The following is a 54,146-nucleotide window of genomic DNA, read 5'->3' as shown; positions in this document are numbered from 1 at the left end:
GAGGAAGATGACGAGATCAAGGGCTATCCCCGTGGCGAGGATGAGTATGTGCTTTTTGAAGACGAGGAACTGGAAGCAGTCGCGCTGGACAGCGTCAGAACCATCGACATCGACCTGTTCACGCCTGCCGACAGCATCGGCTGGACCTGGTACGACACGCCCTATTACCTCATGCCGGACGGCAAGGTCGGCGAGGAAGCCTATTCGGTCATTCGCGAGGCAATGCGGTCAACCGGAATGGTCGCAATCTCCAGGCTTGTGATCTCTCGCCGCGAGCGCGCCGTCATGCTGGAACCGCGCGAAAACGGCATCGTGCTGTGGACCCTGCGCTACGGCGACGAGGTCCGGGATCCCACCGACTATTTCAAGCGCGAGGACGAGAAGCCCGATCCCGAGCTGTTGAAGCTGGTCACGCGCCTCATCAATGACCGCAAGGCCAAGTGGTCACCAAAGATGGTGCATGACCCTGTCCAGGATCGACTGCTCGACCTGATTGAGGCCCGCAAAAACACCCGGAAACCCAAGCGGAAGGCCCGCGCCGAGCCGGAGGCCGAGGACGTGCCGACGAACGTCGTGAGCATCTTCGATGCGTTGAAACGCAGCATCGCCGGCGAGAAGTCCGGCGGCAGCGGGCGCAAGAAGTGAGCCCTCGGACCGTTACTTGCGGTAAACCCCGCGCCCGCCACACCGCACGAGCGCCGCGGCCCTCCAGGCCGCTTTTTTGGAAAGGCCAAAAGCCAGGCCGATCCGCAAGGTATTTTTTGCTGCCATCCTCAAGCGGGCTTCAGATCGAGAAGCATGGTTGCCAGATTTGCTCATTGCCCAGTTCCGTAAGGCTTCCGGGTGAGGCGCTCCTCAGGGCGTCTCCCCAATGAGATCGAGGGCCTTCAGGAAGCGCTGGCGACGGCTTTCGGCACCGGCGTCTGCGGATTGACGCAAGTTGTCTCTCAGGTCGGCGACCTTGACCGGTCTCGCCAGTTCATTCGATGCCGCGCGCAGGGCAAAATCGAAATAGTCCTCGCCCTCCCGACGGGTCATCGCGTCCACCGCATCAACGATGCGTTGGCTCCAGCCCGCCTCCCTGAGGTCGGCAATGGTGATGTCGGTATCCTCGACGACATCGTGCAAGGCCGCCACCGTCATCGCCTCGACGTCCTTCTGGGCGAGCATGACGCGCAGGACATGCAGGATATAGGGCTCGCCGGCCTTGTCTGCCTGGTCGGCATGCGCGCTGACAGCAAGCGTGATCGCCTCATTTAAGCCAACCATCGGTCGATCCTCCTGCCCAGAAACGCAATCCCCCACACAGAGTTCCGTGTGAGGGATATGGCTACCGGGGCAGCGCTGGCGGTGGAGCCTTATCCCGCCAGTGTCGCGCCCAGCGCAGCAGCATCTCGGCGACGGTCATCCCGCAGAGCCCCAGGAAAAACCCCACGGCGCCGGTCACCTCTCCAGATGTCCCGCCCCATGCCGCATACCATTGGGCGGCGACACGGGCGGCCGGCGGCGTGAGGTAACCAGCCGTGATGGCCCCCACGACGGCTGACGTCAGCCGCATGGGCCAAGTGTAGGAGGGATTGACCAGCCCACGGACAAGTCCGCCGCCGAGGCCGGCCGCAACATCAATCGCACGCACCCCCAGCCAATAGGCCAGCAGATCGGGCGGCGGCGCATCAGCCATGACGTCTCCTTATGGGACTTTGTTGGCCCTGCTGCCCGCGTCGGCGGCAGCCGCAAGGTTGGGATCGTTGGTCACCACGCCGATGACGCCGGGGAGCGCCGCCACCTGGGCAACCTTTGCGGCCGGGCGGCTGACCCACCATTGCCAGATCACACCGCCGACCATCCAGGCGACCCCGAGGACGACGGCGAGGTGGTTGGACAATGCGAGCCAGCTCGCCTCATCAGTGACGCCCATGTAAGCCAGCAGCGGTCCCAGTCCGATCAGCGCCTGCCGGATTGGCAGTGTGAGATTGGTGTTCATGCGCCGCCTCCTTTCCGCGCCGCCTCAATGGCCGCATATGCAGCCGCCAGGCTGGTGATCGCCGTGGCGACAGACGTGGGCGGGCTCGCGCAAAACGTGCGGACCACAGCCCGGGCATCCTGGGCGGCCAGTTGGACCTTCGGCGGCGCAAACAGGTCAACGGCAAGCGCCGCCGTCTGCACCTCGACGCAGTAGCTGGCGAGCTTGCTGCTCACCTGCTCGATCTTGGGATCAATCTTGGTTTCGCCTACGACGGCGGCCACGCCAGCCGCGATCTGGCCCCAGGCGGTGGGGTTGTTGACGGACTGGCTGCTTGTGCAAGCGGCAAGCGCCAGCATGCCGATGGCGGCTGCCATCAGTTTGAGGATCTGCATGTTGTCTCCAGGAGGTTTGCGGCGGGACCGCGAGGATCAGGCGACGCCGAGGGCGGCCCAGGTGTTGCGGCCGACAATGCCGTCAGCCGTCAGATGCTCCCGCCGCTGGAACGCGAGCACGGCGTCGAGGGTCCGGCCGCCAAAGTCCTTGTCGACCTTGAGCGATGCGCCGGCTGAATTGAGGAGGGCTTGCAGCGAGGCGACGTCTGGCCCCTTTGCGCCGCGCCGCAGCACCGGCATGCTGCCTACGGGAGGCGTTGCCGGCAGGATCTTGTCAGTGCGGACCAACGCATCATGGAGGGATGCCCGCGTGGCAGGGCCGGCGATGCCATCGGCTGTCAGGCGATTGTCAGACTGCCACGCGCGCACCGCATCCGGGGCATAGCCCAGCACCACCAGAGCCAGCCGCGTGTAGCATGTCAGCCGATCGGCGTAGCCATTGAGCCCGCCGTTGATTCGGCGGGTGATCATCTCGTTGTCGCCCTTGTCTGCATAGGCGTTGAGGCCGCGCGTGTCCCAATACCAGATGGCGCTCAGGCCCTCCCACGGGTCCGTGTTGATGCGCTCGGGCTCCGCCTCAAAATCAGGGGCGGCCGGGTCGATCTTGCGCGCCCAGCCCGTGTAATCCCTGTGATTGTAGCGGCCCGTGCATTGGAGTGGGCCGTGCCCCCTGAACCTGTAGCCGTCGCCAGGTTGCGTGTTGCCGAGGTCTGTGCGGCTCTCATAGCGCTTTTGCGCGTCGGTCGGCCCCCATACCTCCCGGTCAAATTTAAACTCGCCGCTCTCGTGCATGATCTGGGCGAGATACGGGACCTCACGGTGCAGGAGGTCGAGGCCAACGCCCGGGCCATATCGCTCCAGCGCCACCATGACGGAGTTGAGGTTGTCCGCATCAGGCGTTCGTCGGCACGCCCTGCGGACCTGTGCTGCGGTCAGCATGGATCACCCATAAAAAAACCGCCCAGAGGGCGGTGAGGTTTAGAAGTCAGTCTGGACAGTTGAGATGCTGGACTGTCTTGATCTAAAAAGCTTTAGCCATGCACGTTTTTGGGGAGTGTTGATAATGCGCTGAGCAAGCCAGTGTCCAATCTCGGCGGAACCGCGTGCGTTCATGTGTATCTCATCGTACAGCAACTCGGAGCGGCCTTCGAATTCCTTTGCGACGTCGAACAATGGAACGCGCATCGCGCGCGCGACACTTCTCATTGCGTTCATAGATTCATCCCACAAAAGCATGCGCTCGGCGAACTGATGCTCCCTGAATGCTTTCTGAAGGACTATATCCGATCCCCATGATGTCCTTCGGTGAAATGTCGCGAACATGGGTTCAATGTGAAATGCCCTTAACGTTGTGACAGCTAGCCGTAAAAGTCTTTCTCTATTTTCAGTATTCGGCCGAATCGTCCCTCGCTGCCCCATGTCTGCGGGGCTGTAGGCATACGAAAAAGGATCGCGCCACTCGTGTTTGGTCCAATATGAATCCAAATCAACAATGCAGTCTGAATCGATAACGCCATTCATTATGACGACTTGTTTTGGTTTCAGATTTAGTATTTTTGAAGTTATGACGTGTAGAGTGTGAAGCGTTGTTGCCCCTGATACACCTCCGTTGAGTACGCGCATCGGGTTCCCAGCAGCAGTGAAGCTGCGTTCCATCACCCGGCATAACCGCAAATCAGCTTGAACAAATAGATTTTCTACAACTGAGTCCCCCAACACGATGATAGTCGGGGTTCGGCCGTCTTCCTCAAGTGCGGACTCAATAAATCCGTTGGAGTCGGTCGACACCTCGAAGGGGCCTTCCTCTAGTGTGGCATCGGAATAGGCTCGCTGATGCTCCGTTGAGAAGGCGTTCCATTTCTGGCCAGGATGGTGCTCTTTCAGGCGGATCTTTCTCTCTGGTAACGACAATTGTTGCCCCCCCCCACAGACGGTCAGTGACGTCTACCTTTGCTCTAATAAACTTCGGGGAGGATTTGCAAGTCACCGCTGCCACGGCCAGTCATCGACCTGCTGCGTCGTGGTGATCGTGTCATCTGCAATCGCAGCCGCCACATCCGCCTCAGATGCAAAGCATGCCTGCACATGGGCCGCCACCGCTGTCGCCAAGGCGGTAACCGTCGCCGCGTCCAGATCGACAAACTCGGCTCCTGACTTGTATTTGATCGTCACGCCGGGGTTTGTCTGCACATAGGCATGAGCGCCGGTGATGAGGCTCTGGCTCTCGCGATCCGTAGCGACGGGCACGCCGCTAACGGTGATCCCACCCGTCTCCACACGCCAGCGCTTGTCGGCTGCGTAAGCCAGCAGGTCAGCCTTGCTCGCAGCTGGAGCGGGTGGCGGCGGTGACCACTGGCCATCGCCGACTGACCAGCCTGCCACAACCTCCGCAGGGCACGGCAAGATGCTGGCCGCGATATCCACGTGATATGCCTCAGATGGGCCGATCCCTGCCGGCAGATTGATGATCTCGACGGCGACGCCGCCGTCAACACGTGCGTAGCTCTGCATGTCGCCCTCAAAACTCGATGATTACCAGTCCATTCGACCCCGGCTTGCCGCTGTATCCACCCGCTGCGCCGCCCCCCCCGCCGCCGGGGAAAGACGCCCCCGTGCCTTGTGTGACGGTGATGGCCGAGTTGGTGGTGCCATAAGAACCACCGCCGCCTGTGCCAGTCGATGTGGACCCGATCGCCGCTGCGTTGGCGGCCATCATACCGTCTACGCCCCAGCCGGCTCCGGAGCTCGTGCCTAGCGTCGCAGATGCGGTGCCATAGGAGGTCCCTGAACCGCCATTGCCCCCACCGCCGCCGGTTGCCGTGGCAAGCGCACCAACCGAACTTGAACCGCCAGCAGCACCATTAAGCGGCGAGCCCGTACCAGTGCCGCCAATTCCGCCAGCGCCTACGGTGATGGGGATCACTTGGCCGGGCGTGACACTGATAGTTGCCTCGCGATATCCACCGCCGTTGCCGCCAGCGGCGCCTGAAGTTGTGGTTGTCGCGCCGCCTCCGCCACCGCCACCGGCCCAAATTCGCACCTTGATCCGGGTGACACCGGTCGGGACCGTCCAGTTTACCGTCCCTGGCGCTGCAAAAACTTGGACGCCCGTTGCTGGGATAAAGACACTCATCAGACCAGATACCTGGAATGAGGTCCCGTCGTAGACAAAATCAAGGATGGCCCCGCTAACGAGGTCATTTGCTGCCAAGGCCGTGCCGTCAGCACGGGTGATGGCCTTTGCCCCCAAACCATTGACGTTGAGGGTTACTGCGCCGGTATTGTTAGCTGAAACCTTGATCCGGATTGGAGCCCCTGTGAGAGCCGCATAGCTGGGCGGAGCCGGATCAAGCGTCACCGTCAGGGCGTTGGCAGTGCCGGCAGCTACCCGATAGTTGAGGGACTGGGAGCGGATGGCCTGGGCGATCTGGGTGGAGACGGCGCCATCCAGAGTCATGCCGGATTTGCTGACCACCGCGCAAAGCTCATCAAGCATCTGCTGATAGCCGTCGCCGTCTGGCCATGATCCCCGCTGGGCAATGCTCATATTGGCGTTGACGTGCGTATCGTCCGGCCCCGGAAATGCAATGGGCGACCACCTTTTCATGCCATGATTCCTTCGATGCTGTAGTGCGCCCAGGTGTGGGAGTGCTTGATGTGCTGGATCAGGCAGACGAGACCGTCCGGCGGAAATGAGCCAAAGCCTTCATTTCCAAAGCCAATTTCGCCAAATGCGATCCACGTCAGGGGTAAATTCGGGGCGATGACCAAAAACTCAAACGCCAGATCCGGGCTGCCAAAACCGGCCTCGCCAAAGCCGGTCCAACCACACTCAAAGGCGTCCCACTCCTCGATCTGGATGTCATAGCCAATGGCGGCGGCGGCGCAGACGATCGCCTGGATGCTGGCGTCGTCGGCCGAGACCAATGCGCCACGCACCGCCTGTCGTCGCGCCTCGAGGCCCGGCGTCTGGCCAAGGCATGGGTCGGGGAGACCGTAGTCATACTCCCAGGATGCGATCCCGCCCTCGTCTGCGGCGGACGGAAACGCCGCGCCAACCGCTCTGGTCAGGCTGGCGTAGGCGACTGCAACGGCGTCAGTCACCACGGCCCAGAGCTTGTGCTGCACGGTCGCGCCAACCGGGGCGCTGGTCTCATCAGTCTGCCAGGCGCGACCGCGCGGCGCGACCGCTATGACTTGTGGCAACAGGGCGTCGCCGGTTGGCGACGACAGGCGATCAATGGGGATGGGAGGGACGCCGCCGAGGATCGCGGGGCAGGTGATGGGAGGCTGTAACGCCGGCCAACGATAGCCGGGCGATGCCGCCGGGACGACAAAGGTGCGGGACGGCATCAGGGCATCCACGTGACGTTGCCAAGCACCGGATACTGGCCGGTGGTCAGCATGATGTCTGCGGTTGGCGCAATCAGGTCATGGCTCTCCAGCCCAATGGCGGACTGGATGGCGGCGCTGATCCACTCCACGTCAAAGCGATCGCCGTCGCTTGGGAGGGCGACGACGGCGCGCTCATCAAACATGTCCTGCAACTCGGCGATGACCTCGGCGCGGATCGCCGTCGTGTCTGGCCGGATATGCACCGACACGTCGATGACACGGGCGGTCGCCTGCAACACGTAGACGGCCGCCGTCGCTGGCCGTTTGGTCGCGATGTGGGCGGCGACCGCCTCCAGGTCCGGTACAGTCGGGATGGCGGCCACGCCAGACCCGGAGAGGATGGGGTAGACAGACACGGCGCCAGCGCCCGGCATCCAGCCGCGGACAAACGCCCGGGCAATGCCAGGGACCTCTGTCGCCCACTCCTTGTAGTCGTTGTCGTTGCCGCCTCGCGTGCGGTTGCGCTTGCGATAGAGGATGCGCCCGCGCAGCAGGTCATCCAGCTCGCCGTCAGCGCCAGCGCCAAGGCCGTCCGGCCCGACCTCGCCAGAATCGGCCAGATCAGGCACGCTTGCCGCCACGCGTATGGCAGCGGCGGCCGGCGTGTTGCCAGCCGCGCCAGCGTCCTCTGCCCGCACTGCAAAGGTGACAGAGTTGCCGATCGCAGTGGACGGGGCCGTCGTCACAAAAAATGCGCCGTCGTTGCGCACCAGGCGGATGCCGGCGGCAAAGGTGACGCCTGGCGTTGCCGCCATGATGACGTTGCCGGTTGCTTGCGCGGCAGGCCGGCGCACGAGGCCGACCTCGTAGGCGTGCAGGTCGAGATAGGCGCGCTCGGCGGTCGAGGTAAAAATCTGCCGGAAAAGGTACTCCGCCCGCAGGTCCACATCGTGGACCGCCATGGAAATCACCTTGCCGATGATGCGCAGATTGTTGGGCCAGATCTCGCCATCGGCGCCGGGGAGGCGGGCGCGAATATAGCCCCAGATTGACCGGGATTTATCGAGGAGAGAGGGGATCGCGAACGGCAAGGATGGCCTCCCACAGCCCGGCGAAGGGGCCGTCGTAGATCACGCGACCCGAAGGGGCGGCGATGCGGACATTGATGGTGATCCGGTTGCGGGCCGGATCCGGGGTCGCGTCAAACCGGACCTCGCCAATCACGCCCTGACGGCGCAATGGCTCGAGCGCCGCAGCAAACCGGGCTGCGATCTGGCTGGCGTTTGCTGCGTCGGCCGGCCAGCGGAATCGTTCCCACACCGTATTGCCGAGCGCCGCTTCGCCGCGCGCGGCGTCAACGTCAAAGCCGTCGCCGGGCCAGCCGCGCAGGTCGATCTGGTCGCCGTCATCCTGATCAACCGCGCCTCGCGCATCGGTCATCAGGCAGAGCGCGATCGCCGTGGCCAAGGTCTGGCCGGCGCACAGACCGAGCGGGTTGTGTTGGTCGCTGGGGCCGGCAAGGGCAAAATCGGCGCGATCGGCGCCGAGCACCGGATCTGCGATCAACACAAGATCCGGCGATGACGGCGCGGCGTTGCCGGCCGGGTCAATGATGCGGGTCATAGGCGGGCAAACACCGTGCTTGAGGGGCCGCTCTCGGTCAGGACACGGACATAGGAGCCCGAGCCATCGCCGCCGACGCGGGTCTGCCCGGCCTTGGCGCCGACGACAGTGTTGCCGGCCTCGCTCACCAGGGCGGAGCCGCCATCGCCGGAGAGGCGCAGGGCATTGCCCTTGTGGTCATAGAGCGTCGCGCCGCCGGCCTGCTGGTTTTTGACGCGCAGGCTCGGATCCTCGATGCCGATGCAGGACGGCATGTCGCGCCGCCCGTACAAAAACACGACGATGCCGATAGCGCCCACGGGTGGGTGGGTAGTGAGGCCATGCCCCTGGATGCGGACGGCGTCCTCAATCTCCTCGCCCGCCTGCGTCCGGCCGCTGATGAGCTGCAGGTCGCCGTCGTCACGGACAGACGTGATCTCGATGCGGATCATGGGCCATCCATGTTGAGGTAAGGCTCGGGATCGACAAAATCCCAGGCGGATTCGGATCGCTGGGACGCGCCCTTTTTGGCTTGCTCGCCAAACGAGCCGGGGTCGCGCAGCTCGAGGATGGCGGTTTTGCCGACTTTGTCCTCTTTGTCCCAGCGCAGGACGACGCTGGATATCGCCATGTCGCCCTCGATGCGCAGCTCATCCCAGGCGTCGACGGCGATGATGTAGCCGGGCTGCCAGTGCTTGCCGTCGTCGGCGCGCCAGCCGGGCGCGATCATGGTGGCGGTCGCCGACGCCGCGCCAGCGCGTTGCTGGTCATAGCCAGCCCGCTTGCGCAAACGCTGCGCATCCGCTTCGCCCTCGTGGTTGATGACTTGCGGACGGTAGCGTTTGACGGCGGCGTTTTTGGTGATGCCTTCTGAGCGCAGATCAGCCTTGCCGTGCTTGCGTGCGGACTGGCCGCGCACACGGGTCTCGCTAAATTTGTTGCGCTCGCTCAGGGTGGCGTTGGGCGCTGCAATGACGTTGCCGGGCAGAGCCAACACGCCGGAGTGCCGGCCGCGAACCCCCTTGAACAGCACCTGATCGCCGTTGGCGTCGTCGGTGATGTACGCGCCCTGCGATCTGGCATAGCGCTCCATCAACTCAAACACCGTTTCGCCGGGGACGGTGGTCACCTTGTCGATCGGATCAAACGCGCCCTCGGCTTTGATTTTGGCGGCAAAGCCGTCGCCGTCGCCCTTGGCCAGCTCGTCGGCTGCCTCGTGCAGCTTTTTTTGTTTGACGCTGCCGGTTTTGTGGACGCATGAGCACTCGGCCAGATCGCAGGTGTTGCTCTCGATCGACAGGGTGATCTCGCGGCCATCCTTGATCGCCGCGCTGCTGTAGTCCCGCACAATGCCGGTGAGCACGGGGTCGCCGTCATCGGTGATTTTGATCTTTGCGCCGGGCGGGGCAACAAAGCGACGATCACGCTCCACCATGGTGATGGAGGCTTTGCGCACGCCCTCGGTCGCTCCATAGCTCAATGTGAGGCGCAGCACGCCATCGAGGGGCGCGCCGTCCGCCTCGATAACAACTGACTCGTCAGCCATTGCGGCTCCTATGGGGCGATTGCCTCAATGATCGTCGGCATGAATGCCGGGGTGGCGATGCGGTTGCGGGCGACAAGCTCGCCGGCGCGGGTGGTGTCGCCATAGATCTGCCAGGCCAGTAGCGTGGCGGGCAGGGAGCGTGTGGACTCGACGCGGATGATCCGCTTGAGCCCGGCGGCCTGATCCAGCAGATGGCCTGATGCGTCGCCCCATGCCTTGGCGACCAGCCCGTAACTGACCTGATCCAGCGCGCCGGTATCGAGCAGCGGCGCAAACAACGCGGTCAGTCCCGCCCGGGCGTGCAGGGCGTCATCGCGTGTGGCGTATGTCGTCGCCATCACCCGGCGGGCATAGGCGACGCAGGCCAGAGCGCGGAGCGCATCGCGCACCGCCGCCGCAGTTTTCCCCGCCAGCTGGCGCGATAGAGCGCGGGGGGCAGGCCCGGGCGGTGAGGGCGTCGGCAGCACAATGGCCTGATCGGCCACCGGCGGGCGTTGCGGAGCCGCGGCGATGTCGGTGGCTGAGATATCGGCGGCGCAGTCGACCAGCAACTGCGCTGCCTCAGGATCAGGGGAGACGCGCACCGCGTCGACCACCTTGGCCATGGCGTTGGACAGGATATGACCACGATCCGGGTCCGACAGGTCCACACCGACAAAACCCGGCATGGCGGCGGCGACAGCCTTGCGCACGTCGCCGTCGACAAAACGCGCCGCGCGGCTTTGCAGCGCTGCGCCGATCGCCGCCGCCGTCGCCAGCCAGGCAAGGCGGGCGCGGGCCGTATCCAGCTGCATCATGACAGGGCGCTCCCAAGCGCGGAGGTGAGGGCGGCAAAGCCGCTGGCAACGGCGGCCGGGGCCAGCAGCGGAGAGACGCCAAGCATGGCTGGCGGCTCATCGGCAAAGCTGATCTCAAAGGCAACAAATCCAATCTTGTCGCGCTCCTGCGCGCGCTCCCATTCAAGCGGCCAGGCCATGCGCGGGGGCGCATGGGGCAGTGAGAGCAGGCCAACGCCGGATTCGCACGCCCCCCAGAGCGCGTAGCTGTTGGGTTTGACGCCGGCCATCTCCGCCACATAGCAGAGCAGCCGGGCGCGCGATGCCTTCAGGCCGCGATCCTGCGTCACCCAATCGTTGGCGCCAGCCAGCTCATGGATGGCGACGGCGCGAGATCCGGATGTGACCTCGCGCTCGATGTGAAATGGCACGCCGGCAAACGACGCCGGTGACAGTTCGTCCAGCGCCGTCATGGGCGTGATCCCTATTTTTCATATTGCGGCATCGAGGTTGAGGAGGATTTTCCGGCCCGGACCTCGCCCCGCAGCTGCATCATTGCCTGATTTTGCTGCGCGAGCGCTCGGACAACCTGCCCGTCATCAATCGTAATGGTGAACTGGCCGGTGCCCGTGACCTCTGCCGACCCGGTCAGCTCTGCTTTGACCTGATCGGGCTTGACGGTCGCCTCGATTTTGCCGTTGCCGAGCACCGAGTTGATGTCCTGATGGGTCTTTCCCCCGGCATCTGGGATGTTGACAAACCTATGCCCTGTCGGCGTTTTTCCGCCATCCAGCCCACCGATACCCCAGCGAGAGAATGTCGGATTAAGCGGACCGCCCGGCGCTGAGGATATGCCGTTGGCTCCGGTGCCGATCGGCGTAAAGGCGCGGCGCTGGTTGCCCCATTTGTCCTGGGCAGCGAGGGCGCTGGCGACTGCAAGAGCTGCGTCCGGTAGGTCCATCTTGCGCTGCAACTCGGCGATCTGCTGATCGCGATTGCGGCGGCGGTGCTGATTGATCGCACCGCGCGTGCCCAAGGCTGCGTCCTCTGTCGCCGCGCGTTGTCGGAGGTCATCTATCTCCGCCTGCGCCGCTTGCCGTGCGGTTGCCGCCTGGACTCGCAGGGCTGCGTCCTGTCCGGCTGGGCCAAGCGGGCGGACCCCCGCTCTGGTCAGTTGGCCAGTGGGGTCAAGCTTTGACTCGCGCTCTTTGAGCTTGGCTTGCATGGCGTCGTACTGCGCCTGTGTCATGCGCGTGCCATCGGGGAGCCGGAAATCTCGGCGGGCATCAAGTGATTCTTGCGGCGTCCCGAGCTTGCCCTCCAGCACATCGCTGATGTGATCCATCGCTGGCACGACTACCTTGGACAAGCTCTGGCCGATGTTGCCCGCCATGCGATCAAATGATGCGCCCATGCGATCCATGGATTGCCGGGTCAGGTCAGCGATCCGCTTGTAGTCGTTTTCGATCGTTCCAGCGGAATCATTGAGGATGGTTTTCGTCAGACTTGCAAGTCGCGGCAGGTTCTTGACCATCGCCTGCATGCCTTCAAGCACCTGCATGTCACCAAACAATTGCGCCATTTTAAATGGGTCGCCTTTGGTCAATTTTTCAGTATTTACAAGCAGAACCTGCAATGCATCGATGCCGTTCTTCGCGCCTTTCTTAATTTCGTCCTCTAAATTGACGCCCATTTTCGCGAAGCGCTTTGATGTGTCTTCTGAGAATGCCTTTTGCGAAACATTTTCCCAGCGGTTTGCCGCTTCGTCGGCGCTGCCAACCGAGTCCCGAATGATCTCCAGCGCCGCGACTGTTTTGGCGAGGCCCACCTCTCCAGATAGGCCAAGTCTCTTGGCCCCGGCACCGACGCTCGGCAGATCCTTGGCCATGTTTCGCAGCTCGTAGCGGCCCTCTTTGCCGCCCTTGGCCATGATATCGTAGGCCCGGCCCAAGGTGTTGGCGGTGAACCCAAACTGCTGGATGGCCGCGATGCCGGCCGATGCAAGATCCTCGGTTGCGCCCCCCGAAGCCTTGGCCGCGCGAACTGTTGCCGGCACGGAACTGGTCGCGGTCTCAAAATCAAGCCCGGCCGCGACGAACTGATCAGCAGCGCCGGCCATATCCTTGGCGACCATCCCCATGGCTGGCCCCTGATCGCGGAAAAGCTTTAGCGCCGCCGCGACCTGCCCAGATGACGCCTCGGCCGTAATGCCCACACGGGTGACAGCCATTTCGAGGTCGGCCCAATTTTCGACGGCTTGCTTGCCAGCGTAGGCCGTAACCGCCGGGCCAATCACTCCCGCCGCCAAAGCCCCGCCGCGCGCAAGCCCCATCGCGCCGAGCCCGGCGCCAGCGCCGGAGCCGCCGCCAGTGGCCATACCCGCCGTACGGGCCAGCGCGTAGTCGCTGCGCCGGAACATCCTTGACGCTTGGGCAGCATGGTGAGCGCTGACGATATCGGCATAAGGCGTAAATTTTGCGCCGCGCATGCTTTTTGCGGCGAAGGACATCTCGCGCATGTCTCGCGCCGCCGCCCGCATACCGCGGGAGCCGCCGAGGGCATTGAGATCCTTGGTCGCGCGCCTGGCATCGGCGGCGGCCCGGGCAAAACCGTCGCCAGTATAGGTGGCCTTGATGCGGGCCTCGGCGGTCATCACCTTGTCGGCCATCCGCATATCCTCTCGTTACCGGCGACGTTTGCGCTTTTCGAAATGCTTGACCGCCTGGCTGTGCCACCAGACCAGATCAGACGGCGTCATCCGATCGACAGAGGCGGCGTCCCATCCGAGTTCAAAGACGAGTTCGGCAGCTCGTTGCTCGGCGCCGGCCCTGCCGCCGGCGCGGAGAAAAAACCGATGATGACATCACCGATGGCGACGCCGTCGCGGGCGCTGCACTGGTCGAGCAATAGCGGCTCAACGCCCTGCACAAGAGCCCGGGCATAGTCGTTGACCACGTCATAGCTGATGCGGCTGATCACAACGCCGTCTTTGCCAAAGGCGCGGGAGTACGGCTCGCCGAACTGGCGCAGCTCGGCAAATGTCGGCTCCCGAAAGCGCAGTTCAGTGACCGCGCCCTTGTGGGTGGTGATCGGTTTGGTGAGTTTGACGACGGCGTCAGCCACGGCGCGGACTCCTTAATATGTATGCGCGTCAGCTGCCGACGCGGCGATAGTTGGCGCGCTGACAGCCAAAGCTGATGTTGGTGATCGCGCCACTGTCGGGGGCATATTGCGGCTCACCGATCGCCTTGGCGGCGGTGTAGAGGTGCGTCACGCCGCGATGCTCCTCGACAAAGGTCACGTCCTGCGGCGTCACCATGTCTGCCGCAGTAAACGTGCCCTCGAGCGGATCCTCGAGATCCAGCTTGATGACCGACGGTTTGGTCTTGGCGGTCTGGTAGACAGTGCCGTCGATGTTGCCCTCGACGGCGGTCTCCAGGCCGACATTGGTCAACTCGGCGGAGGCGCGGGCGGTGTATGACCGCCCGCCGAGCTTGAAACTGCACTCGCCAAAGGTTTGCATCGGGTATCTCCGGGGCGATGTCTGGATAGGGGAGCGGCCGGCTCACGCCGGCGGAGCATCAGGACTGGAACTGGGCGGACGCCTGGACGTTGACCGCCAGCACGTGCAGCGGGTTGACCCGGTCAATGGACATCTCGGCATTGATGCGGGTCGGGTCGCTGGAGCGCTCGACCACCAGCCGCTTGAGCATGCCGTCGATGTCCTCGAGGATGTGCGCCTCGTTGCGCAGCTTGCTGAGCGCGTGGCCAAAGCTGGCGCGCACATCCTTGGGGCGCGACTGGGCCGGGTGATACGGCTCCGTATCGCCGGCCGCCGAGGTGTTGGCGTGGACACCCCAGACATAGTTGGCGGTGTAGCGGACGGTGTAGATGTCGATCAGCGGGTAGTTGATATCGAGATAGTTGATATCGTCCATGCCCTGATCGTCATGCTGATACGTCGTGATCACCCGCTCAAACGTCACCTTGCCGTCAGCCGTGCAGGTCAGCGGCGAGACGCCGTCATAATACAGGGCGTTGCGCTCCGACGTGTCAAAGGCATTGCCGCCGGATCTGGGCGGGTTGAGATCGCGCAAGATGCGGCCGTTGCACGGTCTCGCCAGCCGTTGCGCCTCGGTGAGGGTGGCGCCCAGATCATAATATTCGGCGAGTCCGGCCGTGCATTGAGCCAGGATGGCCCACTTGCTGTCCGGGCTGTCGTACTGGCCGATGAGGATGCGCGCCCGATCGTTCATGGCGCCGCCAGCGGCGGCGAGGGCGCCATACGCATCCTGCCGCGCAAACACGGCCAGGCCGTACTGCATCGACATCGGGTCCCAGCGGGCGGTGACAAAATCACTGAGCGCATCGATGCTGGCGGAATCGTCAAAGACGCAGCCGTACCAGTCGATCTCGGTATCGCCGAGCGCCGCGAGGGCCAAGGCAAGATCCGGCGCGCCTGTGCCGGCGGTGACCGCCCCGACCGTCACGGCGGCGGCGAGCGCCGACGTCTCGTCATAGAGCGCAAAGTCGACGCGGCTATCCGTGCCGGTGATCACGCCCTTGTGCCGGTCGGTGATGGTGACGACGTTGGTTGCTGCCGCCGCGGTGACCGGCGGGGTTATCGCCGTGGGCAGGCCTGACAGATAATAGGGCGACTGGATCGCGGCTGCGATCTTGCCGGCGAGAGTCGCCGTGGTGTCGGCGCCGGCAACCGTAATGCTGCGACGGCGACCATGCACCCACAACGGATACGCCCCAGCTGCTGGCACGCTGTTGACGGTGACCGTCTGCGCCCCTGCCGTACCGGACGGATCAGCTACCGGCAAAAACCACATCTCGTAGACTGCGGACTGACGGCGGGCCAGCAACGCGACCTCGGCAGCGATGGACCCCGTGCCGAACGCCTCGATGGGATTGGACGGCAGACGGATCGGCACGCCGGCTGGCGCTTTGCCGGCGGCGAGCTTGGGCGCGATAAAAAGGATGCGGGACTGGCCCTGATAGGGCCGCTCACCGCTGTTGACCTCCACCCGCATACCGGGGACCCGGAGCGAGGCGGGGATCTGATTAAAGGACACGGCCATGGGCAGCGGCTCCGGTTACTTTTTCGGGGCGGGCGCAGGCGTTGCCGCCGGCTCGCTGTTGGGGTTGGTCGCCTCGACAAGGTCGCCAGCGGCGAGGCGACGGATCAGCCAGGCGTCGCGCGGCAGGCTGTCGCCTCCCGGCGGCAGGACGGCGTAAGCGCGCGCAGGGACGCGCACCCGGCGCTCCGGCGCGGGCTTGACGTAGATCTCCATGGGGGTGCTCCAGCGACGGTCAGCCGATCGGCGTGACCTTGGTGATGTCGACGCCGGTCAGCGGCGTCTGGATGTCGAGGGCCATGGTCGCCTCAAGCGCGGCGGCTGCGGCCTCGATGATCTGGCGGCCGGCGTCGCCGTCCGGCAGCAGCGCTGCGACCTTGCGCGCCCAGGCGGGCGATCCGTAATCACGCGGCATCTGGCAACTGAGGATGATGGCCCGGGCGGCGAGGGGCGAGCCGCCCTCCGACTCGCGGTATGGCTCGCTGCTCTGGTCCGTCACTTTGCTGCGCGCCTGGAAAAAAGCCGCATGAGGTTTGACGATCAGGCGATGCAGGATCTGGCTGCACGTGGTGTCAATCGCGGCCTCGAGCAGCGGATCTGACCACGGCGTGTCCAGAGACACCTCATCGTCATGGCCGACAATCTGCCGGGCCGTAACCTGCAGGATGAGCTGGATGGTCGGCGTGTGTGGCTGGCCGTTGACGGTCGACCCCGGCTGCGACCTCATCTCCTCGGTGTAGATGACAATGGCGATGCGCGGCTCGTCGGCGACAAACTTGTCATATCCGTCGAGGCGACTGTCAAAAACCCTGTCCTGCGCCAGCGTCGGCCACACGCCGCCGATGGAGGCTGGGGGGCAAATGGCGGCGAGGGCGGCGCGGCGCAGGACAAGCTGGGCGAGCATATCTATCCAGACAGGGTAATGCGCAGCCAGGTCTCATCCTGGGCGGCGTCTGACGCCACCTTGAGCACCTGACCATTGCGGACGCGGGTGACCAGATCGCCGACCTTGGGGAGCCAGGGCAGCGAGCCGGACGGCAGCGACAAAATCCAACGATCGGACTGCGCGCCGGGGCGGCGGGCCGTCTCCTCCGCCTCCATCACCGGCGACCGGCCGGCGACGCGGGCCTCCAGCGTCAGGACGCCTGTCGTCTCGACGTCCGGGCCGCGCTCCGGATCTGTGCCGGCGACAACCCTTGCGCCCCGGGCGGGGACCATGGGGCGGATGATCACCGGCTCGCCGCCGTGCCGCAAAAATACGCTGTCGGTTTTGGAGGCGAGCCGGTCAAAGATGGTCACGTCAGAGCGCCGCCAGCTTGACGGGCACGCTGGCGGCGCCAGCGGCGGCGGCGGCCCAGGCGTGGCCGATGGCAGTGTTGCCGCTGGCTGTGGTGGTGACGTTCTTGGCCGCGGCGTCAAAGTAGACCTTGGCGCCGATCGTAATGGCGCCCGCCGCCTTTGGCAGGTCAAAGACGCCATCCGTCGCCGCCTCAAACTCCTCGCCGTTGGCTGCGTCCGTGTAGGCGATGCCTGGCACGAGACCGGACAGGACAAGGTCGCCTGATTTGACGGCAGCCGTCGCCGTCACGGTCATAGAATGACCGCGTTGCACCATGTTTTTCATGGGGTTGCTCCGATGTCGGGATATGTGGTGAGGCGGGCCTTCAGGCGGCCCGGGTCAGATCAGGCGCCGGGGTTTTTGTAAAAACCGCGCCAGTCGATTGCTTTCGCGGCAAAGTCGAGGCGGCCCTTGATCTGGAGGCCGTCGATCTCCCAGCCGGTGCGCTCCTCGGTGTGGACGCCTTCGGCGCCCTCGAGGTAGGCGTACTCGATCGTGTCAATCAGGTCCGGGCTGGCGGCGAGATACCAGGCGTTGCCCGTAAGACGCGCCTCGACCACCAGCTTGAGCGAGTTGGCAAAGACGTTCACGTCGCCAGCCTTGGTGGCGACGATGCTGGCGAGAAACTGCTGGGCCTCCGTCTCTTTGTCCGGGCCGACGATGAGGTATTCGGGGCTGATATTCAGCGGCTCCGCATCAGCCCCAAAGCCCTTTTGCTTGCGCATCGCGGCGCGGCCGGCGTTGAGAGATGTCACCGAGATTGCAGCGCCGGATCCAGCCAAGTTCCCATGATCGGCGTGGAACAGCGCTTTGCCGTCGCCCATCACGGCGTTGCCGGTGAGGATAGCCCAAACCGACTTTGCCTCAGCCTCGGCGGCAGCACGCCCAATCATGGTTGCGAGCCGATCGAAAGCTCCGAGATCGTCGTTGATGAGCGCCTGGCGGGTGATCGGCACGATGCGGCCGTAGGTTGCCAGCGCATACTTTTCCACGCCCTCGGAGAGCGCCGCATACTCGTACTCGCCGCCCTCGCGCACCAGCTTGAGTTCGGGGAGATTGGACAGCTGGACGATGGCGCGCTCACGAAAATCGCTTGCATTGGACTGCCGCGAGAACACGCGCCAATTCTGCGGGGCGGCCGCATAGGCCCCCCGCAACCGCCGGGAAACGACGTTGCCCAGCAGCTCCGGAAAATCAGAGGTCGACATGCCGCCAGCGGCGCGAGACTGCATGCCGAGGATGCGGGCGGCGAGGCTCAGGCGATCAAGGCCGCGCATCCTCGCGCCGGTGGTCTCCTCAAGGTATGTGCGCCCCATCTCCATCAGCGTCATGCCGCGCCACTGGCGGGCTGCATCATCAAGCTGGGTGCTGCCCGGAGCAACGCGGTGCATCAGCGCGTTTTCGACGGCCGCTCGGATCGTGTCGACCTCGTCGGTGAGCACTTGGACGCGGGTATTGATCTGCGTTGCGGTGGCTCGCTCGGCGACGGTGTTGAGCACGATCGTGCGCACGGCGTCGAGCGTGGCGCCAGCGCGGATCTGCTCAGCCGCCCACCCCTGAGGCATGGCGTGGCGCTCGGCGAGCGTGATGATCTCGACGGCGCGGGCGCTGGTATCGTCAGCGATCGGGGCCGGCGCGACGGGGGCCGGAGGCGTAGCGACCGGCGCGGCGCGGGTCTCCGGGGTCGTAGTTTCGGTGGTCTGGCCGTTTGCGGCCGCAGCAGCCTCTGGCATGCTGATCTCCTGAGTTGGGGCCGCAGCCCGCGTAACGGTGAGGGGATAGGTGACAGCGTCGCCGGCGCCGGAGCGCACTTGCGCGCCAGCGTCGGCGGGGACGGTGACAAAGCTGATCTCGTGCGGGGTCCAGCGCTCAACGATGCGCTTTTCAACCTCACCGCGCTTTTCGGCCTCTATGACCCGGGCCTGATCGATGGAGTAACCCACCGACACGTTGCGGATGATGCCCTCGGAGACGAGGCCAAACATCCGGTCGGCGCGCTCATCAATGCCCGCCGCCGGGAAGCGGATTTCGGCGAGCGCCTCGCCGCCGGCAATCCATGCCCGCTCAACCACGGCGACCTGCGACCCTGTCGACCAGGTGGAGTGGCTATCGAGCACCGGGCCACCGGCGTTCATCCGGGTCAGATCCACGGCCCGGGCGCTGACCTCCAGTACCTCGTCAAAGGGCACAGCTGTATCCCACCCGGTCCAGCGCATGCGCCGGACCGAAGCGCCTGTCGAAAACACCACCCGGACGGTGCGCGTCTCGGCATTGACCGCCGATCCGCCGATGGGCAATGCGCGCGTCTGCATCGGCAGCGCGCCTGGAGTTTCAGGCGGCATTGGCTAAGTCCTCATCATCTGTCTGGGGTTTGGCGTCGGACTTGGCCGCGCCCTTGACGCCGCCGGCGCCGCGCCGGGGATCGGCGTCGAGCACAACTTCACGGGCGTCTAGATCCTTGAGCCAGCGCTCGATCTCATCGAGCTGGTCATCGGGGTCGACGCCCCAACTGGCCACAAACTGCGACCAGGTCATGCGACCACTACGGACTGCGAGGATGTCAGCCTGCAAATCCTTGAGCGGGTCGATGGGCTCGACCGCCGGCATGATCCACTCGACTGGATATCCGCCCGCCCGGCGCGGCAACACGCCAGCGTCTTGGGCGGCGTCGACAAACCATTGCCAGATCTTGTCCAGTAGCATCGGCGTCAGCGTCAGCCACTGGAACTGCTCGATCAGCCGCCGGAACTCGATTTTTCCGGCGCGCAGGCTGGAGTAGTTGGCCTGCCTCAGATCGCCGGTGAGCTGGTCGTAGGTGATGCCAGCGCCCGCGGCGAGGGTCATCCAGTTGTTGACTTGCACCGAGTCGAAGGCCAGCGACGACGACGGGGTGACGGCGTTGATGTCCTCATCCTGGTCAAGGTAATTGATCATGCCGGGGGCGAGATTTTCTAACTTCCGACGCCCGGCAGCCGGCGCTGCTGCCCTTGGGTCTGTAACCGTTTGCGCCAGATGTGCGGTGCTGCCAGCAGCGCGCTTGACAAAGACCGTGAGGCAGGCCTCCACCTTGGCCTTTACGATCACCGCCTCCTCGAGGTCGGCGATATCGCGACCCTTGAGCAGCACGGGCGCGACCCAAGGCACGCCACGCGCCTGACCGATTCGATCCTTACGGTAGACGTGCAGCACGTCATTGGCCGGGACCCTGGCCGATGCACCTCGCGCCATGCCCATCATCATGCGCCCGGGATTGTACGGCAGTAGCCAATAACCCGACCGCCCGCCGTCAGCGGCAAAATCAATGCCCTGATCGGTAAGTGGCCCGGTGCGCGACGTGTCCAACTGATCGCCTTCGATCAACTGGAGACGCAAGGGGACCTTGCCGCGCGTATGTCCAGTAGGGCGGCGGCGGATCAGCACCTCGCCGGACTCGATGATCGTGCCCGCCGCAAGGGCGATCAGGCCGTTGATATCGAGCTGCCCCTCGGCGTCGCACTCCTTCGCCCAGTCATTCCAGACGCGGATGGCGCGGCGGGTTGCATCTTTGCTCGCGCTCTTGGCCCCGGTCTTGACCGTTGGCGTGATGCCAGAGCCAACCGCGTGGCTGACAAAGGTGGATTTGATCCGTGGCCCCCACCAGGTATTGCGCATGACATCGCGGCTGCGATTGACGAGACGGGGCAGGCTGCCCCGGATGGCGTCATTGGCGGTGCCGCCCGGCGCGTGCCAGCCCTGGGTGCGGCGCCCAAGCTTTGCCCCCTCGTAGGAGCGCAACTCGGCCAGCACCGATCGGGCATGAGCACGGCGCAGCCCTGCCGCAGGCGAGACCTGCGACACCAGCCAGTCGATAGGATGCATGGATCAATCCCGGTAGTGGACGGCAAATGTCGCCATCTGGCGGGGGGCAGCGGACGGGTTGACCTCGTCCTCCATCATGTCGAGCGTTTCGCGCATCTCCTTGAGCGAGCGGTAGCGGACCTGCCGGCCATCGGCAAAGCGCACCTCAAGCACGCCCTCGGCGATGGCCTTTTTGAGGTTGTCGATATCCGATTGCGACCAGGTGGCCATGGCGTCCTCAGCGGTCAAACCAGTTGCTGCGCGGCGCGATCCAGCCGCCGTCACCCGGATCATCCGGCGGCGGGGGCGGCGGCTCTGGCGATTGTGGTGGCGGCGCGGCTGCCCGCGCCTTGATGGGCTCCGGAGCAAACAAGTCCGGCGTGAGCATGTCGTCAGGCGCCTGACGGGCGCGGGCGAGGGTGCGCCAGTCATCCTCCGACATGGCGGTGAGGCCGAGATGTTCTGCCAGCGCCATGTTGCCGATGCGGCAGTCCAGGTAGTGGTTTTCGCCGCGCTTTGCCCATTTGCGCCCGGTGACCTTACCGCGAACGATAGTGTCCTGCAGGTATTCAGAGGTGATTTGCTTGAAATACACCTCATCGAGCCAGAGGCCGAAGTGACAAAAGCCGGGCGGGTAATCCACCACGCCGTTGTCGCCCATCATCCCCTTGCGCAAATTGTCGTAAAACTCGCGCTTGAGGGGCCAGGTGCCGGTGCGCCATAGCTGCGCGCCGTTTTTTTGTACGCGGCCGTCAAGATCGATATCGACAGGCTTGGCCTGCGAGGAGATGGCCGGGGTCGCCCAGCCATCCTGCCCCTTCATGGCGTAGGCGTTGATGCGGGCGGCGCACCAGGCATAGACCTGATTGGCCCGGCCGCCTGAGGCGTCACCGGCGTCGACGCCAAACGCGTCCGCCTGCATCCGCTGTCCCCAGCGCGTTTCGTAGGTCCGCTCGTACACCTCGGCCAGAGACGCCCATGCGCCGCGCCTATGGTCCGTCGTGTCGCCAGTCAAAAAGCCGACGTCGATGGTCCACGACGCGCGATCCGGCGCCCAGGCAACTACCTCGAAGAAGATGCCCGAGTGCTGTACGTCGCAAAACGCGGTGATCATCAGCGCGCCTGCCGGCACCTTGCCGCGCGGGTAGTCCTCGCGGCGCTCCATCAGCCGCATGTGGTCCGGGGCGTCGCCGCGATAGCGGTACGGCAGGCCGAGCACCAGATTGCTGTAGTCCTTCTCGGCCTTCTCGGTCCCGGCGCGCTGCATGTTGCGCCAGTCCTCGCCCATCGCCTCAAGGCTCATCATCAGCGAGATGTAGGCGTCGAGGTGATAGCCGTGGTGGCGGTCAGGCTCAGTCGCTGTCGGGATCCAGCGTCCGGCGCGCACCATGGCGACCCGCTCCGGCTCGCTGATCAGATGGCCGCAGCCCGCACACACCAGCACCGATTTGTGCGGGTGATCCAGATCGACCAAAAACACCCCGCCTTTGCCAACGGCGGCATCGCCGCTGGCGAGGTCGCGCGTCGAGATCGTCGGCTTGTGCGTCCATGTCTGCTCACATCCGCACTCCGGGCAGGCCAGATGCCAGTAACGCTGATCCGATCGGCGGAATGACCGGTCGATGCGGCAATGGTTGGGGCCTTCGCCCAGCTCGTCGCCGCTGTCCTCCTCGGGCGTCGAGATCTCGAGGATCTTGTAGTCGCGCGTCCGACGGAATGCTGTGAAACGCCCAAAGAACAGTGTCTCCGGGTCGCCAAATCCGGGGATGTCCTGCCATTTGGACATCTCATCCTTGACGCCCTTTTTGACCGTCTTGGACGACAGGTCCATGGCGGCGTTGGCGTTGGCCAGCGCCATGTATCCGCCGACGAATTTTTTCTCGAACGTGGTGCTGCCGACGCCAGAGCGTGACGTCTGCGGCTGGATCACCGGCCCGCGCCGTGGGCGCTGGCGGGCGAGATGGTTGTGCCAGGCGTCGATCAGCGGTCCAAGCTTTTGGCCGTTGAGGTCGCGCAAGGCGTCGAGGCCCGGCACGGCGTAGAGCATGTTGGCCGGCTCGCGGGCGGCGACGTACAGGCACCAGCCAAGAGCGAGGATTGACGCGCCTGTCTGCTGGCTCTTGCGGATAGTCACCAGATTGCACGGGTGATCGTCCGACAGCAGGTCGGCGATCTCCGCCAGATACGGGGCGCCGTCCGGGCTCCACAACTCTCCGGCATTGGGTCCGTCTACCAGGACAAGGTTGCTTGCCAGCCACTGGCTGACAGGCACTGGCGGCTGCGGACGGACGGCGCCGGCGATCGTCTCGGCGATCAGCGCCAGCGCATCCGCATATCCGCTCATTCTGGTTCGTCCGGCTCCGGCTCGTCTGGGTTCGCGCCGCCAGACAGCCCGGCAAGGGCGTCGGCAACGTCAGCGCGCATCTTGGCGGCGATGGTCTTGAGAAGCACCCGCACGCCGTGGGCGCCGTCACGGGCGACTGCGGCGGCGATATCGTCGGCGGCGTTGGGCAACCGGTCGATTGTGCGCGTGATCGTGGTTGCGCACGTCACCGCCGCATCGGCGACGCGGGCGACCTCGACCAGATTGCCTTTCTGGCGCTCCAGATCGATGCGCTTGCGCTCGCCCTCGTAGACCGTCTTTTTCCGCAGGGCCTCATCGTATGAGTCTTCCCCCGGCGGCAGCAGTGAGATGGGCGCTGCCCGCTGCGGCCCTTGCGCCTTTGATGGGTCGGAGGTCCGTTCAAGCAGGCTGTCGTAGTGCGCCACGTTGATGGCGCTCACCCGGCCCAGATGATCGCGCTCAACTTCAAGACCATGCTGCTGGCAGAGCCGCTTGACCTTGGCGGATACGGTGGGCTTGGACACCCCATCGCGGCGTGCGAGATCGGCCAGGGTCATCATCACCGTTCGTGGTGTGTTAGCCCCTGTTTGGTCGATCGTTAGCACCGTTAGCCCTGATTTTTGAGGTGGTTAACTGACGAAATCCCGGGCGCTTCCTGCCCGACCGGACCCCATGGGGGTCGGGAGGGACCCGCCACCCTCCCGTGAAACATCGGGCGCGATGAATGTTTCACAGGAGGGCAGGTCACCCGCCGAACAGGCGGGCAAGCTCGTGGGCGAGGCGGTCGGGGAGGCGGGCGCGGACGGTGTCGAAGAACGCATTGCGCGTCGCACCGGCGACCATCTCCTCGGGGATGAAAAGCCCCGACTTCTCCCGGGCGATCGGGAGCCGACCGCCAGCGGCGCGCTTGTAGGCGTGGCCGCCGAGCGACAGCGCTTTGCGCCCCGGAAAGCGTCCGCCCTTGAGAAACACGCTGGGAAAAACCCGGCGGCTGTTCCAGGGGGCGGCCGATACGCCGCGCCGCGTCTCACGGGCGAAAAAGAATTTGAGCGAGACGTTGCCGCCCTTGACGGCGATCACGTATGAGCCGCTACCGCCGCCCGTTGGGCCGCCGGAATAGGCCTTGTTGGCCTTGAGGGCGCGCACGATGACCTGCCGCTTGAGGCCCGTCTGGGCGGTCAAAGACCGCGTCATCTGGGTTTTGGCCCGCTCGCCCGTGTGGTTGACTGCCCGCCGCAGGGCATCTGGGGCCTTACTGCCCGCGGCGGCGATCATGTTGCCCAGCCGCAGGTAGTCGGCGGCGTCAACCTTGATCTCGATCACCGCAACACCATGGTTTGGTCATACCTGCTGGCGACGGTCAGGATGCCGGCAACGCTCATGACAACGCCAGCGAGCAGGATGGCTGCCAGCATCAAATTGGCTCCGGTCACATCGCTGCCTCCCGGCCAACAAAAAACCCCGCCCGGATCGCTCCGGCGGGGTGATTTGGACGTATTTGTCTGTGGAGGAATATGCGTCAATGGGGTGAGCGTGTCAAGCATGTTGTAAGTTATTGTTATGTATGTGAAATATCGCCGCTGACTTTTGTGCGGGAAGGGCTGTTTTGTCCCGGGCGGCGATCACGAATCCACGGCGACGCAGGTGCGGAGGGCGGTTGCGGCGAATAAAACGCGAGGCGATCAGCCAGCTTGGCGGCCAGTGCGGACAGGGCGCAGTGCCAGACATGGTATTCGGCGCGCGCTGCAATCACGCTCTCCCACGACGGGCCGGACCGCACCGCGCGCTTGCGACCATGGGCATCGACGCCGCCAGAGGAGGCGGGTCGCGAAGCCGGACGCCGCACATCCGCATAGCACTCCGGCCGCTCGGTGATGCGCGCATGCTGGATCACCAGCACCGACGTCACCGCCTTGCTGACCGGGCGCGCATCCGACCAATCCACGCGGCCGGAGAGGGCAGAGACGCACACAAGGGCCGGGCCGTGGGCGGTATTGCGCACGTCCATGCCGGCGGCGACGATCTCATCCCGCAGCCAGATCCGCACCGCGCCATCGCGCTGCGTCTCGCAAAACATGTCGTCCAGCGCCAGCACCGCGTCATGCACGGTCACCGCGTCGTCGGCGATCTTGGCCCCCATGCTGGTCAGCCAGCGCCCGCTGGACTGCACCCGCACGCCCAGCGCCGCGACGCCGGCCATGTCGCTGGATGACAGCGAGGGCCCGGCCAGATCGCGATCAGCCTGCGCCGCCCAGCGGTCAACCCGTTGCACGCCATAGGCCCAGTGGAGCAACGCCTCGATGTCGATTGTGGTCTTGGCCATGCCATTTGCCCCTGTGCGATGGTTGCGAGGGTTATGCGATAGACGTCAAGCAACCCTCGCGCTCAAATTTGTGTTTTATTTCAGTAGTTTGATTTGTGTTTGCGAGGGTTGCGAGGGTTAAGGTCTATAGTGCGTATAAAAACGACTGATAATTACACCCCGTAACCCCGGTTGCTTATGTATAGGCGCGCGCAACCCTCGCAACCCTCGCGCAACGCCCGCAACCATTTGAAAACACGCGCAAAAACCAGTGCGAGGGTGATGTTTTGTCTATCGCGCGCCCCTCGCGACCCTCGCGCGTTAAATCCGGGCGTGAGCGTCCGTCACCTGTCCAGCGATCCATAGGGGCTGCGGGGCTTGGGCACGTCCACAAGCTCGATCCCAAGCCATTTCCGGACGCGCTTATCCTCACGCCGGAACCCCTTTTTCTTCAGGGCGAGACTAAAAGTCTTTTCCGTCCAAGGTCTTATGGCGTTGGCCTCGCAGAACAGCTTGAAGCCGTCGTACATGTCGCGCGCCTGCACGCTCCTGTCCTCCCGGTCGCGGACGTGGGCGGTGACGAACGCGCCAACAGGGTCCAGGTCCTCCCGGTGCGCCTCTGTCAGCGAGGACACGGCAGGCGGCTCGTGCAGGCCCTCCCGCAGAAAGCGCAGCGCCCCCTCAATGGCCCAATTGAGGATGCCCGGGGCCTCCGCCATCATCTCTCCCACCACCTCTTTGAGCGGTCGCTGCTCATCCGCCGGCACCTTGACCGGCCAGAGCACAAATTTGAGCCGCCGCCAGATGCCGTGGTCGAGCCCGCCGACGTCCGGCAAGTCGTTGCCCGACATAAACGGGATAAACTCCGGCAAAAGGTCGAAAAAACCCTTGTTGAGGTGCCGCACCGGCATGGGCTCGCCGCCGGTCATGGCCTTCACCAACCCCTCGCGTAGCGGCGAATTGCGCGGCAGCTCGGCGATGGCGACAAAGCGCTTGCCGGCCAGTCGCGCGAAATCCGGCGTCGCCTGGTCGCCGCGCCCCTCCAGCGCCCCCGCGATGGATTCCGGCTTCAGCCGGCCCCCATATCCCCCCAAGATCTCCGAAATGATCTCCATGAACACGGATTTGCCGTTGGCGCCGTCCCCATACAGAAAGATCAGCACCTGTGTAGTTGCCCCGCCGAGCAGCGCCCGGCCCACCGCCGTCTGGATAAACCGCCGCACCTCCGCATCCGGCTGAAACCGCTCCAGCCACGCCAAAAACAGGTGCGCCACGGCCTTCGGGTCATAAGTGCAGGGCGATATCTTGGCGATGAGGTGCTCCGGGTTATGCGGCAGCATCTCGACGCTGGCATGGGCGATCATGCGCCGTGCATCCGGGTCCGGACACTCCAGATCCTCCTCGACCCACTTGCGAAATCGCAGCGTCCCGTTGCCCACGTTGAACAACATGTGGTCAGCATCGAGGTCAGCCGGCGCGCACGAACGGTGCGGCAGCGCCTGGGAGATCATGGACATGGTGCGGTTGCGGTTGCCGCTGGAGACGGCAAAGTTGTGCCGGTCGCCGCGGCGCTTGCCGTTGCGCTTTTCGGCGGCCTCGGCGCGGCCCAGCAGGGCCTTGGCCTCCGCCGTTGGCTCGGCGCTGTCATCGGCGCGGATCCGGGCGGCCTCAGCGACCATGCGGGCGTCTGCTGGCGACATGACGATATGGCCGCACTCCAGTTTGATCCGGCGCGCCGTCTCCTGCGCCATGCGCTGCAGCGTCTCGTCGCCCCCGTCCGGGTCCCAATGGGTGCCGCTCCAGATATGGGCGCCGATCTCGCGCACACTGAGCCACCTGTCGCCAAAATGGTTGAGCAGCCGCCGGCCATTGTCGGTGTCGTTTTGATCGAGCAAGGCGCACGCCTGCACCACGGCCGGGTCTGGCTTGCCAAATGGCGAGGGTCCGCCATCCCCGTCACCGCCGTCATCCGGTGGCTGCGGAGGGCCGCCGCCGTCCAAATCGTCAGTGGCGTATGGCTCGGCATTGTCGACCAGATCGACAATGCCTTTCATGGCGTCGTCGCTCATGCCGGGAATCCCTTATCAGCAAGGGTTCCGGTGGGGCTGATCGACTTCCGGTCGATATTGGTGAGGGCGGCGCGCCCAGCATCAGTGATGTGGTAGGCCGGAGCGGCGAGGCCCTTGGCGACCAGCGTTTCAAGGCACGCAGCAACCCACGCGCCCCAGTCCCGTTCAATCTCGCCAGCCAGCATGCGCAGGGCATCGATCTCGTATTCGTTCAGGTCACTGGCCATCGTCGCCTCCCTTACTCGCAAGGGCTTCGGTGGGGCGGCTGGCGATCTTCGCGGCGTCCCGATAGGCCACGCATTTTCCGCGAAAATACGATCGCGCCAGTTCGCCGTACCGTTGGTTTTCTTCGAGATTGGCGTATTTCTCGGCCTTAGCTTTCAGGGCGTCCGCCAGTTCCTCGCGCTCTGTGCTGTCATTCATGGTGCCACCCCATCAAACTTGCTCGCCTCATTGCCCCATCCGTCCCAGCCGGGCCGTCGCTGGCGCGCGAAAATGTCGGCGCGGCGCAACCCGGGCGCCACGGCCTCGATGAGCGCATAGGCCTCGTCGGGCTTGCGCGAGTGCTCCCGCGCCACGCCGTCGACCAGCGCCTCGTCTATCGTCCCGATGAGGTTGGAGACGCCGGGTCCGCGCGCGCCGGAATCCTTGAGCGCGCCGATCAAAAACGGCTCGCAGACGCTGCGCAGAACATAGCCCGTCCCCCAGCGTAGCTTGCCGCTGGCGGTGCGCTTGGCCCATGCGCCGCCGGTCACCGGCTTGACGCCCCAGGCGCGCATCACGGCGGCCTGCCGGTCAAACAGCGGCCACGTGCACCACATCATCATCACGCCGCCCGTCGCCAGCAGATCGCCAGCGCGCAGCGCCTCGATGTCGTCAAACGACATGGTGTCGTATTGGGCTTCGGGAGATTTGGCCTGCCCGGCGGCGGAGTACGTCTCCCACGGCCACGGCGGGTCAATCATCACCACGTCATAGGCAAATGGCTGCAGGTCAATCACGCCGCCGCCTCCATCAGTAAATTGTTGAAATCCTTGCCATCCGGCGCAAAAGCGCGGCGGATATCGCGGCCCAGGCGCGCATAACGGCGCGCGGCGCGTTGCAGCGTCGTCTCCGTCAAAAAGCGGTCACTGTCGCCGTCGCCCAGCAGCAGCACGCGCGCGACGCTGTCCGGCACGGGTATGGCGCGGGCGTCCATGTCCGGTACGGGACCAGGGATGCGCAGGGGGCTGCCGTCCGGCCGTCTGGCGGTCGGGTGCGGCGCGAGGCCGGCCGCATGCCCGCCCAGATTGCCGAGGTCGACGGATGACCAAAACGCAATGCCATCCAGATCGCGCCCAACGGCGGCCATCGCGGTCCACACGGAGAGCACCGTCTCGATGCCCTCGCCAATCACCAGGGCGATCGGGGAGGCGCAGCGGATCAGCTCGATGCGCCCGCCAACCTTGACACCGCGCACCTTTTTGGCGGGCAGCGCCTCGCCGGTGTCCGGGTCGAGGATCATCGCCTTGCCCTTGGGCTGCGCCAGATCAATCCAGGTGATGTGCAGGCCAGAAAACGCCCCATCCGGCCCGACGATCGGCGCCAGCATGGCCGGGCCCCGATGCACCACGCGCGCGCGGTCTTTGTCAGGCCGCCCGGGCCGGGCCTCGCGCCCGTGGTAATAGGGCATGTCCTCGACCGCGCGCAGGCGGTTGCTCATCAACTGCCAGATGCCGCGTCGCGCCAGATAGCCCGCGATCGATGGCGACGATGGCGGCGCGGCCCGCTGCCAGATGTCATACAGGCGGCGGCGCTCGGTCTCGGCGCGCCGCGCCGCCGTCCGGGCGCGTTCCGCCTCCCGCGCCCGGCGCTCGGCCGCCCGCTGGCGCTCCAGCTCGGGGTCAACAGCCTCGGCCCCGCCGCCCAGCCGCTCGACAGCGCCGCGAAAATCGCAGCCGTCGCGCAGCTCGACAAAGCGGATGACGTCGCCGCCAGCCTGGCAGACGGCGCAAACAAAGGTGTTGGTGTCCAGCCGGATCTCAAAGCGTTGGCCACGGTCGCTGCCGCCGCAAAACGGGCAAGGGCCAGTCAGCCCGCGCCCCATGCGGCTGGCGCGCAGCGGTACGCCGGCAATGTCGGCAATGCGCTTTTCGGACCGGATGCGATCGATTTCGGATTGGGCGATGCGGGCCATCATGCAGGCTCCGCTGCTGATGGTGGCGCATAGTTGGCCCGCAAATGGTCCAGGCGCTTGTCTGATGGGTCGATCAGCGCTTGGCAGAAAGCCTTGAGCAACAGGCTAACTTCTGCGCCGCCACGGGCGATTGGCGGCGCGTCGTCAAAAGCCTGGGCGCCGAAACTGGCCGCCAGCAGCAGGTGCTCAAAACTGGCTCGGTCTGCGGGGCTCTGGAGGGCGCCATCCATAAAGGCGTCGTATGTGGCCAACATCGACATTGCGGCCGCCGCCCAAAGAGACATGGGCGCGTTGACGACAGGATCGCCCGCCGGATTATCAGCAACGGGGGCTGGTGATGACGGGGCGGAGATCAGCCAGATAGCCATGTCAGCAGCGTCTGAAAGCAGTGCCTTCATCGGCTCGGTGCCGGCTTGCTTGGCCGCTTGGTGCAGTTCTTCGATCACCTCGTAAACGGCTTCCATGTGCCAATCGCCGGTAGCCGCTTGCCCATCCACCGCACTGGCGGCAACGGGGTTTGGCGGGGCGGTGTAGAAGGGCGTGACGACGTACCCTTGCTTCAGCCATTGGCCGGCTAAATCCGCCTTGTCGGTCACGGACGGGCAACCGGCAGGAGACCGAATTTCCCAGCGAGCGGCCGCCGGCTCCGGCGCCCGCGCGGGAAGGGCGGCGTCAAGTTTGGCCAGCAAAGCCGCGTAGACCTGGTGCGCATCCTGATAATCCCAGTAGCGCGCACCGCGAGAAGCGGCCTGCGCCAGAAGCAGCGGAATGATCCGGTCATCGTCCAAGCTGCCGTCAGTCGGCTCAACGATGCTGGTTTCCGGGGTGGTGGTCATGCTCAGGCCTCCCGCATCGCACTACGGATCAAATCCGAAAAATCCCCGCCCCAGATGTCGTTGCCGCGCAGGGCGCGGGAGACAGTGGCGCGGCTCAGGTGTAGCGCGCGGGCAATCGCGTGCTGTGGCCAGCCAACCTCCTGGAGGCGGCGCGCGGCCCGGTGCAGGCGCGCCATGTTGCGGCGCGGCACGACCACCAGCCTGCGGCGGCGGGTCCGGGACATCACCCCGTCACCGCCGGAAGTGCGCGACATTGGCCGCGGCGACGCCGTGCAGGCGCCCGCGCCAGTTGTAGGGCAGTAGGTCGCGCGGATCCTCGGCGACATCGGGATACTCCCGGTCGCAATGGGCGCGCAGATCGGCGAGGTGCGCCTCGCTGGAGTCGATCATCCGCTGCACGGCGGCGCTGACATACAGGCGCTCCTGTTCGGGCAGCTCATCAATGGCAAAGTCAGGCGTGCGCATGGGGCGTTCCCTACTTATTGGCGACGACGGAAAGCTTGCGGGTCAGGCCGGTCAGCACGTCCTGGTGCTCGGCGGCTTTGGCGAGCACGCGCTTGGCCTCGGCGGGCGTCACGACGCCATCAGCGAGAGACGTGGACAGCTCGCCGGCGGTTTGCGCGGCGGTGCCCGTGATCTTGACCAGATCGGCGACAAAGCATTCGCCGGCCGCCTCATCGTCGGCGATGGGCGTGAGCCGGTGACTGCTGAGCTGCGCCAGCGCCCGCGAAACAATGGGTTTTTGGGAGAGGTATTCGAGCTGAAAAATCACCTCGAGGGGCGGCAGCTCGCCATAGGCGTCGCCCTGCCAGCGGCTGATCGTGCCGGCCGATGCGCCGGTGATTTGCGCCACCCGCTGCGCCGGCGTTGAGCCCGGCGCGGCCATGGCGAGGATCTGGGCCCGCACAGCGGCTTTGATCAAAGAAAAGAGGCCATCAGGCAAAGCATCAGCGATCACGAAAAATCCCCCTTTGGATTTTCGTTCCGAAAACTGGTTTTGGCGGGCAGGGTCAGCGCATCAGATCAGCGCGAGGCGATCACGGGGGAGCACGGGAATGTCGGACAAGCCACACGCCAACGGACACCATCCAGATGGACGGGCGCCCAAGCCACAGCGCCGCCAGGGCGACGCCGTCGCCCCAAACGATGCCAGCGCGCACAAGGGCGTGGCCGATGCGGGTCCCCATCCGGCGATGTTGGCCCTGCGCGATGCGGTGCAAAGGCTGGAGACGATCAGACGACGTCATGCGGTGACCTCCGGCGCAGATGCGCCAACCGGTGGGCGGAACAGGTCGGGACGCAACTCGTAGTCCGGAATCCCGGTCACCCGCTCGATATCGCGCACGCGATTGGCGGGGATCTGTTTCCAGGAATGCAGGGACGGGTGTTTGACCCCAATCTCGCTTGCGAGCTTGGTGATCCCTCCTGCTTTCTCAGCGGCGCGTTTGACGATATCCAACATGGTGGAAGGAAAGTAGGCAATGCCTACCTACAATGTCAATAGCAATGTAGGTGACACGCTAGGTAGGATGAACCTACATTCCGGCATGTCATTGGGAAATCGCATAAAACAGGCGCGCCTCAGGGCGAAATTGACCCAGCAGCAGGTCGCCGATCACTTTGGCATTGCCCGGGTGTCAGTGACCCAGTGGGAGAGTGAGCGCGCGCGCCCAGACCCTCGCAAACTGATAGGCCTTACCGAACTATTCGGGGTGACGATCGGGTACTTGTTGCAAGGGGATCCACTGCCGGATGACCCCGAACCCGTTGCAAAGCCTGTCGAACAGCCGCCAATCATTATCAGACCCGCAGAGATGTCGCCGCTCGTGCCAGCGCCAGACATGAGCGATCAGCGCCTGCCAGTGCTCGGCGTCGGTCGGGGCGGTGATGACGGCCGATTTGCGTTTAACGGCGAGACGGTTGAGTACGTGGCCCGCCCTCCAAATCTGGTGGGGGTCAAACACGCCTATGCAATCTATGTTGTGGGTGAAAGCATGGTGCCGCGTTACCGGCCGGGCGAACTCGTCTGGGTCAACCCGAACAAGCCTGCGGACCGCTACGATGATGTGGTTGTCCAGCTACATACAAACGACCCAGATGCTCCGCCCGAAGGCCTTATAAAAGAATTTCGGGCGTGGACACCAGAAAAACTGCATCTGTGGCAATACAACCCTCAAGGTGAAGTTGTATTTGAACGAAAGCTTGTAAAGCGGGTGCATGTTATCGTCGGGTCATTGAGGTACTGAACTGTAGCGTGTATGGGGGCGGGGGTAAAATGTTGCGCGCGGCTGGATGTATTGTTATTGCAATCGCGATGTCTGCGGCCAGCGCTGCGGCGCAAGAGTTGTCGCAGCAGCAGAAAAATGCTGTCAATCACATAGCCCAAGTTGTCGCTACCGAATCCTATTGCAATGAATATCGGGCCAATGCACGTGCAATCAACGCTCTTGCTAAAGTCTATAGTATTGATTTGGATGCCCAGTATATCCGCAATGTAACCGCGCTATTGGCGGCAAACCACCTCAACGGGCTCAAGGCCGCAGGTAAGCAGGTGGGGTGCCTCACGGCTTGGGGGCTGTACGGGCCGGGCGGCGAAAACGTCCCAAACTTACTTGTAAAGCGATAAATCAAGCCACGCGCTCCAACGCGAGCACTGCGGCATCCGGCACGCTCCCAGCGATGCGGATAATCTCGGCATCGCCCCACTCGCCCAGCGCCCAGCTGCCCGTGCGCGAAAAGGCGATGGCTCCGCACCATCCATCCCTCAGGAACGATGCCCGCCGGTCAGCATCCTGCAGATCCCTTGCCTCAATGGCATCAAGCGGGATCACAGTCCTGCCATTGGAAGCAAGGGCGTACGGCTGCACCACGTAGTACGTTATCAACTCCATTTTACGCCCCCCTTGCGTGGAACAAAATGTGAACACACGCGACGGAAGGAGTCAAATTGAGCCAAGGTAGGCAACAGCTACTTTCGTGTTGACAACGAAGGTAGGCAATGCCTACTAATAATCAATGCTACCTACATCAGGAGGCGTTGATGCTCTCGACCACCCGCAAACAGACCCGATTCGCCACCCACGACGGCCACATCTGGCCGCAGCCGCGCCAGCGCATGACGGACGCCAGGGCAATCCGCAAGCGCATGGCCGAGGAGGTGAAGGCGGAGATCAACCGCGCCGGCGCCGACGCCACGATCAGCGCTGACGATTTCCGGCGGCTTGGCTGGACTGACGGGCAGATCAACCTGCACGCCGCCGCCGCCATCGACGCCGCCACCGCTGGCAAGCGGAGGGACGCGGCATGAGCGAGCAGCTCACCGAATTCGAGCAGGCAATTAGCAAGATGGCTTCCCGCGAACTTGCGGCGGTGGCCGGCGATTTCAAGCGACAGGCCGGTGTCGTCTTGGCTCTCGCGAGGACGCTTGGTGACGTTGTCGGGGCGTGTTCGGCCGGAAACGTGACAGGTGTCGAGGTCCTGCTTAGCGACAGCTACTGTCATGCGCACGCCGCGGCAGTCGGCATGGCGGGCAACGTCAAGCGCCTCCTGGATAGGGGGGTCCATTGATGCACGCCCTTTCCCGCGCCGCCGCCGAGCTGGCCGCTCTCACCCTGTTTGTCGCCAACATCGCCCTGTGGGGCGGCATCGCAGCGGGGGCGCTATGAGCACCCTCGCGCGCCTCGCCATCATTGGCCTCGCCACGCTTGCCTGTCTCGCCGTCCTCGTGATCGGCGGCGCCGGCGGCGCGGCCAGCCCGCATCAGATCATCGCCGGCTTTGCCGCCGGCCTCGCGGTGCCCGCCGTCCTCATCATCGCCAACCTTGTCCAGCGCGCCGGCCGCCGCCGGCACGCGCCGGAATTTCGCGGCGACCAGATCTCCGGAGACTATCCATGACGTGGATCCAGACCAGCAAGGGCAGGGCGTTTGACCTGCTCAACCCCACGCCGGAGATGGTCGACCTCAAGGTCGACGTGGCCGAGGCGCTGGCGCGCATTCCGCGCTTTGGCGGCCATGTCATGAGCGGCCCCTATTCGGTGGCGCAGCACTGTGTGGTGGGCGCCGACTATCTGATGCAGCAGACCCGCGACAAGACTCTCGCCGCCGCGTTTTTGTTGCACGACGCCCATGAGGCCTACATCGGCGATATGACCTCGCCAGTGGTGCAGGCCATCAGCGCCCGCATGGCGACGCCCCGCCTGTTTGGCGTGGTGCTGGGCCTGCTTAAGGATCACCTCGATGCGGCGATCTATGCCGCCGCTGGCATGCGCTGGCCCCTGACGGCGGAGGTCCGTCAGATCATCAAGCAAACCGATCTTGCCCTGCTGCGCACCGAGCGCGACCGGCTGCTCACAAGGCCGCCCCAGCCCTGGCAGGATGAGATCGAGCGCGCCCATCCCCTGCGCCTCGCCAACAAGCTCAAGCCCCAGCCCTGGCCTGACGCCGCCGCCGACTATGTCGACCGACTGAACCGCTACTGCCCGCTGCCCCGCGCTCGCGCGGCCTGACCGCAACCATTTTCCCGGCGTCGGGCAGATGGCCCCGCCGGCAGGAGAAACCCATGAAACGCATCCGCGATGCCCAGACCATCATTGGCATGCTCGAGGGCGGCGAGACCGCCGCCGCGCTTGGCGAGGAGCTGATCGCCACCTTGGCGGCCCTCAAAGAGCACGCGGGCGACCGACCGAAGGCCAAAGCCAAGGGCAAGGTCACTCTCACGCTCAACATCGAGGTCGAGGGCGTGTCTGCAACCATCGGCGCCGAAATCGCCTCCAAGCGGCCCAAGCCGGTGCGCGGCAACTCATTCTTTTTTGTCCTCCAGGACGGATCGCTCAGTGATGAGCACCCGACCCAGGGCGACATGTTTAGCGGCCCGCGCGAAGTCTCGCGCGACCGCGAGATGGCTTGATCAAAACCTTTATGAAGCAAGGGAAAACCATGTCGAACACCAGCCTTTCCGGCGACGCCGTCAAAGAGGTCGCCGCCCTCGTGAAGACGGGCGCTCTAACCGTCACCAACATCACGCCGCCGCTCGGCAGCCATGGCCTCCCGCCGTCAATCCCGGTCGGCATCACCAATGGCGACAAGCCGGAGGCGGTGAGCCTCAAGCCGTTGATCGACCAGTGGCGCCAGCGGCCGGAGCGCAAGACCGGGCAGGCCAAAGTGCTGACGCTGGCCTCCTTTGTCGACCTCACCAACCGGCACAAGACGCGCAACACGGCCATCTTTGCCGATAGCAACTGGCGGGCGCCAAGCCTGACGGCAATCGTGGACTATCACGAGGCCAACGTTAGTGGCGTCGAGGACACTGGGGCAGCAGCGCCAATCGCTGATAATGGCAAACACCGCATCCACTATGCTTTCCCGCTCTCCGAGGAGTGGCAGGTCTGGGTTGACCAGGATGGGGTCAAGATGGGCCAGGCTGATTTCGCGGCGTTTATTGAGGATCATATCGCCGAGCTTGCGTCGCCCACTCCAGAAGAAACGTCCCGGATGCAGGAGATGTTCGCCACAACAGTGGCGTCGCCAGCCAAGCTGGTAGAACTGTCGCGCGGCTTGCAGATCAACGTGGACTCCAAAATCAAAAACCACAGCACGCTGCAATCCGGCGAGATCCAGATGCAGTTCGAGGAGACGCATACCGGCGGTGACGGCCAGCCCATCAAGGTGCCGGGGATGTTCATTCTCTCGATCTCGCCGTTCTTCCGGGGCGAGGTCCTACGGATACCCGTACGGCTGCGGTATCGAGCGGCTTCCGGGTCGATCGTCTGGTTTTTCCAGATGTTCCGGCCGGATCAATACGTGACTGAGCGCGTGGTCAAGGATCTGGCTCGGGCTGCCGAGCAGACAGGCCTGCCCGCCTACGAGGGTGCGCCGGAAATGTCGGCCTGACGCCTGTCGCTTCGCAGGCCGGGCGACGCGCCCGGCCACCCCCACGCCAGCGGGTTACGTCATGCACATCACCATAGAGCGCGCCAATCTCGTCAAGCCGCTGGACATGCTCGGGCGGGTTGTCGAGCGACGCAACACCATCCCGATCCTGTCGAACCTGCTGTTGCGGGCCGCCGGCGGCAAGCTGTCCATCAGCGCCACCGATCTCGACATGTCGGCCACGGCAACCGTGGCTGCGGAGATCCACAAGCCCGGCGCCATCACGGTGCCCGCGCTGACCCTCAAAGACATCGTCCGCAAGCTGCCGGATGGCTGCCAGGCGGATCTGCGCCTGTCCGACGACGGCAACCAGATGACCATCCGCGCCGGCCGCTCGCGCTTTGTCCTGCACGCGCTGCCCGAAGCGGACTGGCCGGATATGGGACGGCCGGACGACGGCGCGGAATTTGAGGTGATGGGCGTCGAGATCGAAAACATGCTGCAGGGCGTCGACTTCGCCATATCGACCGAGGAGACGCGCTATTACCTCAACGGCGTCTATCTGCATGCGGCGCCCGAGGCTGATGGCTCGACCTTGCGCGGCGTCGCGACGGACGGGCACCGCCTGGCCATGCGCGACGTAACGGCAAACGCCGCCGTCGCCGCCATACCCAGCGTGATCGTGCCCCGCAAGGCCGTGGCCGAGCTGCACAAGCTGGCGGCGGATCGCCCGGCGTCAGTCATGCAGGTGGTGGTGTCCGCCAACAAGATGACCGTCACCTGCGGCGACATCAGCCTGACAACCAAGCTGATCGACGGGAGCTATCCGGACTATCGCCGCGTCGTCCCGCAACACAATCCGCACAAAGGCACGCTGTTTCGCGCTGCGCTGCAACAGGCCGTCGATCGCGTCGCCACGGTCGCCGAGGGCAAATCCCGCGCCATCAAGTTTGCCTTTTCCGACGCCGGCCTGACGCTCTCGGTCACCAGCCCGGACACAGGCCAGGCCGAGGAGGCGATCGATTGCGACTACAGCGGCGACCCCGTCGATATCGGCTTTAACGCCGCCTACGTCCGCGATCTCCTCGCAGTGGTCGATGCTGACCGCGTCGAGATCGCCCTCGCTGACGGCGGCTCGCCGGCGCTCTGGCGTGGCCTCAGCAACGAGGCCGAGGGCCATACCCTTGTGCTGATGCCGATGAGGGTCTGAGCATGATGTGCGGGACCTGCGGCGGCTTGATGCGCGTTATCGATTCTCGCCCGCGCGTATGGCGCGGACGGGAAATCACCTATCGCCGCCGCGCCTGCGACGACTGCGGCCAGCGCGAAACCACTTACGAGATCCCGGAGCAGTCCCTCGCCGACGCCATCACCGAGGCCGGCGGCACATGGCGGCGCCCGACTTTGACGGAGGCAGGGGGATGACAGCCACCCATGGGCCACAGCCACCGCGGCAAGCATCAATCCGATTTGCTGTCGACCCCGGCGATGTCCCGCCAGAAAAAGCGGCCCGCCGCCTCCATCTGACAGCGGCCGAATTTGATGCGGCTTTGCCAAGGCTGCTTGCCCGCGGCTTTCCAGCGCCGGACCCGACTACCGGGATGTTCGACCTGGAAGCAATTGACCGATGGCGCAAGGCGCGGAATCGCAAGCTTTTCCCGGAGCTTGGCGAGACACCGCCGGAGCCAACTACGCCGAAACCATCGATCGGAGAAAAATTCCGTGAAGCGCAACGGGCGACCGAAGGCCGGCGTCGGCAAGGTTGATCTGCCGCTCTATGTAAGCGGATATCGCAACCGGGCCGGGCGCGCCTATTACTATTACCAGCGCTACCGCGGGACAGACCGGGTGTGGCCGCGCCTGCCAATGCCGTTTACGCCTCATGACCCAGAGTTTTGGTTAAGGGCGGCGCAATATGAGCGCCTGGATGCAATCTGCGAAGCCGGCGAATTATCGTTTGGCCACACCGGTCACGCCGGGCAGCGCAGGCCGCTGCCGCATCCAGCCAAAGATCCGGCGGGATTTCTGACGGCGTTGGCAGAGGCGCACGCGCTATACGAGCGCGAAAAAGCCGGAGACCACAAGACTTTCGGCGCGCTTATTGACCTGTTTACGCAGCATGCGGCGTATCAGTCTCTCAAGCCAAAGACCCGCCAGGAGTATGACCGCTATCTGGATATGATTCGGGGCGTGTGTGGCGACGACGCCGTGCGGGATCTGACGACTGTCGATGCGCAACAAGCCATCGACACGTTTCAGGATCGGCCGGCGACAGCGCGTTTTTTTCGGGCGGTGCTCATGCGCCTTGTCGATTTTGGCATTCCGCGCGGATACGCCGATGCCAATGTGGTGGACAAAACCGAAAAGGTCGGCGCCGACAGCACGCCTTACAAGCCTTGGCCAGAGTGGGCTTTCGAGCTGTTTTTTGAGCACGCCAGAATCGGCCTGCATCTGCCAGTCTACTCAGCGCTCTATACCGGGCAGAGGTCTATCGACGTAATCGGCATGTTGCGACCGGCGCCCGAGGCCGAGGCCATCGAGCTTGTCACCCATAAGACCGGCGGCAACGTCTGGGCGCCCATACACTCCGAGTATCGGGATATCCTCGTGGCAACCCATACCGATACAGCCCTGTTGCACCTGCGCGAGGACGGCGAGGCGTGGACGCTCGCTGGATTTCGGACGGCCTGGCAACGCGAACTGTCATATGGCCAATGCGATCCGCAAAAATCCCCTGCAACGCGACAGGCAGAAGCGAAACGCGAGGCAGCGGATAATCCTGCAAGGGCGGCCGCGATGACGCGCATCCGCGAGGCCGGCCTGGTATTTCACGGGCTCCGGAAAAACTCGGTCTGCATGCTGTTGGAGGCCGGCTGCACCGAGACGGAGGTCTCGCGGCTCGTGGAGATGAGCGAGCAGATGGTGCGGCACTATTCGCGGGATATTGATGCCCGCAGGGTCGCCAAAAGCGCGATGCGCAAGCTTGAGGACGGATGGTCTGACATCCGCTCAACTGTGCTTGGCAAGGCTCGCAACCGGTTGACCGAGGGCTGAGACGAGGGGGTTTGCAAACACGCATGCTTATTTGCAAACCAGACGCCATTTTCGCGATACGCAGTAGCCGGATTAAACCTGCGATATCAAGGCAATGGTGGTGAGCGCGCAGGGATTCGAACCCTGGACCTACTGATTAAAAGTCAGTTGCTCTACCGGCTGAGCTACGCGCTCTCACGTTCGCGGTGATATGCGCAGATAGCGTTGTGGTCAACCGCCCTGCAGCACAGTCCCCAACCAATACGGGTGAATCCCTGCCGTCGATGGCGGGAAAACCGGTTGACGGCAAACCGGCGGGCGGCCGGCCCCGGTTACCGCGGCGGGATTTCGGCTCCCTGGCGCTTCCGGTTGAGGTCTGCCCGGGGCATCCCAATGGGGCGACGCGGCGACACTTGCTGGCGCATGTCGCCGAACAGCGCGTCGTCAAACGACTTCGACGGCGCGAAATGTGGGTCGAACGCCGGAACGGCCGGACGCCGGTCGGGGCGTGGGAAGGCGCGAAGATCATTGCTCATGACATCTGGTTATCGCTGCGTCAGCAAACGAAGCGTAAATCAGCCTGTCACGGAGGCGTGAGGCGCAAGCCGCGCGGCGATCTTCCAGCCGCCATGGTTAGCAGAGACTTTCAGTCGCCTGAGGCGCGCGCAAACAGAAGCCCCGCCCTGGGGGCGGGGCTGGGCGGGTTACCAATGCCGGTGATGGCGGTGGCCATAGGCATGCCCACGCGCGTGCGGCGGGGGGCCATAGTGGCGGTGATGATAGCGTGGCGGCGGCCGGTGATAGTGACGATAGTAGGGCGGCGGCCGGTGATAATGCGGGCGGTGATGGTGATGGTAGTACTGCGCCTGAGCGACCGGGAGGCCAACGCCTGACGCCGCGACAGAACCAACCGGCGTTGGCGCAGCCTGGGCGGCGCCGACGCCCATGGCGAGCGCCGCTCCAAAGATTGCTCCGAATATCGCTTTCATATCTTGCTCCAGCTGCAGCCAGACGCGAGCGGGCGCGCCGCGCCCAGGCCCCGTCCGGCCTATGGATCTGGTTGCATTCGACTCAAATGCAATCGCCAGGGTGGCGAAGCGCGGCGCCCATTCCAGGGCGCCGTCGGAATTGTGAAGACCGATTTGTGAGGACGACCCGCCCCCGCGCGTCATGCAGCGGGCTGCAACCGGTCCAGTTTCGCCAGCAACAGGGGATCATTGAGCACGGCGATGCGCTCGCGCTGCGACAGCCAGCTGCGGGCGTCAGCCACCGTTTCAGCATCCGCCAGCTTGGCTTCCGCCAGCACGTGCTCGGGATCGACCTGGCCGCGCTTGCGGACCGGGCGGGGCGGCAGCATGGCGATATGGGCCTGACGGAACTCTGGCGCGCGGCGCATGACGTCGAAGGCGTCGTCTTCATCGAAGCCCCGCGCTGCGAAGGTTTCCTGCAGCCTGTTGGCGCGGGTGACGACCGGCGGCGGCGCGACCTCTTCCGGCGTCAGCAGCAGGCCGATGCGCTTCAGGAACAGGCCGATGGATTTCTTGCCGCTCATCCACGAAATGGGAATCGCCAGCAACAGGCCAACAATGGTCGGCGACATCCACAGGGCCAGCGACGTGGCGATCAGGAAGGCGGTAAGGCCCGCGATCACGCCGAGCGCCATGTGCTGCCAGTGCCGCCTGACGATGTCGCCAAACGCGATGGAGCCGTCATCGCGCCGTTGCGGGTTCCAGCCGGTGTCGCGGCCAAGCAGGATCTGCATCACCGCGCCGGACTGGATCACCATCATGATCGGGGCGAGCAGGGCGGACATGATGGTCTCAAACAGGGTCGAGATGATGACGCGGAAGGCGCCGCCGCCGTCGCGGCGATCCTGGCCATTGATCAGGGTCAGGATCAGGCCGAACAGCTTGGGCGCCAGCAGGATCGCCATGGTGAGCACAAACAGCGCCAGGGCGCGCTCGGGGTCAAAGCGCGGCCATGCGGGAAACAGCGAGAATTCCTGACTGAAATATTCGGGCCGCACATAACGACTCTGCAGCACCAGGATGATGCCGATCACCAGCTGCATCAGCCACAGCGGCGACGCCAGATACGAGAAGATGCCGGTGGCGAAATGCTGCCGCGTCGCCCATTTCAGGCCCGCCGAACCGATGACGCGGGCGTGCTGCAGATTGCCCTGGCACCAGCGACGGTCGCGCGTCGCCAGATCGATCAGCGACGGCGGGCTTTCCTCGTAGCTGCCGCCAAGGTGCGGCAACATGTAAACCGTCCAGCCTGCGCGGCGGATCAGCGCCGCCTCGACAAAATCGTGGCTCAGGATATGGCCGCCGAAAGGCGGTTTGCCGGAGAGGTCGGGCATGCCGCAATGCGCGGCGAAAGCCCGGGTGCGGATGATGGCGTTATGGCCCCAGTAGTTGCCGTCCTTGCCCATCCACACGGACAGGCCGGTGGCGATGACCGGGCCGTAGACGCGCGCCGCAAACTGCTGCAACCGCGCGAACAGGGTGTTGCGGTTGATGATCAACGGCAACGTCTGGATGATGCCCGCGTCCGGATCAGCCTCCATCGCCGCGGCGAGGCGGACAATGCAGTCGCCAGTCATCAGGCTGTCGGCGTCCAGCACCAGCATGTGGTCGTAGCCGCCGCCCCAACGGGTGACGAAGTCGGCGATGTTGCCGGCCTTGCGGTGGGTGTTCTTTTGCCGGCGGCGATAATAGAGCCGCGCGCCGGGGCCCATCTGCTCGCGCAGGGCGAGAAAGGCCCGTTCCTCGGCGACCCAGACATCCGGATTGGTGGTGTCTGACAGGATAAAATAGTCGAAAGCGTCGCCACGGCCGGTCGCCTCGATGCTCTCGCGCATCGAGAACAGGGCGGCGAAGGTGCGGGAGGTTTCTTCGTTGTAGACCGGCATCACCACTGCGGTGCGGGTGGTCAGGCCGTCAACCGGCGCCGGCGTCTTGCGCGAGCGGAACAGCAGGGCCACGAAGCCGACGATGGCGCTGGTGAAAGCGATGGCGATCCAGGAGAAATTGATGGTGAACAGCGCCAGCAGCGCCCACTGCAGCCAGGTCGTGCGGCTGACCGACACCACCTCATACATTTCGCGCGCGCCATACAGCGTCAGGGCGAGCGCGCCGACGAACACCACGAAGCGGGCGACCCACCCCGCAGCGCCGGGTCCCACCCCGCGCACGGGGCGCCGGCCGTCGCGACGCCGCCAGCGACGCAGGGATTGCGTCGGCATCTCCAGCCTGTTTTCCGGCGGCAACGCCCCGGGCGCGCCCTGTTCCGGAAAATGGCCTGCCGGAGCCTGCGAGGCCGCGTTTTCTTCAAAAGTTTCTACGCGGTCCATCTGTACAGCCATGTCTCACTCAGGGGCTTGCCGGCCGCCTCAAGCACGAGGCGCAGTTCGGTGAGCGGCTCGTCGCCCGGATCAAGCTCGAAAGCCACCCGCATCACCTTGCGCTCGGGGTAGGGCCACAACTTCAGATTCGTAATCGTCGCGCCCTTGCCGGCTCCAAGCGCCGGTTTCAGCTCCGCCAGCCGGCCTGGATCGGCCAGGGCGTCGCCGACAAACTCAACCAGGAACCTGCGCCGACGGCCGCCGCGCCCCTTGCCGGTGCGGGTCAGGTTGACGCGCGCCAGCGGCGGCGGTTCGGGAATGCTCCAGCACCAGTATTGCCGGTAGGCGTAGGTCGTTTCGGCTCCAGCCGCCAGCGGCGCCTTCGGCCGCCAGTAGGCGATGATGTTGTCGTTGACATCCGACTCGGTCGGAATTTCGATCAACTGCACCGAGCCTTCGCCCCAGTCAGACAGGGGCTCCACCCAGACGCTGGGACGCCGGTCGAAGCGCTGGCTGTCGTCCTGAAAGGCGGCGAAGCTGCGCTCGCGCTGCAGCAAGCCAAATCCCTTCGGATTGGAATCCACAAATGCCGACACCTGCAACTGCTGCGGATTGACCACCGGGCGCCACAGCCATTCGCCGCGCCCGTTGCTGACCTGCAGGCCATTCAGCTCAAACACGGCGGCGCGCACGTCGTCGACGTTGCGCTGGCTGGCCGGGCCAAACAGAAATGTCCCGGCGTGACCGCCCCAGCCGACGTGATCGATGGCGACGCGGGTAAACATGGTGACCTCGACGTCGACAATGGTCATGTCGCCGGGGCGAACCGTATATCTGACGGCGGCTGTGACGCTTTCGGATTCAAGCAGGGCGTGAATCACCAGGGTTTCGGCGGCCAGCGCCGGCTGCTCGAGCCAGAAGGCGCGGAAAACCGGGATCTCCTCACCCTTGATCTCGCCCGGTCGCAGGGTCAGCGTCCGCGCCACTGTCCCGAGGTTTTGCCCACGCGCCATGGCGCGATAGAAGGTCGCCCCCTGAAAAATCGCCATCTGGACCGGGCGCTCACCGTTTCCGGCGAAAATCCGGAAGCCCGAGAACCCGATGTCCTTGCCGTCGGGAGGGGCTGGCAACGCCCCAAAATCGTAATTCGCCGATTTGTAGGGAGCCCGCTGCACCTGGCCGTCCGCGACCACATAGAGCACCACGTGGTCCTTGAAGAGGGCGCCGCGCGGCAACGGTTCGACGATAAAACCGCGCTGCTGACCCGACCAGAGCAGGCCTTCTTGCCGGGCGCGGATGCCGACATACTGGTCATAGGTCAGGTTTGCGAGCTGGTCAGGCAGATCGGCCGGCGGCGGAGTGAACGGGCGCATGGCGAGTTGTCGGGCCAGATCAACCACATGGCCGGGTTCGAAGCTCCCCTCGCCATTGGCGGCCCCAGCGCGCGGGCGACTGGGGTCCGCCGTCTGGGCGGCGGTGCCTCCGGACGACGCCGCGAGCGCTGCGATTGCGCCAGACCACATCAGTTGCCTGCGGTTGATCATGCTCATCTGAACCAGCGTTAAAGCGCCGCGCCGCCCCGTTGAGGCGCGGACAATGAAAATTATGACTTATCGCCAGCTTCTTGCAATGGACATCGGCCATGAGCGGCGAAGCGGGCGGGCCGCAGCGGACCATGCGGCGAAAAGCGGCGGTTTCAAGACGGGAAACCAAACAGAATCCCATGTTTTTCCGTGAGGCAGCTCTCTCACAGGCATATGTTCGATAAAAGGCCCCCTTGGGAAATACCCTGGCGGCGAGCCGGATTGTCCCCATTCCGCGTCATATGTGACAGTCGGCGCAGCGTCTCTCCTTGTGATCCAACAGCGTAAATCTGACATTGCCGGGAGATCTCCGGCAGGGCGCGACGGATGACTGGTGATTTTCGCATCGGGAATCATGATTTATTAGGCGGATGGCGTCAGGAGCCTTAAAGGGCGTGGCCACCATCTGGAAGGAGGGGTCGATCCCCTCCGCATATCGCCGGGCGCCCGCCGCAGGAGTTCCTGGGCTGGCGGTCGATCTGTTGTGTTTTTTCTGGCGAATGGGTTTCCCTCGCCACAGCCTGCTACCCTGGAGCATCGCCTGTCCATGACCGCGTCCCACGCCGTCGCCCCGTTCCGCGCCATTGTTCTCGCCGCCGGCGAGGGCACCCGAATGCAATCGTCGCTTCCCAAGGTGCTGCATCGCATCGCCGGCCGCTCCATGGTCTCCCATGTGCTGCACGCGCTGGAGGCCGCCGGAGCCCGCGACGTCGTCGTCGTGGTCGGGCCGGATCGGACCGATGTGGCTGATGAGGCCCGCAAGGTTGCGCCGGGCGCCGTGCTGCGCGAACAGCGCGAGCGGCTCGGCACGGCGCATGCAGTGCTGGCGGCGCGCGAGGATATTGCAACGGACAACGCCGACATTGTCGTGGCGTTTGGCGATACGCCGCTGATCCAGCCGGAAACCCTGGCGCGCCTGCATGGTCTGCTCGGCGGCAATGTCGCCGTGGCGGTGCTGGGGTTCGAGGCCGCCAATCCCTTCGGCTACGGCCGTCTCGTCCGCCATGGTGAAGATCTGGCGGCGATCCGCGAGGAGAAAGACGCGGATGAGACCGAGCGCGCCATCACCCTGTGCAACGCCGGGCTCATGGCCCTGTCCGGCGCCCATGCCCTCAGCATTCTCGAGCGCATCGAGCCCAACAACGCCAAGGGGGAGTTCTATCTCACCGACGCCGTCGACATCGCCCGTGGGCTCGGCCTGCGGGCGGCGGTGACCGTCGCCCCCGAAGCCGAGGTGATGGGCGTCAACGACCGCGCCCAGCTCGCCGTGGCGGAAGCGGAAATCCAGCGACGGCTGCGGCGCGCCGCCATGCTCGGCGGCGCCACGTTGCAGGACCCGGACAGCGTCTATTTCAGCGCCGACACGCGGCTTGGCCGCGACGTCACCGTGGAGCCGCATGTGGTGTTCGGCCCCGGCGTCACGGTGGAGACGGGCGCGACCATCCACGCCTTCTCGCATCTGGAGGGCGCCGTCGTCCGCGAGGGCGCCGACATCGGTCCTTACGCGCGCCTGCGCCCTGGCGCCGATGTGGGCGCAAAGGCCCGCGTTGGCAACTTTGTCGAACTCAAGAACACGGTGATGGGCGCTGGCGCCAAGGCCAACCATCTGGCCTATCTGGGAGACGGTGTGGTCGGCGAGGGCGCCAACATCGGCGCCGGCACGATCTTCTGCAATTATGACGGCTTCGGGAAAGCAAAAACCGTGATCGGAAAGGGCGCGTTCATCGGCTCAAACTCATCTCTGGTGGCCCCGGTGACCCTGGGCGACGGCGCCTATATCGGCACGGGCTCCGTCATCACCGCCGACGTGGCGCCGGACGCCCTGGCCCTCGCGCGGGGGCGTCAGGTGGAGAAACCCGGCTGGGCGGCGGAATTCCGCGCCAGAAACGCCGGCCGCAAGAAATAAGTGACGAACTGTCCCCCGGGTCGTCAGGCCCGGCGTCATAATCCGTCACCTTTTTTGATTTGTCTCACGCCACCATTTCCGTCAGGCATCGCAACTTCGGGCGCGCATGGCGTCAGTCTGGCGTTTGCATCCCGGTTAACGCCGGGTGTCCGCAAACCCAAGATTCGAACGCCTCCAGAGGCAAACGCCGGATACCGACCATCCGGCGCATCGCCCCTTTCCAGTTCAGGTGAACCAGAAACATGTGTGGAATCATCGGCATTCTCGGCAAGTATGACGTCGCCGCCGACCTGGTCGACTCGCTGAAGCGGCTCGAATACCGCGGCTACGATTCCGCCGGCGTCGCCACCTTGCATAACGGTGTACTGGAGCGGCGCCGCGCCGCCGGCAAGCTGCGCAATCTGGAAAACGTCCTGCGCGAGCAGCCGCTGCCGGGCGCCAGCGGCATCGGCCACACCCGCTGGGCGACGCACGGCAAGCCGACCGAAGACAATGCTCATCCCCACGCCACGGAGCGCGTGGCGCTGGTTCACAACGGCATTATCGAGAACTTCCGCGAACTTCGCGCCGAACTGGCAAACGAAGGCGTGCGCTTCGAATCAGAGACCGACACCGAGGTCGTGGTTCGCCTGGTCAGCCGCGAGCTTGAGCGCGGCCATGATCCGGTGCGCGCCGTGGCCAACGTGCTGCCGCGCCTGCGCGGCGCCTTCGCGCTGGGTTTTCTGTTCGCCGGCCAAGACGATCTGATGATCGGCGCGCGTCACGGCGCGCCGCTGGCGCTGGGTTTCGGCGACGGCGAGATGTTCCTCGGCTCCGACGCTTTGGCGTTGGCGCCATTTACCGATGACCTGCTCTACCTGGACGAGGGCGACTACGCCGTCATCACCCGCGCTGGCGCTGAAGTCCGCGACGCCGCCGGGTTCCATGTCGAGCGTCAGCGACAGCGTCTCGTCCCCGGCGCCTTCGTGGCTGACAAGGGCAATTACCGCCACTTCATGGTGAAGGAAATCTGGGAGCAGCCCGAAGTGGTGGGCCGCACCGTCGCCCATTATCTCGACGCCTCCGCCAACCGGTTCCGCTTCCCGGAGTTGGGCGTCATCGACTTCGCAAACCTGCAGCGCCTGACCATCTGCGCATGTGGCACGGCCTATCTTGCCGGCTACGTGGCCCGTTACTGGTTCGAGCGGCTGGCGCGATTGCCGGTTGATATCGACGTCGCCTCCGAGTTCCGTTACCGCGAGGCGCCGATGACCCCGGGCGGTCTGGCGCTGTTCATCTCCCAATCGGGCGAGACGGCCGACACCCTGGCCTCGCTGCGCTACGCCAAATCCCAGGGGCAAAGCATCCTGTCGGTGGTCAACGTCACCACCTCGACGATCGCCCGCGAGAGCGACGCCGTGGCGCCGACCTTCGCCGGACCTGAAATCGGCGTCGCCTCAACCAAGGCGTTCACCTGTCAGCTCAGCGTGCTGTTGTCGCTGGCCGTTTATGCCGGCCGCCAGCGCGGCGTGCTGTCGGAGGCGGACGAGGCGCGCATCGCCGATCTGATGATGGGGCTGCCCGGCCAGTTCTCCGAGGCGCTCAAGCTCGAACATGACATCGAGCAGATGTCGCGCGATCTCTCCCGCGCCCGCGACGTGCTCTATCTGGGCCGTGGACCGGCATTTCCGCTGGCGCTGGAAGGCGCGCTCAAGCTCAAGGAAATTTCCTACATCCACGCAGAGGGCTATGCTGCGGGCGAACTCAAGCACGGCCCCATCGCCCTGGTGGACGAGGACATGCCGGTCATCGTCATCGCGCCGCGCGACGAACTGATGGACAAGACCGTCTCCAATATCCAGGAGGTCGCCGCCCGCGGCGGACGCATCATCCTGATCGGCGATGGCGACGCCGTGCGCCAGACCGGCCTCGACAATGTGGCGGCGCTGACCATGCCGGACGTCGATCCGGTGGTGGCGCCGATTGTTTACGCGGCGCCGATCCAGTTGCTGGCCTATCATGTGGCGGTTTTCATGGGCAAGGACGTGGACCAGCCGCGCAACCTGGCCAAATCGGTCACCGTGGAGTGACGGCCTGCGACGATGATCCACGGCGTGAATAAATCGCCATAAATAGATCATATATTGGCATAAACGTCGCATCCACGGCATGGATACCCTGAATGACCGACGGTCAGCGCAGACCAGAACCGGCTGATGCCAGCGCGGAGCCCCTGCAAGCTCCGCCAATGCCCCCGGCGGCCATGGTCGCCGCCGCTGCCTCCAGCGGGCGGCTGTTTTCGGCCCGGGCCCGGCTGCGAAACTACTTCCTTACCGGGCTGATCGTCGCCGGCCCGCTGGCGCTGACGATTTACATCACCTGGTGGATCGTCGGGGCCATTGACGGCTGGGTGAAGCCACTCGTGCCGGACCGGTACTGGCCAGACGCCTATCTCAGCGTCTCGGTGCCGGGTTTCGGCCTGGTGGTGGCGCTGTTCGCGCTGACGCTGCTCGGCTTTCTCACCGCCAACCTTGTCGGGCGCACGCTGGTCAGTTCCAGCGAGACGCTGCTGGAGCGCATGCCCGTGGTCAGCGGGCTCTATCGCGGCATCAAGCAGATTTTCGAGACGGCGTTTTCGCCAGGCGGCACGTCGTTTCGCAAGGTGGCGCTGGTGCAGTTTCCGACGCCGGGAACCTGGTCGATCGTCTTCGTCTCGGCTCCGCCGCCCGCCGATATGGCGCGTCCGCTGCCCGGCGGCGCCGGCGCGGATTACGTGGGCGTGTTTCTGCCCTGCTCGCCAAACCCGACCACCGGTTTCTTTTTCTATTTGCCGCGCAAGGATATCGTCGAGGTTTCTATCCCGGTGGATGAGGCGGCCAAGCTGGTCATGTCCGCCGGATTGATCCAGCCGGAGGAACACCAGCGACGCATGCAGGCGATGGTGGACGATCCCGATACGCCAGCCGACGCGCCACTGCCGGAGAACCCGGCTTGAGAGACAGCTGAAAGCGCTCTATCCGGCGCGCAGCAGCCGGATCGCCTCGTCGCGACCGAACAGATACAGCAGCAGGCGCAACGCCTGGCCGCGCGGACTGGTCAGGCCTGGATCACGGGTGAGGATCAGCTTCGCCTCATCCCGCGCCGAGGCAATCAGGTCCACGTCGTGCTCGGGGCGCAGGAAGCGGAAGTCTGGCGCACCTGACTGGCGGGTGCCAAGGATTTCGCCCTGGCCACGTAACTTCAGGTCTTCTTCGGCAATGCGGAAACCGTCCTCGGTTTCGCGCATGATGCGCAGGCGCGCTTCCGCGGCCTGTCCAAGCGGGCCGCGATACAGCAGGACGCAGCTTGAGGCTCCAGAACCACGACCGACGCGGCCGCGCAGCTGGTGCAACTGGGCAAGGCCGAAGCGCTCGGCGTGCTCGATCACCATGATCGTCGCTTCGGGCACATCCACGCCCACTTCGACGACGGTGGTCGCCACCAGCACATTGTCGATCCCGCTGGCGAAGCGCTGCATCGCCGCGTCCTTGTCGCGGGCATTCATCTTGCCGTGCAGCAGCCCGACCGTTGGCCCCAGCCGCTCGCGCAGGAAGGCGTGACGCTCCTCGGCGGCGGCGACGTCCAACGCCTCTGATTCCTCCACCAGCGGGCAGATCCAGTAGACGCGGGCGCCGTTCTGGATGGCGCGGCCGACGGCGGCGGTGATCTCGTCCAGCCGCTCCAGCGGCGCGGCGCGGGTGGTCACCGGGGTGCGGCCCGGCGGCTTTTCGTTCAGCAGCGACACCTCCATGTCGCCGTAGAAGGTCAGCACCAGGGTGCGCGGGATCGGCGTCGCCGTCATCAACAGCATGTCGGCGTCGGGGCTTTTCTCTCCCAGCGCCAGCCGCTGCTGGACGCCGAAGCGGTGCTGCTCGTCCACCACCGCCAGCCCCAGGTCGCGAAAGGCGATCGCCTCCTGAAACAGCGCATGGGTGCCGACGACAATGTCGACGTCGCCAGCGGCCATCTGTTCCAGGATCTTGCGGCGCGCCGCCGCCTTGTCGCGTCCGGTGAACACGCCGATGCGGAGGCCAACGGCCTCGCCCAGCGGGGCAATGCGCTCGTAATGTTGCCGGGCGAGAATTTCCGTCGGGGCCATCAGCGCCGCCTGGCGGCCGCTTTCCACCACCCGCGCCATGGCCAGCAAGGCGACAATGGTCTTGCCGGAGCCGACATCGCCCTGCAACAGGCGCAGCATCCGCTCCGGCGAAGCCAGGTCACGCCAAATCTCGTCCAGCGCGGTTTTCTGCGCGCCAGTAAGTTCGAAGGGGATTTGCGCCAGCAGCGCCCGCGCCAGGCGGCCATCGCCCGCATGGGCGCGACCGCGCGTCTTGCGCCGGTTCTGACGCATCAGGCCGAGCGCCAGCTGGGTGGCGAGCACCTCGTCGAGACCGAGACGGCGACGGGCAGGGTCGGGCTCCCCGGCGACGCCAGCGTCGGCGTGTTCGGCGAAAACCTCCTGGGGCTGGTGCACCAGCCGCAGCGCGGCCGCGAATGGCGGCAGCGCGCCGCGCAAATCCGGGTCGTGCCACTCCGGCATCCCGGGAAGGCGCTCGAGGGCCGCCGCGGCGGCCTTCTGCACCAGACGCGACCCGAGACCTTCGGTCAGCGGATACACCGGCTGGATCAGGCTGGCGCCTTCCAGCTCCTCCGGCCGCAGGATCAGGTCCGGATGCGCCATCTGGCGGCGGCCTTCCCACAGTTCAATGCGGCCGGAGATGATGCGCCGTTCGCCCACCGGCAATTGCGCCTCCAGCCGCTGCCGCGAGCCGCCGAAGAACACCAGGGTCACGTCGCCGGTGTCGTCCTCCACCACCACGCGGGCTGGCGCCCGCGAGCCGCTGCGCGCCGGCGGCGCCGCATGGGAGGCGATGCGCACGTCCAGCGTCACCACCGTTCCCACCGGCGCATCGACAATGCGTGGACGATGCCGCCGGTCGATCACGCCGCCGGGCGTATGAAACAGCAGGTCAATGACGCGCGCTGGCCGGCCCGGCGCCCCAAGCAACCGGTCGAACAGCGCGCCGACGCGCGGCCCAACGCCAGGCAAGGCGGTGATGGGAGCGAACAGGGGGTCGAGCACGGAGGGACGCATGAAATCCTTGTGCGGCCTGAGATGGGACGGGCAGGCGGAACCGCCTGCGGAACAGGCCTGGCGGGTTATGGCTGACAGGCCGCGCTGCCGGGACTATATAGCCCAGGCGTTGGCCCGGCGAGATGCGCCGCGTTCGCCCCGAATGATCGGGCGGCAACATTGGGAGACGGTCATGAGCGGAACCATGCGCAGCAGCGCCGGCCTGGACGAGCGCCGTCGCCGTATCCTTTACCGGTCATGGCATCGCGGCACCCGGGAGATGGACCTGCTGCTCGGCCAGTTCGCCGACGCCCGTGTCGAAGCGCTCGACGCCCGGGATCTCGACGATATCGAGGCGCTATTGGAGGCGCAGGACCGCGACGTGTTCAGCTGGCTGACCGGGGAACTGGCGTTGCCGGCGGAATTTGACACGCCGGTGTTCAGCCAGATCCGCGAATTCCATCGCCATACCGGCGCGGTGTTCATCTGAGCGCACTGTCAGGAATGGCGGAGCCATCGTCCGTCTTGCGCCTGTCCATCCGGCGTCGCGGACCGACGCGCGGGCCGCTTTACGACCAACGCCCGATCTGTACGATCTCACATCTTCTTCGTGGCAAGGCCGGACCTGTGGTGGCCCGCCGCGAAAGCGGCGTTCGCCGCAGGGTTCTTCCATCGTTATCCGGACGCCAGCGCGGCGTCCGCCTGCGCGCTGCCGGTGAAATCCGCCTCGCCGGAAGCGCCCGATCTTTTTGACAGGACGCATTTTCCCGAAAATGCTCCAGCCCCGAAAATGCGCCAGCCAGAAATGTTCCGCTCATGAGCCTTGTTCCGCTGAAGAACGCCGTCGCCCAGTTGCTGGAAGGGCGCAAGCCTGTCCTCGTCAACGCGCCGGACAGCTTCATCCCTGTGGTTCTGGCGGATCTGGCGCGGGCAGCCGCGCAAAAAACCGACGCCCCCGCCGCGCTGGTGTTCATTGCCCGCGACGGCCAGCGGCTGGGACTGATTGAAAACGGCCTGAACTTCATCGCGCCGGACATCGAGGTTCTGAGCTTCCCGTCCTGGGATTGCCAGCCCTACGACCGTGTTTCGCCGACCAGCGCCATCACCGCCAGGCGCATGACCGTGCTGGCGCGCCTTGCCCGCACCCGCTCATCGCAGGAGCGGCCGCGCATCGTGCTGACGACGGTGAATGCGGCGGTGCAGCGGGTGCCGCCGCTGGCCCGCATCGCCGAGGAAACCTTCTCGGCCGCGCCTGGCAACGCCATTGACCTGAACCTGCTGGTGAAATGGCTGGAGATCAACGGCTTCACCCGAACCGGCACGGTGCGCGACACCGGCGAATACGCCCAGCGCGGCGGCATTCTCGATCTCTACGCGCCCGGCATGGCCGCGCCGATCCGCCTCGACTTCTTCGGCGACACCCTGGAATCGATCCGGCCGTTCGATCCGGAAACCCAGCGCTCCACCGGACAGTTGCGGGCGCTCGATCTGGTGCCGATGAGCGAGGTGCAGGTCACCACCGAGACCATGGCCCGCTTCCGCCAGGCCTATGTGGCCGCCTTTGGCGCCGCCACCCGCGACGACGTGTTGTATGAGGCGGTGAGCGAGGGGCGGCGGCATCCCGGCATGGAGCACTGGCTTCCGCTGTTCCACAAAAAGATGGACACGCTGTTTGATTATCTGGCCGGGTCGCCGTTTGTCCTCGACGCCCAGCTCGAGGATGCGGCCGGCGAGCGCATCAGCCAGATCACCGACTATTTCGACGCCCGCGTCGCGGCGCTGAAGGCCGGCGGCGGCGCGCCCTACAAGCCTGTCCGTCCCGAAACCCTGTATCTCACCACGGACGAGTGGAAGCAGCGGCTGGCCAATCTGGACACCGCCGTCGTTTCTGCTTTCGCCCGCCCGGAAACCGCGGCCGGCAATATCATCGATCTTGGCGTGCGTCAGGCGCGCAGCTTCGCGCCCGAGCGGGCCGACGACAGCGCCAATGTGTTCGAGGCCGCAGCGACCCATATCCGCGATCTGGCCGCCGGCGGCCGCAAGGTGGTGCTGGCCGCCTGGTCGGAGGGCTCGCGCGAGCGTCTCGCCCATGTGCTGGCCGATCACGAGGTGCGCGGCCTGACGCCGGTTCCGGATCTCGCCCGCGCCCTGGCCGCGCCCGCCGGCCAGATCCCCATGGCCATCTGGGGGCTGGAGGCGGGGTTTGATGCGCCGCAACTCAGCGTGCTCGGCGAGCAGGACATTCTCGGCGACCGGCTGGTGCGCCAGGCGCGCAAGTCGAAGCGCGCCCAGGATTTCATCGCCGAGGTCGGCAGTCTGACGGCGGGCGACATCGTCGTCCACGTCGATCACGGCATCGGCCGTTTCGTCGGCCTGAAGACCATCGCCGTCGGCGGCGCCCCGCACGATTGCCTGGAGCTGCACTACGCCGGCGGCGACAAGCTGTTCCTGCCGGTGGAGAACATCGAGCTGCTGTCGCGCTATGGCTCGGAAGACACCAGCGTCGCCCTCGACAAGCTGGGCGGCGGCGCCTGGCAGGCCCGCAAGGCCAAGCTGAAGCAGCGCATCCGCATGATGGCGGGCGAGCTGATCAAGGTCGCCGCCGCCCGCGCCCTCAAATCCGCCCCGGCCGTCACGCCGCCCCAGGGGCTGTATGACGAATTCGTCGCGCGCTTCCCCTATGAGGAGACCGAGGACCAGCTCAACGCCATCG

The 54,146-nt window shown here is 65.1% G+C and carries 63 protein-coding genes and 1 tRNA gene (2 of these 64 running past the window's edge); 17 read left to right on the top strand and 47 right to left on the bottom strand.

The genetic code is table 11. The features are described from left to right. A protein-coding gene (gene ku, locus IE243_RS03995) for a non-homologous end joining protein Ku (RefSeq protein WP_191318060.1) crosses the window boundary here: on the top strand, positions 1-645 show its 3' portion. The gene continues 174 nt to the left of window position 1, outside the view; 645 of the gene's 819 nt are visible here — the last part of the coding sequence; its start codon lies beyond the left edge, outside the window; it ends in the stop codon at positions 643-645. Positions 646-855: 210 nt separating this feature from the next. Here ku and IE243_RS03990 read toward each other — a convergent pair whose 3' ends face one another. The 41 genes from IE243_RS03990 to IE243_RS03790 form a co-directional block, all read right to left on the bottom strand. After that, the gene (locus IE243_RS03990) at positions 856-1,269 is read right to left on the bottom strand and encodes a GTP pyrophosphokinase (RefSeq protein ID WP_191318059.1); all 414 of its coding nucleotides are present in this window, start codon (positions 1,267-1,269) and stop codon (positions 856-858) included. Between the two features lie 61 nt (positions 1,270-1,330). Continuing rightward, a complete protein-coding gene (locus IE243_RS03985; protein WP_191318058.1) occupies positions 1,331-1,681 on the bottom strand; it encodes a hypothetical protein in 351 nt (116 codons plus the stop codon). 9 nt (positions 1,682-1,690) lie between these two features. Continuing rightward, entirely contained in the window at positions 1,691-1,984 is a 294-nt protein-coding gene (locus IE243_RS03980) for a hypothetical protein (protein ID WP_191318057.1), read from the bottom strand. After that, a complete protein-coding gene (locus IE243_RS03975; RefSeq protein ID WP_191318056.1) occupies positions 1,981-2,358 on the bottom strand; it encodes a hypothetical protein in 378 nt (125 codons plus the stop codon). The genes IE243_RS03980 and IE243_RS03975 overlap by 4 nt, the downstream gene beginning before the upstream one ends. Positions 2,359-2,394: 36 nt before the next feature. Further along, the gene (locus IE243_RS03970; RefSeq protein WP_191318055.1) at positions 2,395-3,297 is read right to left on the bottom strand and encodes a peptidoglycan-binding protein; all 903 of its coding nucleotides are present in this window, start codon (positions 3,295-3,297) and stop codon (positions 2,395-2,397) included. Positions 3,298-3,336: 39 nt separating this feature from the next. Beyond that, positions 3,337-4,269 (bottom strand): SGNH/GDSL hydrolase family protein, encoded by a 933-nt coding sequence (locus IE243_RS03965; protein ID WP_191318054.1) that lies wholly within the window; start codon positions 4,267-4,269, stop codon positions 3,337-3,339. A gap of 72 nt (positions 4,270-4,341) precedes the next feature. Beyond that, a complete protein-coding gene (locus IE243_RS03960; protein ID WP_191318053.1) occupies positions 4,342-4,869 on the bottom strand; it encodes a DUF4376 domain-containing protein in 528 nt (175 codons plus the stop codon). A 7-nt stretch (positions 4,870-4,876) separates the two neighbouring features. Continuing rightward, complete coding sequence (locus IE243_RS03955) at positions 4,877-5,965, bottom strand: glycine-rich domain-containing protein (RefSeq protein WP_191318052.1); 1,089 nt, start codon at positions 5,963-5,965, stop codon at positions 4,877-4,879. Further along, the gene (locus tag IE243_RS03950; protein ID WP_191318051.1) at positions 5,962-6,711 is read right to left on the bottom strand and encodes a putative phage tail protein; all 750 of its coding nucleotides are present in this window, start codon (positions 6,709-6,711) and stop codon (positions 5,962-5,964) included. Before IE243_RS03950 ends, IE243_RS03955 begins: the two co-directional genes overlap by 4 nt. Beyond that, complete coding sequence (locus IE243_RS03945) at positions 6,711-7,784, bottom strand: baseplate J/gp47 family protein (RefSeq protein ID WP_191318050.1); 1,074 nt, start codon at positions 7,782-7,784, stop codon at positions 6,711-6,713. Before IE243_RS03945 ends, IE243_RS03950 begins: the two co-directional genes overlap by 1 nt. Beyond that, positions 7,753-8,316 carry a phage GP46 family protein gene (locus tag IE243_RS03940; RefSeq protein WP_191318049.1) on the bottom strand — a complete coding sequence of 188 codons (564 nt, stop codon included), beginning with the start codon at positions 8,314-8,316 and terminating at the stop codon, positions 7,753-7,755. The genes IE243_RS03945 and IE243_RS03940 overlap by 32 nt, the downstream gene beginning before the upstream one ends. Beyond that, positions 8,313-8,747, bottom strand: coding sequence for a phage baseplate assembly protein domain-containing protein (locus tag IE243_RS03935; protein WP_191318048.1), 435 nt, complete (start codon positions 8,745-8,747; stop codon positions 8,313-8,315). The genes IE243_RS03940 and IE243_RS03935 overlap by 4 nt, the downstream gene beginning before the upstream one ends. Further along, positions 8,744-9,841 carry a hypothetical protein gene (locus tag IE243_RS03930; protein WP_191318047.1) on the bottom strand — a complete coding sequence of 366 codons (1,098 nt, stop codon included), beginning with the start codon at positions 9,839-9,841 and terminating at the stop codon, positions 8,744-8,746. Before IE243_RS03930 ends, IE243_RS03935 begins: the two co-directional genes overlap by 4 nt. Before the next feature lie 8 nt (positions 9,842-9,849). After that, the gene (locus tag IE243_RS03925; RefSeq protein WP_191318046.1) at positions 9,850-10,638 is read right to left on the bottom strand and encodes a hypothetical protein; all 789 of its coding nucleotides are present in this window, start codon (positions 10,636-10,638) and stop codon (positions 9,850-9,852) included. Next, positions 10,635-11,090 carry a DNA circularization N-terminal domain-containing protein gene (locus IE243_RS03920; protein ID WP_191318045.1) on the bottom strand — a complete coding sequence of 152 codons (456 nt, stop codon included), beginning with the start codon at positions 11,088-11,090 and terminating at the stop codon, positions 10,635-10,637. The genes IE243_RS03925 and IE243_RS03920 overlap by 4 nt, the downstream gene beginning before the upstream one ends. Before the next feature lie 11 nt (positions 11,091-11,101). Then, the gene (locus IE243_RS03915; protein WP_191318044.1) at positions 11,102-13,285 is read right to left on the bottom strand and encodes a phage tail tape measure protein; all 2,184 of its coding nucleotides are present in this window, start codon (positions 13,283-13,285) and stop codon (positions 11,102-11,104) included. A gap of 86 nt (positions 13,286-13,371) precedes the next feature. Next, positions 13,372-13,740: a phage tail assembly protein gene (locus IE243_RS03910; RefSeq protein WP_191318043.1), complete on the bottom strand. Its 369-nt coding sequence runs from the start codon at positions 13,738-13,740 to the stop codon at positions 13,372-13,374. 28 nt (positions 13,741-13,768) lie between these two features. Next, positions 13,769-14,140, bottom strand: coding sequence for a hypothetical protein (locus IE243_RS03905; protein WP_191318042.1), 372 nt, complete (start codon positions 14,138-14,140; stop codon positions 13,769-13,771). Positions 14,141-14,198: 58 nt separating this feature from the next. Then, positions 14,199-15,704 (bottom strand): hypothetical protein, encoded by a 1,506-nt coding sequence (locus tag IE243_RS03900; RefSeq protein WP_191318041.1) that lies wholly within the window; start codon positions 15,702-15,704, stop codon positions 14,199-14,201. A 15-nt stretch (positions 15,705-15,719) separates the two neighbouring features. Further along, on the bottom strand, positions 15,720-15,917 hold the full coding sequence (locus tag IE243_RS03895) for a DUF2635 domain-containing protein (RefSeq protein ID WP_191318040.1): 198 nt from the start codon (positions 15,915-15,917) through the stop codon (positions 15,720-15,722). 19 nt (positions 15,918-15,936) lie between these two features. Continuing rightward, a complete protein-coding gene (locus tag IE243_RS03890) occupies positions 15,937-16,605 on the bottom strand; it encodes a hypothetical protein (protein ID WP_191318039.1) in 669 nt (222 codons plus the stop codon). 2 nt (positions 16,606-16,607) lie between these two features. Then, on the bottom strand, positions 16,608-17,000 hold the full coding sequence (locus tag IE243_RS03885; RefSeq protein ID WP_191318038.1) for a hypothetical protein: 393 nt from the start codon (positions 16,998-17,000) through the stop codon (positions 16,608-16,610). 1 nt (position 17,001) lies between these two features. Then, on the bottom strand, positions 17,002-17,325 hold the full coding sequence (locus tag IE243_RS03880) for a DUF2190 family protein (RefSeq protein WP_191318037.1): 324 nt from the start codon (positions 17,323-17,325) through the stop codon (positions 17,002-17,004). Positions 17,326-17,384: 59 nt separating this feature from the next. Further along, positions 17,385-19,382, bottom strand: a complete 1,998-nt coding sequence (locus tag IE243_RS03875; protein WP_191318036.1) for a prohead protease/major capsid protein fusion protein — start codon at positions 19,380-19,382, stop codon at positions 17,385-17,387. Further along, positions 19,372-20,898, bottom strand: coding sequence for a phage portal protein (locus IE243_RS03870; protein WP_191318035.1), 1,527 nt, complete (start codon positions 20,896-20,898; stop codon positions 19,372-19,374). The genes IE243_RS03875 and IE243_RS03870 overlap by 11 nt, the downstream gene beginning before the upstream one ends. Before the next feature lie 3 nt (positions 20,899-20,901). Next, on the bottom strand, positions 20,902-21,108 hold the full coding sequence (locus IE243_RS03865) for a phage head-tail joining protein (protein ID WP_191318034.1): 207 nt from the start codon (positions 21,106-21,108) through the stop codon (positions 20,902-20,904). Between the two features lie 7 nt (positions 21,109-21,115). Next, positions 21,116-23,221 carry a terminase gpA endonuclease subunit gene (locus IE243_RS03860; protein ID WP_191318033.1) on the bottom strand — a complete coding sequence of 702 codons (2,106 nt, stop codon included), beginning with the start codon at positions 23,219-23,221 and terminating at the stop codon, positions 21,116-21,118. Then, a complete protein-coding gene (locus IE243_RS03855) occupies positions 23,218-23,781 on the bottom strand; it encodes an ArsR family transcriptional regulator (RefSeq protein WP_191318032.1) in 564 nt (187 codons plus the stop codon). Before IE243_RS03855 ends, IE243_RS03860 begins: the two co-directional genes overlap by 4 nt. A 184-nt stretch (positions 23,782-23,965) precedes the next feature. Beyond that, on the bottom strand, positions 23,966-24,544 hold the full coding sequence (locus IE243_RS03850; RefSeq protein WP_244642742.1) for a hypothetical protein: 579 nt from the start codon (positions 24,542-24,544) through the stop codon (positions 23,966-23,968). Between the two features lie 235 nt (positions 24,545-24,779). Continuing rightward, the gene (locus IE243_RS03845) at positions 24,780-25,544 is read right to left on the bottom strand and encodes a hypothetical protein (protein ID WP_191318031.1); all 765 of its coding nucleotides are present in this window, start codon (positions 25,542-25,544) and stop codon (positions 24,780-24,782) included. Positions 25,545-25,867: 323 nt separating this feature from the next. Continuing rightward, complete coding sequence (locus IE243_RS03840) at positions 25,868-27,592, bottom strand: DNA primase family protein (protein ID WP_191318030.1); 1,725 nt, start codon at positions 27,590-27,592, stop codon at positions 25,868-25,870. Beyond that, positions 27,589-27,819 carry a hypothetical protein gene (locus tag IE243_RS03835; RefSeq protein WP_191318029.1) on the bottom strand — a complete coding sequence of 77 codons (231 nt, stop codon included), beginning with the start codon at positions 27,817-27,819 and terminating at the stop codon, positions 27,589-27,591. The genes IE243_RS03840 and IE243_RS03835 overlap by 4 nt, the downstream gene beginning before the upstream one ends. After that, entirely contained in the window at positions 27,809-28,015 is a 207-nt protein-coding gene (locus IE243_RS03830; RefSeq protein WP_191318028.1) for a hypothetical protein, read from the bottom strand. Before IE243_RS03830 ends, IE243_RS03835 begins: the two co-directional genes overlap by 11 nt. Continuing rightward, positions 28,012-28,593 (bottom strand): MT-A70 family methyltransferase, encoded by a 582-nt coding sequence (locus tag IE243_RS03825; protein WP_244642741.1) that lies wholly within the window; start codon positions 28,591-28,593, stop codon positions 28,012-28,014. The genes IE243_RS03830 and IE243_RS03825 overlap by 4 nt, the downstream gene beginning before the upstream one ends. Then, positions 28,590-29,771 (bottom strand): DUF7146 domain-containing protein, encoded by a 1,182-nt coding sequence (locus IE243_RS03820; protein ID WP_191318027.1) that lies wholly within the window; start codon positions 29,769-29,771, stop codon positions 28,590-28,592. Before IE243_RS03820 ends, IE243_RS03825 begins: the two co-directional genes overlap by 4 nt. After that, entirely contained in the window at positions 29,768-30,604 is an 837-nt protein-coding gene (locus IE243_RS03815; RefSeq protein WP_191318026.1) for a hypothetical protein, read from the bottom strand. The genes IE243_RS03820 and IE243_RS03815 overlap by 4 nt, the downstream gene beginning before the upstream one ends. 2 nt (positions 30,605-30,606) lie before the next feature. Next, positions 30,607-30,828: a helix-turn-helix domain-containing protein gene (locus IE243_RS03810; RefSeq protein WP_191318025.1), complete on the bottom strand. Its 222-nt coding sequence runs from the start codon at positions 30,826-30,828 to the stop codon at positions 30,607-30,609. 7 nt (positions 30,829-30,835) lie between these two features. Beyond that, a complete protein-coding gene (locus tag IE243_RS03805; RefSeq protein ID WP_191318024.1) occupies positions 30,836-31,069 on the bottom strand; it encodes a hypothetical protein in 234 nt (77 codons plus the stop codon). Between the two features lie 10 nt (positions 31,070-31,079). Continuing rightward, positions 31,080-31,490 carry a phage regulatory CII family protein gene (locus IE243_RS03800; RefSeq protein ID WP_191318023.1) on the bottom strand — a complete coding sequence of 137 codons (411 nt, stop codon included), beginning with the start codon at positions 31,488-31,490 and terminating at the stop codon, positions 31,080-31,082. A gap of 151 nt (positions 31,491-31,641) precedes the next feature. Beyond that, positions 31,642-31,851, bottom strand: a complete 210-nt coding sequence (locus IE243_RS03795; protein WP_191318022.1) for a hypothetical protein — start codon at positions 31,849-31,851, stop codon at positions 31,642-31,644. Beyond that, on the bottom strand, positions 31,848-32,066 hold the full coding sequence (locus IE243_RS03790; protein WP_191318021.1) for a transcriptional regulator: 219 nt from the start codon (positions 32,064-32,066) through the stop codon (positions 31,848-31,850). The genes IE243_RS03795 and IE243_RS03790 overlap by 4 nt, the downstream gene beginning before the upstream one ends. 19 nt (positions 32,067-32,085) lie before the next feature. On the opposite strand from IE243_RS03790, the gene IE243_RS03785 reads away from it, so the two are divergent. Both IE243_RS03785 and IE243_RS03780 read left to right on the top strand, forming a co-directional pair. After that, positions 32,086-32,850, top strand: a complete 765-nt coding sequence (locus IE243_RS03785) for an XRE family transcriptional regulator (RefSeq protein ID WP_191318020.1) — start codon at positions 32,086-32,088, stop codon at positions 32,848-32,850. A gap of 29 nt (positions 32,851-32,879) precedes the next feature. Further along, complete coding sequence (locus IE243_RS03780) at positions 32,880-33,230, top strand: hypothetical protein (protein ID WP_191318019.1); 351 nt, start codon at positions 32,880-32,882, stop codon at positions 33,228-33,230. A gap of 1 nt (position 33,231) precedes the next feature. Here IE243_RS03780 and IE243_RS03775 read toward each other — a convergent pair whose 3' ends face one another. Then, entirely contained in the window at positions 33,232-33,495 is a 264-nt protein-coding gene (locus IE243_RS03775) for a hypothetical protein (RefSeq protein WP_191318018.1), read from the bottom strand. Positions 33,496-33,644: 149 nt separating this feature from the next. Between IE243_RS03775 and IE243_RS03770 the strand changes: the two genes are divergently transcribed. From IE243_RS03770 to IE243_RS03730, 9 genes are all read left to right on the top strand, one after another. Next, a complete protein-coding gene (locus tag IE243_RS03770; RefSeq protein WP_191318017.1) occupies positions 33,645-33,911 on the top strand; it encodes a hypothetical protein in 267 nt (88 codons plus the stop codon). After that, positions 33,908-34,171 carry a hypothetical protein gene (locus IE243_RS03765; RefSeq protein ID WP_191318016.1) on the top strand — a complete coding sequence of 88 codons (264 nt, stop codon included), beginning with the start codon at positions 33,908-33,910 and terminating at the stop codon, positions 34,169-34,171. Before IE243_RS03770 ends, IE243_RS03765 begins: the two co-directional genes overlap by 4 nt. 94 nt (positions 34,172-34,265) lie before the next feature. After that, positions 34,266-34,499, top strand: a complete 234-nt coding sequence (locus tag IE243_RS03760) for a hypothetical protein (RefSeq protein ID WP_191318015.1) — start codon at positions 34,266-34,268, stop codon at positions 34,497-34,499. Continuing rightward, positions 34,496-35,110 carry a hypothetical protein gene (locus IE243_RS03755; RefSeq protein WP_191318014.1) on the top strand — a complete coding sequence of 205 codons (615 nt, stop codon included), beginning with the start codon at positions 34,496-34,498 and terminating at the stop codon, positions 35,108-35,110. The genes IE243_RS03760 and IE243_RS03755 overlap by 4 nt, the downstream gene beginning before the upstream one ends. A gap of 53 nt (positions 35,111-35,163) precedes the next feature. Continuing rightward, positions 35,164-35,511, top strand: coding sequence for a YfdP family phage-associated protein (locus IE243_RS03750; protein ID WP_191318013.1), 348 nt, complete (start codon positions 35,164-35,166; stop codon positions 35,509-35,511). Next, the gene (locus tag IE243_RS03745; protein ID WP_191318012.1) at positions 35,508-36,494 is read left to right on the top strand and encodes a DUF2303 family protein; all 987 of its coding nucleotides are present in this window, start codon (positions 35,508-35,510) and stop codon (positions 36,492-36,494) included. The genes IE243_RS03750 and IE243_RS03745 overlap by 4 nt, the downstream gene beginning before the upstream one ends. 61 nt (positions 36,495-36,555) lie before the next feature. After that, positions 36,556-37,683, top strand: a complete 1,128-nt coding sequence (dnaN, locus tag IE243_RS03740) for a DNA polymerase III subunit beta (RefSeq protein ID WP_191318011.1) — start codon at positions 36,556-36,558, stop codon at positions 37,681-37,683. 2 nt (positions 37,684-37,685) lie between these two features. Then, positions 37,686-37,898 carry an NrdR family transcriptional regulator gene (locus IE243_RS03735; RefSeq protein ID WP_444542214.1) on the top strand — a complete coding sequence of 71 codons (213 nt, stop codon included), beginning with the start codon at positions 37,686-37,688 and terminating at the stop codon, positions 37,896-37,898. A 297-nt stretch (positions 37,899-38,195) separates the two neighbouring features. After that, positions 38,196-39,527 carry a site-specific integrase gene (locus IE243_RS03730; protein ID WP_244642740.1) on the top strand — a complete coding sequence of 444 codons (1,332 nt, stop codon included), beginning with the start codon at positions 38,196-38,198 and terminating at the stop codon, positions 39,525-39,527. Between the two features lie 98 nt (positions 39,528-39,625). Here the strand turns inward: IE243_RS03730 and IE243_RS03725 are convergent. The 4 genes from IE243_RS03725 to IE243_RS03710 all read right to left on the bottom strand — a co-directional run bounded on the left by IE243_RS03725 (position 39,626) and on the right by IE243_RS03710 (position 44,402). Continuing rightward, positions 39,626-39,701 (bottom strand) — tRNA-Lys (locus tag IE243_RS03725). A gap of 509 nt (positions 39,702-40,210) precedes the next feature. Next, a complete protein-coding gene (locus IE243_RS03720) occupies positions 40,211-40,495 on the bottom strand; it encodes a hypothetical protein (RefSeq protein WP_191318009.1) in 285 nt (94 codons plus the stop codon). Positions 40,496-40,674: 179 nt separating this feature from the next. Beyond that, positions 40,675-42,873, bottom strand: a complete 2,199-nt coding sequence (gene mdoH / locus IE243_RS03715) for a glucans biosynthesis glucosyltransferase MdoH (RefSeq protein ID WP_191318008.1) — start codon at positions 42,871-42,873, stop codon at positions 40,675-40,677. Next, complete coding sequence (locus IE243_RS03710; RefSeq protein ID WP_308432014.1) at positions 42,849-44,402, bottom strand: OpgD/OpgG family glucan biosynthesis protein; 1,554 nt, start codon at positions 44,400-44,402, stop codon at positions 42,849-42,851. The genes mdoH and IE243_RS03710 overlap by 25 nt, the downstream gene beginning before the upstream one ends. Before the next feature lie 580 nt (positions 44,403-44,982). On the opposite strand from IE243_RS03710, the gene glmU reads away from it, so the two are divergent. The 3 genes from glmU (at position 44,983) to IE243_RS03690 (ending at position 49,315) form a co-directional block, all read left to right on the top strand. Next, a complete protein-coding gene (glmU, locus tag IE243_RS03700) occupies positions 44,983-46,341 on the top strand; it encodes a bifunctional UDP-N-acetylglucosamine diphosphorylase/glucosamine-1-phosphate N-acetyltransferase GlmU (RefSeq protein ID WP_191318006.1) in 1,359 nt (452 codons plus the stop codon). Between the two features lie 242 nt (positions 46,342-46,583). Next, positions 46,584-48,410 carry a glutamine--fructose-6-phosphate transaminase (isomerizing) gene (glmS, locus tag IE243_RS03695; RefSeq protein WP_191318005.1) on the top strand — a complete coding sequence of 609 codons (1,827 nt, stop codon included), beginning with the start codon at positions 46,584-46,586 and terminating at the stop codon, positions 48,408-48,410. 92 nt (positions 48,411-48,502) lie between these two features. After that, complete coding sequence (locus IE243_RS03690; protein ID WP_373301555.1) at positions 48,503-49,315, top strand: DUF502 domain-containing protein; 813 nt, start codon at positions 48,503-48,505, stop codon at positions 49,313-49,315. Between the two features lie 18 nt (positions 49,316-49,333). Here IE243_RS03690 and recG read toward each other — a convergent pair whose 3' ends face one another. After that, the gene (recG, locus tag IE243_RS03685) at positions 49,334-51,454 is read right to left on the bottom strand and encodes an ATP-dependent DNA helicase RecG (protein WP_191318004.1); all 2,121 of its coding nucleotides are present in this window, start codon (positions 51,452-51,454) and stop codon (positions 49,334-49,336) included. Between the two features lie 172 nt (positions 51,455-51,626). Between recG and IE243_RS03680 the strand changes: the two genes are divergently transcribed. Continuing rightward, entirely contained in the window at positions 51,627-51,923 is a 297-nt protein-coding gene (locus tag IE243_RS03680) for an FAD assembly factor SdhE (RefSeq protein WP_191318003.1), read from the top strand. A gap of 326 nt (positions 51,924-52,249) precedes the next feature. Continuing rightward, positions 52,250-54,146, top strand: the 5' portion of a protein-coding gene (gene mfd / locus IE243_RS03675; RefSeq protein WP_191318002.1) for a transcription-repair coupling factor. The gene runs 1,628 nt beyond the window's last position; 1,897 of the gene's 3,525 nt are visible here — the first part of the coding sequence; its start codon is at positions 52,250-52,252; its stop codon lies beyond the right edge, outside the window.

It is taken from the genome of Camelimonas fluminis, assembly GCF_014656355.1.
GTDB classification, from domain to species: Bacteria; Pseudomonadota; Alphaproteobacteria; order Rhizobiales; family Beijerinckiaceae; genus Camelimonas; species Camelimonas fluminis.
Note: the sequence above shows the minus strand (reverse complement) of the source record. Positions and strands in the feature narration are given on the sequence as shown.

Coding starts and splice junctions, on each gene's coding strand:
- IE243_RS03895 (WP_191318040.1), bottom strand. CDS start 15,917: ATGGAGATCTACGTCAAGCCCGCGCCGGAGCGCCGGGTGCGCGTCCCT.
- recG (WP_191318004.1), bottom strand. CDS start 51,454: ATGCGTCCCTCCGTGCTCGACCCCCTGTTCGCTCCCATCACCGCCTTG.
- IE243_RS03940 (WP_191318049.1), bottom strand. CDS start 8,316: ATGACCCGCATCATTGACCCGGCCGGCAACGCCGCGCCGTCATCGCCG.
- IE243_RS03750 (WP_191318013.1), top strand. CDS start 35,164: ATGAAACGCATCCGCGATGCCCAGACCATCATTGGCATGCTCGAGGGC.
- IE243_RS03845 (WP_191318031.1), bottom strand. CDS start 25,544: ATGGCCAAGACCACAATCGACATCGAGGCGTTGCTCCACTGGGCCTAT.
- IE243_RS03935 (WP_191318048.1), bottom strand. CDS start 8,747: ATGATCCGCATCGAGATCACGTCTGTCCGTGACGACGGCGACCTGCAG.
- IE243_RS03905 (WP_191318042.1), bottom strand. CDS start 14,140: ATGCAAACCTTTGGCGAGTGCAGTTTCAAGCTCGGCGGGCGGTCATAC.
- glmU (WP_191318006.1), top strand. CDS start 44,983: ATGACCGCGTCCCACGCCGTCGCCCCGTTCCGCGCCATTGTTCTCGCC.
- IE243_RS03950 (WP_191318051.1), bottom strand. CDS start 6,711: ATGCCGTCCCGCACCTTTGTCGTCCCGGCGGCATCGCCCGGCTATCGT.
- IE243_RS03840 (WP_191318030.1), bottom strand. CDS start 27,592: ATGAGCGACGACGCCATGAAAGGCATTGTCGATCTGGTCGACAATGCC.
- IE243_RS03930 (WP_191318047.1), bottom strand. CDS start 9,841: ATGGCTGACGAGTCAGTTGTTATCGAGGCGGACGGCGCGCCCCTCGAT.
- IE243_RS03735 (WP_444542214.1), top strand. CDS start 37,686: ATGATGTGCGGGACCTGCGGCGGCTTGATGCGCGTTATCGATTCTCGC.
- IE243_RS03855 (WP_191318032.1), bottom strand. CDS start 23,781: ATGATGACCCTGGCCGATCTCGCACGCCGCGATGGGGTGTCCAAGCCC.
- IE243_RS03880 (WP_191318037.1), bottom strand. CDS start 17,325: ATGAAAAACATGGTGCAACGCGGTCATTCTATGACCGTGACGGCGACG.
- IE243_RS03775 (WP_191318018.1), bottom strand. CDS start 33,495: ATGGAGTTGATAACGTACTACGTGGTGCAGCCGTACGCCCTTGCTTCC.
- IE243_RS03985 (WP_191318058.1), bottom strand. CDS start 1,681: ATGGCTGATGCGCCGCCGCCCGATCTGCTGGCCTATTGGCTGGGGGTG.
- IE243_RS03820 (WP_191318027.1), bottom strand. CDS start 29,771: ATGATGGCCCGCATCGCCCAATCCGAAATCGATCGCATCCGGTCCGAA.
- IE243_RS03815 (WP_191318026.1), bottom strand. CDS start 30,604: ATGACCACCACCCCGGAAACCAGCATCGTTGAGCCGACTGACGGCAGC.
- dnaN (WP_191318011.1), top strand. CDS start 36,556: ATGCACATCACCATAGAGCGCGCCAATCTCGTCAAGCCGCTGGACATG.
- IE243_RS03915 (WP_191318044.1), bottom strand. CDS start 13,285: ATGGCCGACAAGGTGATGACCGCCGAGGCCCGCATCAAGGCCACCTAT.
- IE243_RS03870 (WP_191318035.1), bottom strand. CDS start 20,898: ATGCATCCTATCGACTGGCTGGTGTCGCAGGTCTCGCCTGCGGCAGGG.
- IE243_RS03720 (WP_191318009.1), bottom strand. CDS start 40,495: ATGAAAGCGATATTCGGAGCAATCTTTGGAGCGGCGCTCGCCATGGGC.
- IE243_RS03990 (WP_191318059.1), bottom strand. CDS start 1,269: ATGGTTGGCTTAAATGAGGCGATCACGCTTGCTGTCAGCGCGCATGCC.
- IE243_RS03785 (WP_191318020.1), top strand. CDS start 32,086: ATGCCTACCTACAATGTCAATAGCAATGTAGGTGACACGCTAGGTAGG.
- IE243_RS03830 (WP_191318028.1), bottom strand. CDS start 28,015: ATGAATGACAGCACAGAGCGCGAGGAACTGGCGGACGCCCTGAAAGCT.
- IE243_RS03920 (WP_191318045.1), bottom strand. CDS start 11,090: ATGACGGCGCTGGACGAACTGTCACCGGCGTCGTTTGCCGGCGTGCCA.
- IE243_RS03680 (WP_191318003.1), top strand. CDS start 51,627: ATGAGCGGAACCATGCGCAGCAGCGCCGGCCTGGACGAGCGCCGTCGC.
- IE243_RS03765 (WP_191318016.1), top strand. CDS start 33,908: ATGAGCGAGCAGCTCACCGAATTCGAGCAGGCAATTAGCAAGATGGCT.
- IE243_RS03925 (WP_191318046.1), bottom strand. CDS start 10,638: ATGATGCAGCTGGATACGGCCCGCGCCCGCCTTGCCTGGCTGGCGACG.
- IE243_RS03860 (WP_191318033.1), bottom strand. CDS start 23,221: ATGAGCGGATATGCGGATGCGCTGGCGCTGATCGCCGAGACGATCGCC.
- IE243_RS03955 (WP_191318052.1), bottom strand. CDS start 5,965: ATGAAAAGGTGGTCGCCCATTGCATTTCCGGGGCCGGACGATACGCAC.
- IE243_RS03900 (WP_191318041.1), bottom strand. CDS start 15,704: ATGGCCGTGTCCTTTAATCAGATCCCCGCCTCGCTCCGGGTCCCCGGT.
- IE243_RS03835 (WP_191318029.1), bottom strand. CDS start 27,819: ATGGCCAGTGACCTGAACGAATACGAGATCGATGCCCTGCGCATGCTG.
- IE243_RS03710 (WP_308432014.1), bottom strand. CDS start 44,402: ATGAGCATGATCAACCGCAGGCAACTGATGTGGTCTGGCGCAATCGCA.
- IE243_RS03975 (WP_191318056.1), bottom strand. CDS start 2,358: ATGCAGATCCTCAAACTGATGGCAGCCGCCATCGGCATGCTGGCGCTT.
- IE243_RS03970 (WP_191318055.1), bottom strand. CDS start 3,297: ATGCTGACCGCAGCACAGGTCCGCAGGGCGTGCCGACGAACGCCTGAT.
- IE243_RS03800 (WP_191318023.1), bottom strand. CDS start 31,490: ATGGCCGCGCCGGGCTCAACGCCGGCGCAGCGGGTGGCGCAAATCACC.
- IE243_RS03890 (WP_191318039.1), bottom strand. CDS start 16,605: ATGCTCGCCCAGCTTGTCCTGCGCCGCGCCGCCCTCGCCGCCATTTGC.
- IE243_RS03865 (WP_191318034.1), bottom strand. CDS start 21,108: ATGGCCACCTGGTCGCAATCGGATATCGACAACCTCAAAAAGGCCATC.
- IE243_RS03810 (WP_191318025.1), bottom strand. CDS start 30,828: ATGTCCCGGACCCGCCGCCGCAGGCTGGTGGTCGTGCCGCGCCGCAAC.
- glmS (WP_191318005.1), top strand. CDS start 46,584: ATGTGTGGAATCATCGGCATTCTCGGCAAGTATGACGTCGCCGCCGAC.
- IE243_RS03875 (WP_191318036.1), bottom strand. CDS start 19,382: ATGCCGCCTGAAACTCCAGGCGCGCTGCCGATGCAGACGCGCGCATTG.
- mdoH (WP_191318008.1), bottom strand. CDS start 42,873: ATGGCTGTACAGATGGACCGCGTAGAAACTTTTGAAGAAAACGCGGCC.
- IE243_RS03755 (WP_191318014.1), top strand. CDS start 34,496: ATGACGTGGATCCAGACCAGCAAGGGCAGGGCGTTTGACCTGCTCAAC.
- IE243_RS03760 (WP_191318015.1), top strand. CDS start 34,266: ATGAGCACCCTCGCGCGCCTCGCCATCATTGGCCTCGCCACGCTTGCC.
- IE243_RS03960 (WP_191318053.1), bottom strand. CDS start 4,869: ATGCAGAGCTACGCACGTGTTGACGGCGGCGTCGCCGTCGAGATCATC.
- IE243_RS03780 (WP_191318019.1), top strand. CDS start 32,880: ATGTTGCGCGCGGCTGGATGTATTGTTATTGCAATCGCGATGTCTGCG.
- IE243_RS03795 (WP_191318022.1), bottom strand. CDS start 31,851: ATGACGTCGTCTGATCGTCTCCAGCCTTTGCACCGCATCGCGCAGGGC.
- IE243_RS03690 (WP_373301555.1), top strand. CDS start 48,503: ATGACCGACGGTCAGCGCAGACCAGAACCGGCTGATGCCAGCGCGGAG.
- IE243_RS03980 (WP_191318057.1), bottom strand. CDS start 1,984: ATGAACACCAATCTCACACTGCCAATCCGGCAGGCGCTGATCGGACTG.
- IE243_RS03770 (WP_191318017.1), top strand. CDS start 33,645: ATGCTCTCGACCACCCGCAAACAGACCCGATTCGCCACCCACGACGGC.
- IE243_RS03790 (WP_191318021.1), bottom strand. CDS start 32,066: ATGTTGGATATCGTCAAACGCGCCGCTGAGAAAGCAGGAGGGATCACC.
- IE243_RS03805 (WP_191318024.1), bottom strand. CDS start 31,069: ATGCGCACGCCTGACTTTGCCATTGATGAGCTGCCCGAACAGGAGCGC.